A 57,671-nucleotide genomic window follows, 5' to 3' on the forward strand; every position below is an offset into this window, starting at 1 on the left:
ACAGAGATAAAAATATCCCCATTGTCGCATGTGGTCTACTGAAGTGAAGTCTGCGTTCGCCAAAGGGTGTCGGGGCTCCTCCCGGGCCAGTGCGTTGGCCAGGAACGTTGCGTACTACAGAGCAATGAGTGTAATCAATCCGACGCAACGTCCTCAGCCAGGCTGCAAAAGCTCATTAAGTTACGTTGCTGGAAAGAAAGACACTTACTGCTCCATTCATAAAATTGGTTCCGGCTTTTTTGTTCATACCTTCTTTTGCAAATTCATAAACCAAAACATCAGAGAATTCTGATTAAAAAAGTTTTTGAGTTTTGATTTGAATTTTTATAAAATATTTGTACTTTGATTTACGATTTATCTTCCTGAGCTTTCCTCTTCAAACTCACATAGTAGCCTAATCTTAACTACCAAAAACGTAACATCATGTTTAAACTATTATTATCGTCCATTCTAATGGTGACTGTTAATTTTCAGCTGGTATTAAATACCTCTGCAATTGGTTTTAAGAATCAGAACCAACCGGTATATCAATACATGGCTGTTTGTACGGATGGAGATGGTGCATTATGTCCCTGGGTAGACACCCAGGATGCGGCAAACAAATATGGCAAAGATCATGAAGTAACGACCAAGGGTCACAGATGGAGAATAGATACGAGAGAAAAGCCAAAATTAAAGCAAGACTCAACAATAATTATAAAATAAAAATTTATCCGATGAAAAAAATATTCTTAATCCTTCTAGCAGTTTTATTTATTACTGTATCATACACATCCCGCCCTGTTGAAGATGATTCAATCAAATATGTATCCGTGGGAAACGTTCATCTGCCTAACGAAACGTGTAATCAAGGCTGGGCTGCAATGATTAATAACAGCGGTCAACCGGGTGGGCCAAATAGAAATATTCGTGTGTATTATACGTTTAATAACAAACCAATGGTTTGTGATACTCGTCCATTACCCCAAATTCCAGACCCCAACCAAATTTACACTCTGTTAGGATGCTGGGGAGGAAATTATGTAATTACCCGATCCTTATATATCCCATAAATCACTCGCTCGATAAGCGATTTTAATTAGATTGAATTTGTCTACTTATTCTACTCATGATTTTCACTCCACCGACCTATAGCAAAATGAATTATTGTACAAATAAAAGTGAAAGCCAGCGACTTTAAATACAATAGCCATCGCAATTCGTACACCGCCTTAAATGAAGTTTAACTTACATCCTACGACAGCGTAACAGCGTTTATTCAGATCTGCACGAAATAGTTTACCGGGACAAAAAGTTTCCGATAGTGGGTCGGAAACACGTTGACAGGTTTGATGCCAGACAAACATATGCGTTAACAATTATTGGGTACCAATAGTGCTGTTAACATAAGCCATGCACCCACCCATAACAGTATTCAAGGCTGACCCGGTATTTAAACTAACCTAACTTTAGATATCAGAATATATGTACTATGTCAAACTGGAAAGAGGTCTTCATAAAATCTGCATCGGAACTGGAAGATAAATGGGATGCGCTGCGTTATAGCTTTAAAACAAAACTGGGCCTGAACGATCCCGTGCAGATTGTGCCCTACCGCAGTTATGGCACCGCCGGTAATTTGTATATCAAAGGCCGTGTACTGGAAGACAAGCAAATACAAGCCGCCACCGATAAGGATACCGTATTGAACAATCTTCTCAACATGTATAAACGTTTTGAAAGTGATGAAGTACCCGGTGCCCGGCTGAATGTTTTGCTGGCAAATGAAACGCATGAGATAGTGACTGATAAGGAAGGCTATTTTGTGCTGAACGTGCAGCCGCTGACGCCAATCATAAACGGGGTGTTGTGGCATCCAATACCGCTGGAACTTGTAAGTGCACCCATGCCTTTTATCAAAGGCTTAAGGGCATCGGCTGAAGTAATGATTCCGCCGCCGGATGCGGAGTATGGCATCATCAGCGATATAGATGATACCATTGTAGAAACCGGCGCCACCAGTCTGCTTGCAATGAGCAGGGCTACATTTTTAAACAATGCCAGAACAAGATTACCATTTGCAGGTGTGGCTGAATTTTACAATGCACTGCAACTTGGCCGCAATGGTAAACGCAACAATCCGTTTTTTTATGTAAGCAGCAGTCCCTGGAACCTGTACGACCTGCTGAAAGATTTTCTCGACCTGAATAACATACCAGCAGGCCCGCTGTTGCTGCGTGATTTTGGATTGGATGTGAAAGCCCCTGCAGACAACGGACATATGGGGCACAAACTAAAAGAGATCAGGCAGATACTGAAAGCTTATCCGCATCTTCCCTTTGTGTTGATTGGTGACAGTGGCCAGGATGACCCGGTAATCTACCAGGAAGTAGTAAAAGAGTTTCCGGGTCGCATGCTTGCCATTTATATCAGGGATGTTCAGTTGCCTGAAAGAAAAAAACTGGCAGTAGCGGTATCAGAATCACTCCGGTCTTCAGGGGTGGACATGATGATAGTAGAAAACACGGTGGAAGCTGCCAAACATGCAACTCAAAATGGTTTAATTTTTTCAGATGCCATCCCTGCTATTGAGCAAGATGAGAAGGAAGACAAAGGACAATTGCCTGGAAAAGAAGACCCGGCTGTTTTTCATGATTGATGCCGTTTATTTACCCCGCCAGAGCGATCTGATTTTGGAGTTTAAATTTATCATAAGTGCAGTTTTGATGCAGACTAGCTGCATGTTAAATGCGGAGGAGATTGTAATATACCTGGAGTATCTTTATTGAACAAATTATGCATATGGAAAAAGAACAACAATCATCCTGGCAATACCGGCTTCATCAGATCATTTACGAGTCGGATACCGCAGCAGGTAAAGCTTTTGATGTTTCCCTGCTCGTACTCATTATTACCAGCATTGTGGTGGTTATGATGGACAGCATTGGTAAATGGCATTTGCTGAACGGGCGGTTGTTCTTCACCATGGAATGGATTTTTACAACCCTCTTTACAATTGAATATATTTTAAGACTGATCTGCATTAAAAAGCCGTGGAAATATGTTTTCAGCTTCCTGGGCATGATCGATTTGCTGGCCATTATTCCTTCTTATTTAAGCATTGTTTTTGCCGGTGCCCAATCGCTGCTGGTGTTCAGGGCATTGCGGCTGTTGCGCATTTTCCGCATTTTTAAACTCTCGCATTTTTTATCAGAGATGCAGTTTTTAGGCGGCGCAATAAAAGGCAGTCTGCGCAAGATCAGCATTTTTATGCTGGTAGTATTAACGCTGGTAATCATTATGGGGTCTGTCATGTACCTGGTAGAAAAAGGAGAGCATGGATTTGATAGTATACCCGATAGCATCTATTGGGCAATCGTTACTATTACCACAGTAGGTTATGGCGATATTTCACCGGTAACACCTGCCGGTAAGTTTGTTGCGAGTCTTATCATGCTGATGGGCTATGGCATCATTGCAGTACCCACCGGCATTCTCACCAATGAAATGGCAGTAGCAATGCGGAAAAAAGAAACCCGTGCCGACGCCTGCTTAAGTTGTGGCCGGGAAGGGCATGATGTGAATGCGAAATTTTGTAAGTTTTGCGGGGCTGAATTGTAACGGATACGCTTGCCGCGTTTTCAATTTCCATCTGCAACGTCTCCTCCCGGGCGGGTGCAATATGAAGAGACGTTATGTACTGCCTGAGCAACGAACATACCCGGCCCTGCGCAGCATCCTCAGCCATACTGCAAAAGCCCGTTGAGCCGCCAGTGGTAATAACCTATGATTTCTTTTTGGTGGTTTTCGGGCTATTTTTTTTAACGGCGTTTTTTACAGGTTTTGCAACTCTTTTTTTAGCCGGGGCGGCTTTTTTTACTACAACTGATTTTGTTGGTTTTTTAGCTGCCGGTTTAATTATTTTCTTGGTAGCTTTCTTTGCTACTTTTTTAGGAACATTGCCCGCAGCTGGTTCCACTTTTGAAACAAGATCACTGACTGCCTCCTTCACCGATTCAACGGCATTACCGGCTGCTTCAATTAAATGGTCTTTTTGATTGGATATCTTGCCGGCGATTGTTCCTATTGCTCCGGCAATTTTGATTAAGGTCGTTTCTTTTTGTGGCGCTTTTACCAATTTCTTATTCTTTTGCATTGGATGAAGTTTGATACAATTTAGTGTAAATATGGTATCTGGTACAAATACAAATTTAATTAACCAGTATTCGGCTATCCGGTAATGCCCAATCACGTTCGCCTGTTATAGGAGCAGTCAAATTACTTTTTCCTTTTCCTGTTTGGTAGCAATGAGCAGCTGTCTTCCTTTTAAATAAAACTATTTACTATTTGTAACTTCAATGCTGACCACTGCGGTGATGATGAGCTTCTTTTTCTTTTTTTCTGCTTGCTCAATAATTTCGGTGATTTGCAACATACTTTTCTTCAATTCCGGAATTCTTTTTGTTGATGTTTCATCATCTTTTCCCAGACGTTCGTTAGAGCTAAAATTTTTCATTACATGAAAGTTTAACTTGCTGGAGTACAAATTTATCAGCACTTCCTTTGCGTCCTGGGGAGTAAATTCACCTTCAATTAATGTAAAGTCCTGGCTTTTCTTCATGTTTATGGTGTATGTTTAAATTCTTGTTTGAAACCAGCCTGAGCGTTCTCAAACAGCGTATTAATAACAGGGATAAAAAAAGCTGACTCAGCATGCCATCATGATTTAATATGGATAACACAAAAAATATAGCCATACCAGGTATGTTAAGGGCGATTGCGAATGCTTTTGTATTTGATCTTTTACTTTATACTTTGCTTGTTATATAATATTGATTGTGGCATCTAAGCCTACATTTTCTTTTTTTAAAAGTATTCCCTTCCTGGCTTCAAATAACTCTTTTTGAAGGTGCTTAATTTTGGTTTCCCTGTTTTTAATATCTTCTTCATTGCTGTTACCGGCTATTTTATTTTCATGGTATTTGATTTTTACATGAATCATCTTTGTGATAATGTCAATAGCGTCATTGGCATCAAATTGCCCCTGGATAAGTTGAATAGTCATGGTGTTGGTTTTTAAGTTTTTAATGTTCTTGACCTTAATAGCTCGTCAAATATTTTGTTTGATGCAACAATGGGTGTTGCGTTAATGGGTACTTCCCGCCCGCATTCGTCTTCAATTAGTTTTGCGATTTGTGTAAACAGCAATGCTTTAGTTTGTGCTGTTATCACATTATAAACCTCTCTGGAAAGCGTACCATCCTTTGATGTAAACGATTCATTATTTTGATCTATGGATGCATTGGCTATCAATTGGCAGGTGAGTAATTTTTCTACCAGCAACACAGGATCGTAGTCTTGTTTCAGATATATTATCAGGTTAATCATCTTATAATACTATTATTGTCCCTGCCCTAAAGAGTAGGCTGCTTTACCATTAAAAGAATACAGATTTTCTGTTTTGATTGTATCAATATTCTCCGCAACAGCATTCGACAGCAAATCAATAATATCTTTTTTTGTAATTACACTATCGTCAGCCGGCTTAAACCTGCAACGCCAATGGTCAGTGCAAAAAGTTTCTTTAAAACCATCCGGGTATACTTTTATACCCCTGTTTGTTATCATCGTAAGGTTTAAACCTGGCCGCTCTGTTTTACGAAGAATGCTGGCCAGTTCGTTGGCATCTGTTCCTGCCCAGTGTACAAACACATCAACTCCCACCAACTCCTTTTGAGCAGAAGGTTTTCTTTGATATTTCGGCAGGTTAAGGGGCGTGTCTTTTGCGTAGGACACTGATTTTAACACCGAAGGCTTATTACCTAAATTGGCTATTACGGCTTTGGCAAATTCTTTTGTACCTACCTGCTGCTTGCTGGTGCCTTCTTTAAAAATGTCATACGTATGAATACCATCTTCGATGGTTTTAAGCCAGGCATTTTGAACTTTCTCAGCAATATCGGTTTGGCCTATATGGTTAAGCATCATTACAGCCCCTTGCAGCAGGCCGGAAGGATTGGCCGCATTTTGTCCTGCTCTACGTGGAGCTGAACCGTGAATGGCTTCAAACATGGCGCACTCTTCGCCAATATTTGCTGAGCCTGCCAGGCCTACAGAACCGGTAATTTGAGCAGCCACGTCAGACAACACATCCCCATACAGATTTGGCATAACCAGTACATCAAAAATTTCAGGGGTATCTGCCAGCTTTGCCGCACCTATGTCAATAATCCAGTGTTCATTTTCTATTTCGGGATATTCTTTTGCAATTTCATCAAACACCTGGTGAAACAAACCATCGCTTTGTTTCATGATATTGTCTTTCGTAAAACAGGTCACTTTTTTTCGTCCCTGTTGTCTGGCATACTCAAAAGCATAGCGAACTATTTTTTCACAACCCGGCCTGCTGATTAACTTCAGGCATTGCACTACTTCATCTGTTTGCTGGTGCTCAATACCTGCATAAAGATCCTCTTCGTTTTCCCTCACTATCACCAGGTCCATTACAGGATGTTTGGTGCTTACAAAAGGATGCAGGCTCATACATGGCCGAACGTTGGAATAGAGGCCAAGGAATTTACGGGTGGTTACGTTAAGGCTCTTGTATCCACCTCCCTGTGGTGTTGTAATGGGAGCTTTCAGGAAAATCTTATTTCGCCGGATAGTGTCCCACGCTTCAGGTGCTATACCTGAAGTATTGCCGGCCAGGTACACTTTTTCACCTACTGCTATTTCTTCAATTTCAATTTTTGCACCGGCAGCCAGGATAATGTCCAAAGTGGCATCCATAATTTCCGGCCCTATACCATCGCCTTTTGCTACAGTAATTTTTGTCATAAAGTTTATTGTTGTTTTAGTTTTATACTGCAAAAATGAGCATATCTATTCATAAGTTTTCATTTATCTTATCTATAGTAAGCATAAAATATTTTAATGTATTTATCATTTAAAATAATAGCAGACAAGATCATTATCTTAATCACCGGGCTACATTAAATTGATGGATGGATGGATAGTGGAATGGCTTAAAACAGTTTACCAGCAGCCCATTCCAGAGCGTACTTCGCCTTGTACCATTTTGAAACCAGCTCGAGTCTTTTTTGCTCTGATTCAATTACTTTGATTTCCCTTGTGTTAACCAGGAAAAGGGAGCTTTCGCCCTGCGCAAATTTTAATTCTTCGCTGCGTAGTAAAGACTGGTAATTATTGAACATGCTTTGTGCAGTTTGCAACTGGCTGGCCAAAGCAATTAATTCATTGTAATAACTGTGTATTTTATTTTCCGTTTGCCGGCGTTTGTTATTGAGTTCCAGGTTGGTTTCCTTAATTTTTAACTGCGCATTTTTATAGTCGCCACGGGCTTGCCTTAAAAACAAGGGAATTTTAAAATCTATACCCCACCGGTAATTATTCTGGATAAAATTGGTACTAAGGTTTTTAAGAGCGTAGTAATCTTTATTCAGCAGATTCGCTTTTACTGAAAGGTAAGGTAGCAGGCTCTGGCGTTTTAATTTACGCTCTACTTCCAGACTGCTTAATTTAAAGTCATAAACTTTTAAAACAGGATGTTGAAGTATAGATTGGGCAATGAGCTCTTCTGCATGTTGATTGGTTACAGCAGGAGCAAAATTTAAACTTTCAGGAAGAAAATTATCAGGTAATTGATAACTGCTATAATTTTCAAACCATAAATAATTACCCAGTTCTAATTTTGCGTTCGTCAATTTCAAAAGGGCTTCCGATTGCATCAGCTGATACGTCTGCAGCTGAGTATAGGCTTCAACGGTATCCACCAATGCACGGTCGCCTTGAGTAAAGGCAATCCGGATTAACCTAAGCCTGTTGCTGGCTATTTCGGTAAACTTACTGTAAGCTATGTATTGCTGATAACTTGCGGCCCAATTCCAGTAAGCGAGGTAGCTGTTAAAAAACAGGTCATTTAATATTACCAGGCGCTCCTGTTCACTCTGACTTCTGAATAATTTAGCCTGTTGCAGTGCCGCACGTCTTTTATCTAACAGTAGCCCGTTGGCCAGCGGAATTTCAAGGCCGAGATAACTTGTTTTGCCCTTTGTAATTTCTGATGTAATATAATCACCGCCATTATTTTCAATGCCTGTTTTAATATTACCAACCGGTAAAGGAACGTTCAACTCCGGGTTATTATAGAAATAATAATTTTTACCATCAAAGGTTTTTCTGCTGGCTTCAAAGGCAATGGCGGGATCAAAATTTCCTTTAGCTGACAACAATGCCCCATCCGCTTTTTCTACCGCGATATTAGCCTGCTTTGCCACGGGATGGTATTGCTTTACCTGGCTGATAAAGTCTCTTTCAGTAAGCACCTGCATCTGTGGATCTTGTGCGTAGCTAAATAGTATTGTACTAACATATATGGTAAAGACAACACTACATTTCTTTCCAATAGATTGCACATTACTCATACTTACTATTTTGGGTTTCCTTGTTTTCTGCCTGTTTATAGTAATCTGGTGGAAAGCCGTTGATGTTTCGCCACAGTTCATAATATATGCGCACGTCTTTTAATAACGCAATACCACTAGCGCCGCCTCCCATTCTTAACTGTTGAGGCCATTTTCTGTCATCCGGATCCTCAGCCACCAATACCCTGAATTTACCGTTACTGCTTACAGATGTTTCTACAGCTGAAACTTTTCCGCCAAAGGTTCCGTAACTGTTTGTTGGCCATCCACTAAATACAATTGCAGGGAAGCCGTCAAAAACAAAACGGACTTTTTGCCCCATATTAATTAACGGAAGATCCATCGGTTCTATGAACATTTCCACAGCATATTGTATATTAGTTGGTACAATTTCAACTACCATTTCGCCTTCCTTCAATATCTCTCCGATACCAGCCTTTTTCGCTTTGATAACCTGGCCATTTTGCGGAGCTTTGATATAATACAACTGATTCCTTGCATCATAACTTGCATAAATATTTTTCAGTTTTGCTACATCTGCCTCTGTGGAAGCAGCATTAGAAAGTGATGAGTATTTATCGCCCTCTGCTTTAGAAATCTTGTCTGTGTATTCCTGAACAGTACTGTTTTTTTCTATTCTTAATATAATCAGCTCCTGTTTGCTTTGCGAATATTTATTTTCAGCACTAATCTTTTTTGCAGCGGCATTTTGATAATTCATTCTTCGTTTTTCAAAATCAACCAGCGATATAACGCCACTATCCAGCATCAGTTTTGCCGCATCAATTTGTCTTTTATATACGTTCAGCTCATTGTTTACCGCAAGTAAATCGGTACTGTCGCTGGTAACTTTCAGTTGTTGTTGCAGCATTTTATTATTCAATGATTGCAACTTTAGATATTGGCCTTGCAATAAAGCGGAAGTCTGTGTTTCAGCCGTGCCTGCCTTGCTTTTATATCCTTCAATGCTTTGCTGTTTGGCATCAATTTGTTGCTGCGTTCTGCTCAGCAATTGGGGATCAAAATAATCCACCTTCACTTCGCCCAATTGTAAAATCGTGTCGCCCTCTTTCACAAAATCTCCTTCCTTTACATACCACTTAAGTACACGCCCGGCGATAATGGTATTTAATTCCTGCGGCCGCTGTTCCTGTCTCAGCGTAGTGATGGTTCCTTTGGCCCGGATATTTTGCGTCCACGGTAACAACATCGCTAATATTAAAATGATTAGCATACCATACAGCCATTTTTTTACATTGCCTTTTTTCTCAATTTTATAAACCTTTTTAAAAGAGCCTAATTGGCTTTGCTGTGCCTGGTATTCAATATCTGCGGTAATATATTTTTCCATCATTGATTTTAAAAAGCGGTTACTTAGATTTTAAAGATTTAATACACTGTCACATTCTTTTGATAAATTTTCATCATCAGATGCTATCAGTATCGTGGTGTTTTTTTGATTTTTCAACCAGGTTAATAGTATAGCGGAAGTTGGTTTATCCAAATATTCAAAGGGCTCTTCCAGCAGCAATAGCCTGTGCCTGCCAAGCATAGCCCTGATGAGTAATATTTTCTGTCTCACTTGCTTTGAGAGTCTTTTTCCAACGGGGTCGAGTAACACGTACATCCCTTGCTTATTGGACTGTACAAATTCGATTAAACCAAATTTTTCAATATAGTCTTCTACATCATTGATACCAATGCCCGGGTTGCCCATGGTGATATTTTCAAGCAGGCTACCCGTAAAAATATCCTGGCTGTTAACAAGTATCCCCGTGGCGTTACGAATGCTTTGTAGATCATAATTGCTAATAGACTGACCATCTATCAGTATATTACCGCCGAAATTTTTATAGGTACCCGTTAATAACCGCAATAAAGTAGATTTTCCCGAACCGGAAACACCTCTTACATGAACAAGCTCTCCTGCTTTAATACTAAAATTTATATTGTTCAGAATGTTTTTTCCATCAGGATAAGTAAAGCTTGTATTCATAAATTGAATAGAAACACCTTTCTGAATATGCTCTAATTGCAGCTCTCCGCCTGTTTCAGTATCAGCTTCCGCAACCTTGCCCAGTTTTTCTATTGATACCAGCGCATCATATACTTTATCCAGGCTGATAATCACTTTTTCAACTGAACCTATGATAGCAATAATTACGATATCAGCAGCAATGAACTGCCCGACATTTATTTGCTGATTTACCAGCAATATGGTACCCACAATCAGCATTGCAGCAGTTACGATTATCTTGAAGCTGATAAGGCTCCAAAACTGTATGAGCAATATTTTAAAATAGTTCGTTCGGGCGGCTAAGTGGCCACCAATAAACTCATCCGTCTTGGTAATATGCAGGTCGCTTTTTGAATATTTAAAAGATTTTACCACACGGGCAGTTTCCTGCAGCCAGGCGGCTACCTTGTACTTATAATCGCTCGATTGTAATGCCAGTGCCAAACCCTGGGGAGAGGTGAAATAAAGTATCAGCATGATAATGAAAATTAACATGATTCCGAAGCCAATAAAAACAGGATGATAGAAGGATAACAACATTAATCCCAGCAGGATCTGGATGACGGCAGCAGGTAAATCCAGTAATAGTTTCTCTAACCCTTTTTGCAAAGAAACGGTATCGAAAAAGCGGTTCACTAATTCGGGTAAGTAATAATTATCTAATTTCTCATTATCCAGTTTTGGCAGCCTGTCGCTAAATTCCAGACCATATCTCAGGAATATCTTTTGTTTTAATTTCTCAATAATTTCAAGCTGCCTTACCTGCAACAAACCATTTAAAAAAGTGCCGAAAACAACCATTATAATCAATACCACTATCGACGTAGAAACCGAGCCTGCCATCACAAAACTGATGATGGTTTGTATACCAAGAGGCAGTGATAGCTGTACCACACCCGCCATGATAGCAAAAGCGTAAATGGAAGAAATATCCACTTTATCCAGCCGGAGGATTTGATAAAATTTCTTTAAAGAAGTGCCGATTAAAACTGTTTTATTTGATATCATCAGGTTAAATAACGCCAGGGTGAATAATTTGATTTTGGGTTTCGTAGCATAGCTGTACCCCTACGGCGTTCAAAGACCACAGCGCTGCGACGATTAAAGATGTACAGATGATCATTTTATTTTCCACTTTTTTTCGCTTTTGTTGTTAATTTAGTTGCCGTTAATTTATTTTAAAGCCAACTTTCGCTTTATTCGGATACCGCAAATTTGATAACTATAGTGCATAATTATTTATTTATCTTTATAATGTTATCCATAACGTTTATTTATGAACTATACACTAAACCAACTTCAGATATTTCTTAAAATTGTAAAGACGCAAAGTGTTACCAAAGCTTCAGAGGAACTACACCTCACACAACCTGCCGTTTCCATTCAGCTCAGAAATTTCCAGGCTCAGTTTGAAATCCCGTTAACGGAGGTAGTAGGAAGGAAGATTTATATAACAGACTTCGGAAAAGAAATTGCAGAGGCTGCTGAAAATATTATCAACCAGGTATATGCCATCAACTATAAAACTTTAGCTTTTAAAGGGCAGCTAACAGGGAGGTTGAAAATTTCAGTTGTATCCACAGGTAAGTATGTAATGCCCTACTTCCTTTCTGATTTTATCAAACAACATGATGGAATAGAGTTGATGATGGATGTGACAAATAAAAATACTGTTTTGGAAAGTTTGGAAAATAATGAGGTTGATTTTGCACTCGTTTCTATTTTACCGTCTACGCTTAACTTTGAAAAACTGGATTTACTTCAAAATAAGTTATACCTGGTTGGTAACAGCGAATTGAAGGTTAAGAAATCAGTAAGTACAAAAGAAATATTTAAAGACCTGCCTTTAATTTTTAGAGAGAAGGGATCTGGTACCAGGCAAACAATGGAAAAATTTATTCAACAACACAATATACCGGCTTTGAAAAAAATGGAGCTCACTTCTAACGAAGCGGTGAAGCAGGCCGTTTTGGCTGGATTAGGTTATTCAATTATGCCTTTGATTGGCATTAAGAATGAATTACACAATCATGATTTGCATATCATCCCTATCAAAGGAATGCCAATTAAAACAGTCTGGAGCCTCATTTGGCTGAAGGGAAAAAAGCTATCGCCAGTTTCTGCATCCCTGTTGACTTATCTGAAAAAGGAAAAAACCAAAATTGTTCAGGATAAGTTTAACTGGTATGAAGAGTATTAAAGCCTGTTTAGCATTTAATAGTTGTTACCTGTAAACCGATATTGGATTTTTTTCAGCGACTGTTTGATTATGCTCATTTTAAATGGGATAGCATTTTGGGGTTAAGTATAGTATGTGTAAGTTGTAAACTAATATGAATTCCAAATTTGACAGATCAGGTTGATGATAGCATAGTGCTGGTCAAATAAATTCTAAATTAATTTCAGCTGTTCTCAATCAGCTGACAAGTCTGCCCCCGGGGTCGGTGTCATTTAGATTTGTATACTTGCGTGGTTGGGTGTAAACTTTTCCATCCGGGGGTGGAGCGCCCTGCGTCTGTAACAAAATGAGGTATCTACTTTACGCAGGGAGCATCAATTTTAGCCGCGAAAGGAAGCTGGCTTAAAGGCGCAATATTCCTTTTTTTAACGGCTTTTTTACCTGCTTTATATCTTCTCTCATACACGTGTTGTCAGTCTTAAATTCATCCTTAGTAACGGCTGACTATACTGCGGTAGAAATTGTCCGATCCATTTATCAGTAAACATTTTTTCCGGGGAGTACCTTTCAGTGGGCGGGTTTAAAAGCATTTTGGGAAATCCCACTGAGCCAAAATATGCACGAATAAGGAGGCGCTGAAAAACTTTTAATATTATTAAACACTGTTGTGTTGATTAATAACTTTCATGATATTTTGTATGATAACAAATCTGGCTGAATGTACCGCTGACAGGAATGACGGATATCAAGTTAAGGATTGACAGCGCTCATTGAAAATGCAGATGACATGAAGTTACTTAGACATGAATTACTCAAGGGAAATATTTTTGATTATGAATCCCGCGACTATAAGTTATGGAATTGAACAAATGATCATAAACAACCGTGATGGTAGTGGCACAATTGAATAGAATGTTATTTTCAATATTCGGCAGCTACTTCCGATGAACAGAAAACAATATTGCGGGGAGCGGGAAAACCTGTGTTTGCGATTTATAGCAGACTGCATTTGCTATTTAAGATGTATGCACTTGCACTATTGTTATTTACTTCTGCGATGTATTAAACAATAGTAGCCGGCTAATACAGTAAAAGATAACAATGATTTGATGACAGGCATCTGGGGGATAGAATAATATTTTAAAATGAAGTTTTGTTGTTAATACAAAAATTAAAAATTGTCAGCTATGAAAGAAGAAAAAGATGAACAACTATGGCAACAAGCCAAAGCAAGAGCAGATTTTAAAAAACACCTGGCCACATATATTGTCACAAATGGTATGTTATGGCTAATCTGGTTATTTACCGGCGGCGTTAATGCCTATCCCTGGCCAATCTGGCCAACAGCCGGTTGGGGCATTGGTATTATTGCTCATTATTTTGATGTGTACAGGTTTGGTAACACTGCCGAAAAAGAATATGAAAAATTGAAAAAACATAATGTGTAAACAGGGTAAGAAATTCTGACTTCCTGGATAGTAAGACCTCTATGGAATAGTGTTTAGTTCTGTCTTAGCAATGAAAGACTAAACGAATTGGCTCCAGGATGAACATGCACGGGACGTTGTTGGGAAGGTAGCGGAAGAACGGGGAGATGTTTATATTTTAGTCCATGGTTTAATGGAAAATTAGTATTAACGGTGGTGAAAGTGGTGAACTAAAGTAAAGGCTCTGAAGACTCAAGGTTTAAAGGCAGAAACAGAGCGTTGACGATCCTTGCACCACACTACGAATTTGCTAAGACAATAATGTGCCCACTGCAGCTTTGATGTAAACATTGCCAACAAAATTGCAAACATATAAATTATTGCAAAGTCTGATTTTGCAGACCTCGCGGGCGGCACAAGAATATGCGGCCCACATTTCGAACGCAAGCTCTTGCGTCAATGCGGAGCGTTTCATCTTATATGTGATAAAGAGGAAACCGGTTTTATGTGTAGATTCTTATTACATTTATAGATGCACAGGGCAAAAAGCAAAACATATCTCCTTTTTATTTTTCTTATTTCATGTGTGCAGGCAAATGCACAGAATGGCGACACCGACTCCTTAAAACAATTACTGCTAACACAAAAGCAGGATACCAATAAAGTTAATCTGCTTTCTGAAATCAGTTTCGTTTCACTGGGGTCGCAGCCAGACACATCTGTATGGTATGCACAACAGGCGCTGCATTTAGCAGAAAAACTACAATATGAACCAGGTGTGTTGAACGCTGCATTATCATTGGCAGATGCTTATACAACTACCGGTAATTACCCCATGGCAATTAATTTTGGCTTTAAGGCCCTAGCGCTTGCAAAAAAAGCAAACCTGCCCCTGAATATTATCTGGGCAAATGCACGCCTCGCCCAATGCTACTATTACCTGGAAGATTACAGTACCACCCTGCAATACGACCGGACTATTTTCACCATAGCAGAAAAATTTTTTCCTGATAGTATTGCCTTTATCTGCACCGATCTTTCGCGGGTGTTTGATGGGATGAATCAGCCCGACTCTGCGTTGCTGTATGCAAAAAAAAGCTATTACCAAATTAAGGCCTGGCATTATGAAGGCTGGTATACCGTGATATATCCGGTACTGGGAAACGCTTTTGCAGGTAAGGGCCAGTACGATTCAGCGCTTAACTTTTATAGAACTGGTTTACATGCCGCGTTAAAAAATAACGCAACCACGGATGTGATTGATATTTATAACGGCATTGCCAAAGTACACCAGGCAATGGGCAACCTCGATTCTGCCATATGGTATGCCAACAGGGTAGTTGCCGAAAAAACAGCTACATCTTATCCCATCGGTTTACTTAAAGCAGCCAAACTGCTGGTGGAAGTATATGACATAAAAAAAGCCCCGGACAGTACGTTAAAATACATGCGCAAAGCAGAAAGCATGAAAGACAGCTTATTCAACCGGGAAAAAACGGTTGCTATTGAGAACCTTGCTTTTAAAGAGCAGGAAAAGCAACAGGCTGTCGCCATCGCCAGGAGAAAACTGCAAAATTGGTTTTTAATGCTTTTTTTGCTGGCATGCTCTATCGGCGCAGTTGCCACGGGCTGGATAGTATTACAAAACAAACGCCGCCTGCAATTACAAAATATGCGCAACAGCATTGCAGATGATTTGCATGATGACATTGGTTCAACGCTTAGCAGCATCAGCATTATGACTGAACTGGCCAGGAAAAAGTCACCGGAAGCCGCATCATTGCTTAATTCAATTGGAGAAAGCGCATTGAGTATACAGGAAAACATGAGTGACATTGTGTGGGCGGTGAATCCCAAAAACGACCGTTTTGAAAACATTGTACATCGCATGAACCAGTTTGCTTCAGCAATACTGGATACAGGTACCACGCAGTTGGATTTTTCAGTAACGCCAGATGTTGGCGCTTCCCGGTTAACGATGGAGCAGCGGAAAAACTTGTATCTTTTTTTTAAAGAAGTAATAAACAACGCAGTAAAATATGCAGATGCCGGCCATATAAGGATTGACATAAGCAAGAAAGAACACCATATAAAAATGAGTATACGTGATAACGGCAAGGGGTTCGATACATCGGGTCGATATGATGGTAACGGATTGGGGAGTCTGAAAAAACGTGCGGCAGAATTAAATGCGGTGCTGGAAATCAAATCCGCAATAAATGAGGGAACCGAAGTACAACTCAGTTTTAAAATTGCGTGAACAGGGGTATAGGTTGATGAAATAACAGCCTTTCTAAACTAAAAGAATAACCAAGCCGGATGGAAATCAGAGTAGCGATATTTGAAGACAATAAACAGCTTAGAGACAGTTTGAAAGAACTGATCAACACCGCAGCAGGGATGGTGTGCACCGGTGCGTTTCCCGATGCCGCCAGCCTGGTCCGCAACATTACATTTGCCATGCCCGACGTGGTACTGATGGATATACACATGCCGGGCATATCCGGTATAGAAGCCGTTCAAATAATCAAAGAAAAATTTCCTGCTGTGCGGATACTGATGCAGACTGTTTTTGAAGACAACGATAAAATATTTGCTGCTATTTGTGCTGGCGCATCGGGTTATATGCTGAAGAAAACAACACCGCAAAAAATGCTGGAAGCTGTTGAAGAAACTTACCATGGAGGCGCTCCCATGACCGCTTCCGTTGCCGGCAAGGTTTTGCAGATGTTCCGTTTGCAATCGGGCATTGCAAAACCTGAATTTATTCAGTTATCAGGAAGGGAAAAAGAAATTTTAGGCTTGCTGGTTAAAGGTAAATCGTATAAAATTATTGCGTCTGAATGTTTTATTTCTGCCGATACAGTAAGTACACATATCAGGCACATCTATGAAAAATTACACGTCCACTCTAAAAGTGAAGCTGTCGCAAAAGCAATCAAACAAAAATTGGTTTAGCGGTTTTCTTTGCTGACATAACAATCCAGGTAACATCACATAATTATCAGGTAAGCTATTCACATATTACCGTTCGTTGTATTGTAGTTTACACCCGCTATTTCTTTTTAGTTATTCCCATTTCATCTCCTGGGCTAAAAAATCACCAATTCAGGTGATTGTCTGCGCACGGTTGGTGCCGGTAACTTTGGCATCAATATAATCAGGCGTAAATTAAAATATTTTATATGAGTCAATATATTCCGGAATCAGGCAATGGTAACGTTATACAATTCAAAACTGATACAAATGCATTTACCCCATCCATGCAAAAAGGGCGGTATTTTTTTGTAACAATGGCCGGCCTTTTTCCTGTTATCGCACTTGCCGGATTTATACCCAGTTATGTCGCCATGCGTGCAGGCGAGTTTAATATTCACTGGTCTGCGCACGTACACGGCGTGCTGATGCTTGGCTGGCTGATAGTTTATATAATGCAAAGCTGGCTTGCTTTAAAGGGGAACTTTAAATTCCACCGTGCTCTCGGTTTGTATGCGGTTGTGCTCGGCATCATTATCTGGTGTTCTATGGGCATTGCTTCAGCTCACGCACTGATAGGCAATGCGGTTCCGGCTGACAGCTTTCTGTTCGATATTTTGCTGGTGCAATTATACATCATGCAGGTGTTCGGATTCTTCTTTACATGGGGAATCCTTGTGCGTAAAAACGCTGAGGCACATAAGCGATTGCTTTTTTTAGCAACATTGGTTTTAACGCAGGCTGCTATTGATCGTATGCCTTGGTTGCAGGCTGGGTCACGTGCTTTTATCTGTCTGGATTTGATGCTGATCCCACTTTTTATTTACGACTGGATCACGTTAAAACGCATTCACCCTGTTACATGGGTGGGGCTGTTGGTATATGTGGCTGCGCAAGTGGCAGTAATTGTAACATTTGGTTCAACGGCATGGCATACCTTTTGGTTTAATCTTGTCAGTAAATTTTATTAAATAAGTTACAGAGAAATCTATCATCAAAGCTGGCATACATCATCTGTTGCATCGGGAGAGTGTTATTACTGCCGCGGTTGTTATAAAAACTGTCCTCCCCACAGGCCTGCGGTAAAAATGAATTATCTTACAGAATAATATTGAAAGGCGGCGACTGTAAATAAAATGATCACCGCAATTTGTGCAATGAAAGAATGCAGTAAACTTTACTAATGGTAAACAGTGGGGTTTAAATAGCTAAGCTGTTCGGCCAGGTTATTCTGGTTGACTACAAAGGCGGTGAGTACAGCGGATCACGCGGGCAGGAGCTTCATTGAATAGAATTACACCGGCCAGGGAATTAAGGTTTTTGTTGAAGAAGGATTTGCCGGCACGGAAACATATTTGTTTAGCAGCGCTGTTTTTTCACAAATACCCGTTGGCGTTAATTCAATGAGCATTCAATTGTAGTTATATCAAACATCAATAAAGCATAGTATGATGGTTTCAAGTATTCAAAAAGAAAAGGCTGAGCAGTTCTTAAAATTTCACCAGGACAAAGAAATGCTGGTTCTGTTAAATTCGTGGGATACCGGAAGTTCTAAGTTAATAGAAGCATGCGGCTATAAAGCAATCGCAACAACAAGTATGGGTATAGCAGCCTCTTTAGGATATCCAGACTGTGAGGTGATACAATTGCCTGAAATGATTGAGGTTATTAAAAGAATTGTGCAGGGAGTACAAGTTCCGGTAACTGTGGATATAGAAGCCGGATATGGAAATAATTTAGACGAAATCATTGATTCGGTAACAAAAATAATTGCAACAGGAATAGTCGGTATAAACATTGAAGACAGTTTAAATTTGAATCCGGTTTTAATTGACGAGCTTGAATTTTGTGAAAGAATCTCTGCCATTCGAACATTGGCAGATTCTCTGGGTTTTCATTTGGTAATTAATGCAAGGACGGATTCATTCTATGTTTCCACAGGCTCTTCTCGGGAAAAATTAACTGAATCAATCAGGCGTGGCAATAAATACCGGGAAGCGGGTGCTGACTGCATATTTGTTCAACCTGTTTGGGAAAAAGAAACGATTTCAACATTGGTTAAAGAAATTAATGCCCCGATTAATATTCTTTCGAACCCTACGATTGGAGCAGGGGTACCCCTATCAATTAGTGAACTGCAGGATTTAGGTGTTGCACGTGTTAGCCTCGGTTCAGGTTTGATGAAAGCTACGCTGGCATTAATTAAAAAGGTTGCTGAGGAACTATCAGGGAAAGGGACTTACAATATGCTGTTAGATTCTCTGTCACCAATACCCGACGCTGCATTGGCCTATAAAATGGCAACAGGATTGAATAAATGAAGAAAAACGCTAACAACAGCAGCAGCGCTTAGTTGGGTACACAGCACCAACAATGAAGCCTGCTGCTGAATAAAACCGGCAAACGAATAGGGTGTTACCAATAAAATAAAAGTTATATAAACATCTTCAGGAGCAGTTCGCTCCAGGTTTTCCCTTTTGTGCTTTATTATTGGATTCGCATCCTGTAACAGAGAGATAAAGTATACAGAAACCAACAACGCGATAAAAGCTGACAACAGCACGCTTAGAGCAACTATTAAATAAAAATACTCATACATATTACTGTCTTTTTACAGCATCTCCATTTTTTTTCTGGTTCGTCGCCTGACGAAATTGATTATTTTTTGGGAACAATTGTTGATGACAAGTACATAACTTAGCTGACAGGGCTAAGCCATTCAAATCACTGTCCTTATTAATTGTTCAATTCATTTTTAAAACCAGCAGTTAGTTAAATTCGCATGTTACTAAACCAGGTTTGCAGCAAAAAACATGCAGAGAAAAATGATCATAAAATTAATAATAAGACTTAAACCAGTTGCTGAATAATGGATCTTAAATTTCCCAGTCACGGTTATAAAGACGTGTTTTATAATAGCATTGCGCCCATGTTAATAGTAGGTACAGATGCGCCGCATTACACCATGCTGGATGTAAACAACGCTTATCTCTTCGCTACCCATACCCGGCGGGAGGATATTATTGGGCAGCCGGTGTTTGGTGTGTTTCCGGCAAACCCCGGCGACAGTATGTCTAAAAATGTTGAGCGTACCATTTTTTCATTTGAACAGGCCATTAAAACAAAAGTTACCCATACCATGTATAATTACCGGTATGATATCCCAATACCCGGAAGCAATGAGTTTGAGGAACACTACTGGACCACAAGCAATACACCAGTATTGAATGAAAGCAATGAAGTACTTTATTTAATTCATTCCCCGTCCAATGTCACGGATCTGTACAAAGCACAGGAACGTGAGGGGGCGGCCATCGCCTTAACAAAAAAACAGCAACTCCAATTGCAATCTGTTTTTATGCAGGCGCCGGTAGGTATCGGGATTTTTAAAGGGCCTGATTATATAGCAGATCTTATCAATCCGCCCCTTTGCAGGTTATATGGAAAAACGGAAGCAGAATTGTTGGGTAAAAAAATATTCGACGTGCTTCCAGATGCAAAAGGCCGTGGGTTTGAAGCACTGCTGGATAATGTACGCCTCACAGGTATACCATATAGGGGAGAGGAGCTTGGTATACCAATGCTGCGGAATGACAAATTGGAAACAGTGTACGTGAATTTTGTTTACGAACCGTTCAGGGAGCCTGATGAAACCATCACCGGTGTAATTGTGGTGGCAACAGAAGTGACTGAACTGGTAAATGCAAAAAATAAAATTGAAGAAGTTGAACTGCGAAACCGCATTGCAGTGGATGCCGTGGGCCTGGGTACATTCGACCTGGACCTTTTGACGAACGAAGCATTTACCTCAACTCAATTTGCCCGCATATTCGGTTTTGAAGAAGCCTTATCAAGAAATAATTATCTTGAACTGTTTCATCCTGATGACGAGCCTATCCGCCGGCAGGCATTAAAAGATGCACTCGTAACCGGCAGGTTGTTTTATGAATGCCGTATCATTCACAAGGATAGTAGTATGCACTGGGTTAGGGCGGAGGGTAAAGTAATTTATGATGATAACGGGAAACCACTGAGCATATCCGGTATAGCACTGGACATAACAAAAGAAAAAAAATCTGCTGATGAGCAGCGCAAACTGATTTCGCTTGTAGAAAACAGTGTAGACCTGATGTCTATATTGAAAATGGACGGCTACAATTCTTATATCAATGAAGCAGGGAGAAAATTACTGGGTTTTAAAGATGAAACTGAAGTATTGCACAGGCCTGTTAGTGAACTGCATTCGCCGGAGCATTTGTTACAGGTACAACAGGAAGTAATTCCTTCTGTAATGAAAACCGGGAGATGGTCGGGTGTGATGATAGTTCGCCATCTGCAAACAGGAGAGAATTTTCCGGTATATAACAACTGTTTCCGGATAGATGATCTGGTTACCGGAGCACCTATATCAATTGGTGCTGTGATGCGGGATATGCGGCCCGAGCTTGCAGCCAAAGCAGCGTTGGCAGATAGTGAACAGATGCTGCGTAATATTACTACTGCATCTCCGGCGGCATTGTGGATGTCTGACGAAAACGGCCATATTACTTACGTTAACCAAACATGGGTCAACTGGACGGGAACTTCATATGAAGCTAATCTTGGTTCCGGATGGTTACAGAAAATTGTTGAGGAAGACAGGATAAGAGTTGCCGATAAATTTGTGAGTGATGTATTGGAGAAACGGAACTATGAAGTGGAGTTCAGAATAAACCATGCGGATGGCAAAATACACTGGTGCCTTGCAAATGGACAGGCCCATTATAATAATGAAGGAAAGTTTGCCGGCTATATCGGTTCGTGTATGGATATTACCGAGCAAAAAATGCTGCAACAGCAAAAGGATGATTTTATCGGTATCGCCAGCCACGAACTAAAAACACCCGTAACAACTATAAAAGGGTACGCACAGATACTGGAAAAAATGCTGCAACATCATGGCCTTGCCAGGGAAGCATCGATGGTAAGCCGGATGGATACCCAGTTAAAAAGCCTGACAAGTCTTATCGCTGATCTGCTGGACGTAACTAAAATCAATTCAGGCAGGCTTCAGTTTAACGACCGCGAATTTGAATTTAACCCTATGGTAAATGATTTGGTTGAAGACCTGCAGCGGATAACCGATAAGCATACTTTTATCTTACACCTGAACAAAACAGGTATTGTTTTTGGTGACAGGGAACGCATAGGCCAGGTAATCACCAATTTAATTACGAACGCTGTAAAATACTCACCGGGTGCCGAACATATTGTGATTACCACAGCGATAGAAAACAATGAAGTAACATTGTGTGTGGAAGATTATGGAATAGGCATTCCACGGGATAAACTGGATAAGGTATTTGAACAGTTTTACCGGGTAAGCGGGGATTTGCAGTATACTTTCCCCGGTCTTGGCCTGGGCTTATATATATCTTCAGAAATTATAAAAAGAGAGGGCGGCCGCATATGGGTGAACAGTGTAGAAGGGAAAGGTTCAACCTTTTGCTTTGCCTTGCCGCTGGTAAAAGAAGAAACTGACATATAATTGTAAACATATAATGATGCACAGATCAAAAAGAGTAATGATAGCAGATGATGATCCGGGTATATTGGATTGTTTATCAATTATGCTGGAGTACGATGGGTATGAAGTCAGCAGTACGCTGAATGGCTCAAACTTGCTCAGGTTAGGGGATGATTTGCCTGATTTATTACTGCTGGATACCTGGATGTCGGGTGTTGATGGAAGAAATGTATGCGCCTATCTGAAGGGCAATGAGCTTACAAAAAAAATGCCTATTATTATGATTTCTGCAAGCAAGGATGTAGAAGCATCAGCATTGCAGGCAGGCGCAGATGCTTTTTTGGAAAAGCCTTTTGAGATGGATGATTTATTGTCCAAGGTGGCGCAATATATAGGATAAACATGCTGCTTACTTTGATGGTTGGTATTAATAACTTCTCCCATTTTTTCCAGGTGTTCTGCTGCTTCCATGATAGCGTGAGTCCCCCGGCCAGTAGCAAAATAAAGTATCAGACAAATACAATTGAAAGCAAGCAACTTTAAGTATAATGGTCATCGCAATTCGTACAACGGATTAAATGAAGTGTAAACAATTACCATCAATAAGCGGCAGCATTTAAATTAACATCAGCAGCTTGCAATGGTTGGTACAAAAATGCATTAGTAAAAATATATAACAATGGCAAGGACAATAATGATCAAAATTATTTTTTGAAAGGGTATTTCTGGCTGGTTTAGAAGCATTAAAAAATGCAGGAATAAAAACCTTCAGTTCCATTGGATTCCCAGGATTATTTTGCATTATTGCTATTGGTTTTGTTAGCGTGTTCGCAGCTGATGCTTTTGAATCGGGTCACTCCGTCTGGCAACAATTGGTAACTTTTTTTATTCAACTTGTTCCATCCTTTATTTTGATCGGGTTGCTATATGTTTCATGGAAAAGGGAATTTGCCGGCGGTATATTGTTTACGGCTGTTGGTATCATTATGACACCAATTATTTTCCTTCACAATTACAACATAAATCACTTTTCCCTTGCGCAATGCATGGAGATAATATTGCTCATTACATTTCCTTTTATTATAGCAGGAATGCTCTTTATCATCAGCCATTTCAGAGCCAGGAAGCATTTATATCGTCTAAATAAATTTTAACTTTTGTCAGAATTTATTGTCGTGATTGGTTTATGCTCTTCCGGCATTGGCGAAAAGGTGTAGGCTAAAAAAGAGCTTTGACTATCCTGTGCCACACTACAATTGCGCTGACGACAATTCTGCTCCCGCTGCTGCAATCATGTAGCCCTTACCAAGAGAAATTAGTAAGCGTGTAAATTAAGCGGATAATATTACTTTGCAGTCAAGGCTAACGGCACAAGTGCATCCAGTAAACACTACCAACGCTACACGCTGGGCAGCTGAAAGCTATACCAGTTTGAAAGTATGCGTGCGTTACAAGGGAGTTCCGTCGCATGAGGTACACCGACCCGGGGAAATAAAGAAATGCCTGGTGCGCCGCTAAATAAGTATTGATATCAATAGCGTCCTTTGTAACAGCAATCAGCCAATTTAATAACCATTATCATTCTTTCCACAAAAACAAGACGGTAATTTGTTGATTGTTATAAGTGCAAAATACAAATCAGCATGAAATTTTTATTGATCCTTTTATTTATTCCGCAAGTTGTTTTTTCTCAAAACCAGGAGAACAATATTTTATTATACAATGTTGGGTTGGGTGGCATTACATCCGGCATTGGCGCAGTAATTAATAAGAAAAATGAAAACTGGAAAAGGTGTTTTGTAAGAGGCTTCTGGCAGGGAAGTATTGGAGGATTAATCAATTATTCGTCAAAAAAATCTATTTATTTGATCAATAAAAATAGCAGTTTTGCCTATGCCTTGCCAGCCAGATTATTAAATGCTGCAGGTAATTCAATAATGCAAAATGCTGCAGCCAACGAACCGTTTCTTAAGAACTGGAATTTTGAGTATGCCTTCCTGAGAGTTGACTTTTCTACAGGAGCAGCAAAAAAAATCAGGGTAAGGGTGTTGCCTGAGGCAGTAATTGCTTCTGGTGTAGCGCTCTCAGAAGGTAAATTCGATATTAGTACCACGCTGGTTACCGGTATTATGAGTTTTAAAAGAAAAGAGGTGATGCGCTCTGAAAGAGGAATACATGATGGAGTTAATTATGGGCGTGCCTTTGTTTACCAGGATACCAGTGAAAAATATTTGATTGTGGCGCATGAAATCATTCATGAATTTCAGTACCGGGAATACCTTGTTTTTAATTCCTGGCTACAACCTGCTGTGGCAAATGTAAAAGCACCTGGCTTAAAAAATATCTTTACAAAATACCTGTATCCCGATGTGCCTTACTTTGGGTTATTTTATATGATAGAAGGAGTATATCAATACCCCCTGCTTTATAGAAATTATTACGAATTTGAAGCTGAGCGATGTGCAACCAGCAAATTCGTAAAGGTTCAGTAAGGTACTAAACCTCTCCCGTAAAAAGGCTCAATCCCAGTCAGAATGAGAGGCGGCTTTTCTCTAAACAAGTGTTTTGTTTTCCGCTTCCGGGGACCTCAGCCATGATTCGTGTCTGCATGAAACAATTTCTGTCCGGAGCAGCTGTTGTCAAACCAATACAAATCAATGTAAAGAAGCCTCCATAGCTTCCGTTAAAAGAGAAGCCCATTTTTTATACTCTTCACCGGAATAATGCAAACCATCCAAAGCTATTAAGGAGGGGTTGTTAACTACCTGCCTTGACGCGGCTGTGATATTAATATAGTTGCATCCTCTTGCTGAAGCAATCTGGTTGTTGATGCTGTTATAGAGATCAATTTCTTCGGCAATTGCTGCCTGGTTCAAATTACCTGCTTTAGGTGTTACACTATAGTCCGGTACAGAGAGTACAAACACACGTTTCGGATTGTTACCTGCATAACTGATTGCGATATTCAGCAAGGTTTTAAATTCGTCGTGGTACCATTCGATTGGTAAATGCTGGAATTGATTGTTAACCCCGATGAGCAATGAAACAAATGAGTAAGTTGACCGGGCAGGCGGATTGGCGAAGATGCCGTTTAAAAGATTTCTGGTAGTCCAGCCAGTTCTTGCAATAATTTCAGGAACATCCATTTTTATTGAATCTGCCAGCAGCATAGCCGCTGTCTGCATGGGGTACCTGTCTTCCAACGCTACAGACTGCCCGATGGTGTAGGAATCGCCGAGCGCAAGATAAGAGCACGTACCCGAGTCCAATACCGCGGGCGGAACCCTTGGCGGTACTGTAACTACCGGTACCGGGGAAACAGATTGTACCTCTTTTTTTGAACAGGAAGTTACAGCCACCAACAGCAATGAAGCAACAAATATTTTTACCATGCCGTATATACGATTAAACTAAGGAATAGGTTTGAACATGTAGTTTACAATCATTGGCCCCGGCAGGTGGTACAGCCGGGATTGTATAACCCCGGTTAAACAAACTGTATTATCGTACTGCCAAAATCTGACAGGGTGCTTTACCGTTTTGAGGGCGAGTTGAACCGCCTGCTAATGCCATCCTTTATGTAATACAGCAATGCGGAAGAAAGTAGGAACAATAGTTGATGCTAAGGGCATGTACAACGATGTGCTGGGTACCATTTTTATAAAGCTGAAAGTAACATCCAAAAATGATTCTTTACAGCGGAGTATAACAGCTATTGTTTAAAATATTCGAATTCATGTTTACCCGTTTTACAAAGGAGGAAAAAGCAATACATTATCCCGCTGACAGGCGTATGCGTATTGGCGTTAAGCCTTATATGAAGGTACTGTTTGCCCTTCTTATATTGCTTCCGCTTGCAGCAGCATGGCTGCAATTTTGGATAAGAGGGTTGCCTGCAGATCCTGTGGGTATTTCTAATTCAACAACCCCGGCAGATCCTGCAGGGTTCCCAATGTGGGTAAATCTCAGCCATTGGGTCAACTTCTTTTTCTGGTGCTGATCATCAGAAGCGGCCTTTCCATTTTAGTGGATCATCCCCGCCTGTACTGGAACAATGGCTGCAAACCGGGAACCGACTGGATACGCTTTACACCCTTAAAACAACCAAAAGACAAATCGCGGACTGCTAAAGAAGATGCCCGTTATATCAGCCCTGTATTAGGTTTGCCCGGTTACCGGCATACCATCGGCATAGCAAGATCGTGGCATTTTATTACCGTGCCTTTTTTTATGCTGAACGGAGTTGTTTTTATATTCCTGCTTTTTTATACCAGGCAATGGGTACGTATTGTTCCCACCTCATGGAAAATTATTCCGGATGCCTGGAATGTTTTTGTTCATTATGCAACACTGCATCTGCCGGTGGAGCCCAATGGATATTATCAATTCAATGCGTTGCAGCAGCTATCTTATTTTGGTGCGGTTTTTATCCTGGCACCTTTGGCAATGTTTACTGGCATGGCTATGTCGCCCGCTATTGAAAACCGGTTTCACTGGTATCCAAAATTATTCGGCAACCGCCAGAGTGCCCGTTCTGTACACTTTTTAATCATGATAGCCTATGTGATCTTTATTATGATACATGTTGCTATGATAGCTGCAACAGGGTTGGCTAGAAATATGAATCATATTACTTTGGGAACAGATGATACGGGCAGTTTATCAGGATTGTACATCGGCATTGCAATTATTTTTATTACCGGCGGTATGGGTTTTCTTGCGCATTGGCTTTCCTGGCGCAAACCACGGTTGCTGCAACAGCTGAATGCTGCCATCAATGAAAATCTATGGCGGGTTACTTTAAACCGGTTCAAGCCAAAAGCGTATTACAACAAAAAGGATATTTCGCCCTACTTCTGGGCCAACGGAAAAATGCCTGCTTCGGAGACATGGCAACAACTTGCAGCAAATGATTTTAAAGATTACAAATTAAAGATTGGAGGGCTGGTAGATAACCCGGTATCATTATCACTGCAGGAGCTTAAAGATTTAGGGATGAAGCAAACCATTACAATGCATCATTGCATACAGGGCTGGTCAGGAATAGCTGAATGGGGAGGACTGCCAATTGGTAAAATTATTGAATTGGTTAAACCACATGCAACGGTAACAACTGTAGCTTTCTATTCTTTTGGCGAAGGGCTTTACGGAGGCGTTTATTATGATACCAGCACGCTTGATAACTGCCTGAAGCCTCAATCCATACTGGCATGGGAAATGAATTATGAAACATTACCGCCTGAACATGGCGCTCCGTTAAGGCTTAGGATAGAAAATCAACTGGGTTATAAAATGGTGAAATGGATAAGCTCTATTGAGTTTTTGGAAACACATGAAAGTATAGGGAAAGGTTTTGGAGGCAAAAATGAAGATGATGAATATTTTGATTTGCTGGCCAATACGTAATAGATTAAGAACACATCAATACAATACTATTTCAATAAAAATAAAATCAAATTAAAATGGAACAAAAATTCAACGAAGCAACCCCGCAACGCAAACAGGATCATCTTTTAGATGCAGCATTGGTATCCATAAACATTGCGGCTTTTACTGATCAGTTAAAACAAGAGCAACCCTGGAAAGAAAGCGATCGCAACAGCATAACGGTTTTTAAAACAGACGGGATGCGTATTGTGCTGATTGGTCTTCATGCAGGTGCAGAAATGGCTAAACATAGGGCCGGCGGTCATATCAGCGTACAGGTATTGGAAGGGCAAATAAAATTTACTACAGATGATAAGTCTCTTGAATTAAGTAAAGGTCAAATGCTGGCCCTTCATCCAGGCATTTCTCACAGCGTTCTGGCTGTACAGGAAACGATTTTTTTATTGACGCTTGCAACAACCTCAGCAGGAAAGCAATGATAAAGTCAGAACAAAATAAAACGATTTGGACAATCGGCCACTCTACCCGGACACAGGATGAATTTATTGCTATGCTGCAATCTTTCCAGGTTGAATTGGTTGCTGATATAAGAAGTTTTCCGGGCTCAAAACGGTATCCGCATTTTAATAAGGAAGCACTTGAGGTTTCATTACCTGAAAACAACATACAGTATATCCACCTGAGAGCACTCGGGGGACGAAGAAAAGTGCAGCCCAATTCTATTAATACGGGTTGGCGTGTTGCCGCATTCAGAGGATATGCAGACTATATGGAGACGGATGCTTTTAAAACAGCGGCAAAGGAACTGGAAGCCATTGCCTTAAAACAACGCACTGCTTATATGTGTTCGGAAGCAGTCTGGTGGCGTTGCCACCGGTCGCTTGTTTCAGATTATTATAAGATGCAGGGTTGGACAGTACGCCACATAATGGGCATCGGAAAAATGGAAGAGCATCCCTACACCAGCCCGGCCAGGATTGTTGGCGGGCATCTTGTATACAGCAAGGAGTAATCCTGCTGCTGCATCTCTTCCCGGGCCGGAGCGTTAGCCGGGGACCTTGCGTACTGAGGCGCAATAAAAATAATATACATGCTGTAACGTACGTGCCTATGCTAAAGGATTGTAGAAAGCTGTCATTTATAGAATTTCAAACGTAATGATACCCGCAACAATACAAATAGATAACGATAACTACGGGATTTATAATTTCGGTTTTTTACTCAGTAACATCTTATATTTATAGGGTAGTACTTCTTGCTAAGTAACAGCTAACCTGAAATAAAATTATGGCATCTCAATACGAAGACTTAATTAAGAAAGCTTATTCCGCATTCAACGCAAGAGACATTGACACGGTGCTTTCAACAATGCATCCCGAAGTTCAATGGCCAAAAGCATTTGAAGGAGGTTATGTAAGTGGATACGGTGCGATAAGAGAATATTGGACAAGACAATGGACGGAAATAAATCCCCATGTTGAGCCCGTGGGATTGAATGAAAGAAAGGACGGCACTTTAGAAATTACGGTTCATCAAATAGTAAAGGACTTACAAGACAATACGATTTTTGATGGAACTGTAAAGCATATTTACATTTTGAAAGACGGCTTGTTAAGGCGAATGGACATTGAGCTTTAACAGGCTTTTTAATCAGGGCTATTGCACCATTCATAACAACACGAACGAACAGCCAGGGTATCGTAAAAAAGTTGCGCACACCGAAGCGCAACCGGCGGCAAACCATTATGAATTTCAATTCAGACCGATAAAGTAAATAGAATACATTTAACTCAGGCATTGATGCATCTTCGCGGGCCAGTGTGTTACCCGGGAACGTTGTGTACATCCGGTAAACCAGCATAATCAGCCCGATGCAACGTTTTGTGGCATGCTACAAAAGACTGATTAGAAAAAAAACTGATGAAAAAAAGCAGGGGAAAGATAAACAGAACAGGATAATTTTATCTGTCGGTATTTATTGAAATGGTAATATGATTATAAAATTCCCCGTATCCAGTTGCGTGCTGCTTCTTATCTCACACCACTTAACTTGCCATACAGAACCAGTTAGCTATTGATGCTTTGTTCGTCAAAATTAGTCACAGTGTACGTTTCATCCTGTTTAAATTGTAGTATGGGGACGAATTATTTAAGATATTTATGCTTTACAGGAACTGGCACATTAATAGCATCCATTGACCAGGTATTGAATTACTCACACAAAAAATTACAAAATGAAAAGGTTAATTATTATGATGTTAGGCCTGGCATTTACAACAGGTGCAATGGCACAAACTAAGAAAGCCGAAGAAAAAGACCTTAAGAAAACAATTGAGGCTAAGAAAGATGAAAAGAAAGAAGTAGGCGATGATCTTAAACATTTGAAAGTTGGGCAGGCTGTTGAAGATAGAAAAGATGTAAGAGCCATCCGCAAGAATGAACACCGAAAAGCTAAACATCTAAAAAAAGCACATGGTGTAAAAAACCCGGTTCATAAAGCAGAAAAAGAAATAAGGGAAGAAAAAAAGAATTAAACCCAGCGGTACAGCTATCTCTTTAAAAAAAATAAATCGTCTCAATGGCCACGTCTTTAAAGATGTGGCTATTTTATTGTGTACACAAACGTTGATTGCCGGTTGATCAGCACCCTTCGCAGGAACGCTTCCTCCCAGCACAGTGGTTGCCACGGAAAAAATTTAATGACGCTGGTTATACAAGTTGGTCTTACTATAAAGCCTCACTATCACCTGTTGCAAATCTCCTGATGCAACACCATATATTAAATAGCCATTACTGTCAACTTTGTACCCACTTTAAGTTATGTCCATGTATCCGGGAAAGCCCAGGTGGAGGGGTTATATATTTTAGTTACAATTTGCTTCTGTGTTTGGCGTACTCTTCGATGCCAGGTTGCGCCCGACCTGACTGTAACAAAATGAACTTGTCTAATAGTTGACTATCACTACTTTCGTCCAATGATTCTATATTTATATCAACCACTATGATCAATTTACCTTATTCTGAGTACCCAATTCACTGTGTCACAAATTTTCAGGATCTTGTTTCCACGCATTTTCATGGAGCAATGAATGCGATTTGCTGGGCCCGTACATTATCAGGCGATTTTGCTGATATTGTCAACAAGGTAGAACTAACTGAAAATATAGGGGTACTTGATGAAGCCGGGCTTCGTAGACTTCAATTAAGTGAACAGGGGCAGCTTGCCCGTGACATTCTTTTGCGGGATTTGAAATTGTTGGAAGCGCATGGCGCAGCTCCCATCCTTAATGTAATAAGGAGCTATGAGAGAGACGATGCCTGCCCTTTTTTTCCAACGGATGTGTATTCATTTCATGCCGATCGCTCGCCTGTACCAACCGATACCTTTTTATGCACGTACTATGGCGAGCCGAGTGAAATATTACCGAATGTACAAGCCGAACAAAAAGTTTTTGTTCCCGAAATACGTGCTGAACTTAAAAAACTATATCATGGAGCAGCCGAAGGTTTTGAAACTTTTTTAAGTGGGCATTGCTTTGATCTGCACTATCAGCCAAAAGCCGCCGCACGCCCTTTTAGCTTAGGCCTGGGTAATTTATGGAGATTAGCGATTGATCATCCTGAAAGTCAGGTTCCTCCCTGTGTTCACCGTGCTCCAAAGGAAATAACCGGGCAGCACCGTTTGTTGATGATCTGTTGAATACAAAATGAACAACGGGGTGAATGGATCCGGGGAAGTAAAGTCTGCACGTTGGGCCATCTATAGAAGCAATAAATTGAAACCTGTAAAATATTCAACATGAAACAACTTCATACGACATTGTTCCTGTCATTATTTTTCACCGTCCATTGTTATTACCTGTTAACTGCACAGGAGGCAAAACTGCCAACCCGGTGGACCAGGTCCGCAATGGAGGCATCCATTCCACTAAGCGAATATCCACGGCCACAATTACAACGTGCGCAATGGATGTGTTTGAACGGTAAATGGGATTATGTGGGTGGTAAAGGAATTGCCAGTGCATTCAATCCGGAAAATCCAATCTACTTTGAAGGTAAAACGGAGAAGATACGTGTTCCGTTTTGCCCGGAATCAGTGCTGTCCGGTATTGAGCGCAACCAGGAAATCAATATGTGGTATCATCGTAGCTTTGCCATTCCGGAAGCCTGGCAAAACAAACAGGTGATACTGCACTTTGATGCCGTTGATCACGATGCTACTATATTTGTAAACGGTCAGAAAGCAGGTCGTCATTCAGGCGGCTACGATGCTTTCAGTTTTAATGTTACACGTTTCTTAAAAAAAGGAATCAATAGCCTTGTTGTGGCGGCGCATGATCTCAATGACGGCAAAGCACCATCGGGTAAAAATGGCCCAAGGGGAGACTATACTTTTTCTTCAGGCATCTGGCAAACAGTTTGGCTGGAACCCGTGAATACAAACTATATAGAAAATATCCGGTTACTTCCCGACCTGGAAAACAACCGGTTGAAAATATTTGTAAATGCAGCAAGTGGAACAAAGCTTTCCGCAGTAGCAATGGATGGTAAAAAAGTGATAGCTCAGGTGAATTCCATTTCCGGAGCTGATTTTTTTCTCCCGATAAATCATCCCAAATACTGGTCGCCTGATACACCCTTTTTGTATGATTTAAAAATTACTTTATTGAATGCAAATGGAAGTCGTACTGATGAGGTAATAAGCTATTTTGGGATGAGGGATATCAAACTGGGTAAAGTGAATGGTGTGAACAGGACCTTGCTGAATGGACAATTTGTAATGCAACTCGGATTGCTCGACCAGGGCTACTGGCCTGATGGAATTTTGACTGCTCCTACGGAGGAAGCTTTAAAGTTTGATATCCTGTTCACTAAAAAAGCAGGCTTTAATCTTATCAGAAAACATATGAAAACCGAGCCCCGGCGTTTTTATTATTGGGCAGATAAGTTGGGGCTGATGGTTTGGCAGGATATGCCGGCGATATGGTACCAGGATGAAGACACGGTTAAAACAAGAAGTGAATTCCGGCAGGAACTAAAAGCAATAGTAGATGATCATTATAACTCCCCATCCATTATTACCTGGGTACCTTTTAATGAAAATTGGGGTGCCTTTGATGTTAAATCAATTACAGACTGGATAAAACAGTATGACCCGTCACGATTGGTAAATGGTAATTCCGGATTCAATAATAATCCATCTTACCAGCAAGCTTATGGCGACCCTGGTAATGGTGATTTTGTGGATACCCATATTTACGTTGGCCCCTATGGTGCATCTGTGCCAGATGATCGCCGTGCTGCATCATTGGGCGAATTTGGCGGAGTTGGTTTATTTACAAGAGGACACATGTGGCCTGTTGCAAACAATGCTTATGATTACGAAGCAACAAAAGCAGCACTTACCGACCGGTATGTGTTTTTACTGGACCAGGTTGAACAATTGATGAAATACAAAGGACTCAGCGTAGCCATATATACTCAAACAACCGATGTGGAACATGAAATAAATGGCTTTTTAACTTATGACAGGGCTATTGAAAAAATGGAGTTAAGCAGGATAAAAGTCATCAATGATGCTGTTATTAAAGCAAGCCATAAAATTAATACGCCGCAATAAATCTTTTGCGGCCGGCTTCAAAGCAACTTCTCCTCCGGGAAGTTTAAGTCGCGACTAATTCAAATTATGATGACTCGTACGTAAAACTTAAGCAGCCTTTACTGGTTTAAATTCAAAGAAGACATGCGTACCATTGTTATTTTCTTCTTTCATGGTGCCTTCTAATTGTTGCGTGAGCAGTGAGATGAGTTGCCCGCCAAAGCCGGTGCCTTTGATGATACCGCTTTTGCCCACGCCGTTATCCGATATCTGCATGTGTAAATTACCATTGGCTGCCTGCGCTAATTTAATCTGCACTTTACCGCTTCTGCCATCGGGAAAAGCATATTTAATGGTGTTGGTCAACAGTTCGTTTACAATCAGGCCGAGCGGTACAGCAGTATCCACATCTACGTTCAATGCCTCCATGGCACATTCTACCTGCACCCTTTTTTGTGCGCCAAAAGAATCCAGTATGCTATCACTTAGGTTAAGGAAATAATCTTTCATTTCAATAGCACCCAGGTTTACGCCCTGGTACAATTTCTGGTGCACAATGCCGATGGATTGCACCCGGTTTTGTCCTTCGTGCATCGCATCCCTGGCACTGACGTCGTTCAGCTGGTTGCTTTGCAAAGCCAGCAGACTGCTTACTACTTCCAGGTTATTTTTTACCCTGTGATGAATTTCTTTCAGTAACAATTCATTCTCTGCATTCCTGGCGACAAGGGATGTCTGCGTGGTATTGAGTTCCGACACCGTTTTTTCTATTTTATCGTTCTTGTCTTTTAAAGCAAGGTTTGCTTTTTGCTTATTACGGTTATTGCGGTAAAGAACAAATGAAATTACCAGCGTACTTACCAAAAGTCCAACTGCAGTATTAAAACGCAACTTGTTTTTAGCATCTGTTTCAGCCAGGTTCAAATCGTCCATGCGCTGCTTTTCTTTTATCTCCAGTTGCTTTACCTGTTTGGCTTTTTCAATATTGGTAACGGTATCCTTGGCGGCTGTTGAGGTCTTTAAAAATCCGTATGCCCTGGCCGGGTCGGTTTTTTCAAACACCTGTGATAATAAGCTGGAAGAATTCATTATGACCAGGTAATTTTTAAATTTGTTTCCTCCAGCCAATGCCAGGCTTGCATATCGTTGTGCTGAGTCCTGCCTGCCCTGGTTAAAATAGATCAGTGCCAGTTCATTGGTTACCTCATTTTCAAAAAAGCCTTCCTGCCCGTTGGAAGTGGCCAAGATCTGCTTGCAATAATTTGCCGCTTCATCATATTGTTTTCGCTTGCTGCTGATACGTGCCAGTATTAATATGGGCCAATTTTCCTGGAATGGAAAATACAATTTGGAGTAAGCCTGTGTTTCTCTCGCAAAATGTTCTGCTGAATCCAGGTTGTTTTGTCTTTCATGTTCCTGCGCCAATAAAAACATAGCACTCCATTGCGTGAAATGATCTGACTGTTTTATCCGGGGGTGGTAGTAGGCTTTCTGTGCCCATTTCAGCGACTCCTTATCATCTCCCAGTTTCTGGTAAAGCAGGCCCATCATATTGATGCCATAGATCTCCCGGACGGGAGCATTTTTTCTACTTAGGTTGATTGATTCATAGGCTGCAGCAAACCCCTTTTCAAAAGAAGAGGTTATAGCATAAGAGAAAGACAGGGCTTCAAGACATTCCAGTTCACCCATCGGAAATTTTATTTTTCTTGCGAGGTTAAGTCCTTCATTTCCCAACTCAACAGATTCACTGGTATTGCTGAGTGTTGTGGAGCGGCTGAGCCAATACAAAGCGTGCACTGTATTCGTATCCTGTCGATTGACCTTGATAATATTTTTAAAACTATCCACAGCAGGGTGCTCCAGTCGGAAAGGTTGGGCAAACAGCATATGGGCACTACATAATATTGCCAGCGTAAACAGCATGTGGATCTTACAGGAAAGCAGGCGATAATGCATAACGTTTAATTTATGTTGAAATTTGTGCGGCAAAACTTTCAGCTTTTCAACACATGTGGTGGTAAAAGGATGGTGGTTTAACGTTGTCAAATTAAGTTAGGTTTTATGGTCTGAGATAAACACAGAAACCTGGGTTTATGGACAAGCTGTTGTTATCCAAATATACACAATGCAAATAGCTAACATGGAGTAAAGTTTTAGCGAAGTAAGTAAAACCATGGGTAACTTATAACACAGGCGGTGGTTATTCATTTTTATCAGGGTATGACAATTCTGCGTTTTAGCTTATTGACCAATTCTCTCGTGTCAATTTAATAAACAGTATTTATAATATTATCATAACAGGTAAGAAACAAGTTGAAGTAGCTATCCATTAAAACTGTCGTATACGGTTCAGCGATCGGCTGCATTTTTACGGGAAACAATACTTGTTTAAGATGCTTGTATAAGAAAAGTTTTAACCACCGCTAATACCTTTTTTTGTTTACAATTATACTGAAGAATGAACTGGCTTTAGTGTAAGGGTAGCGGGCGGAATAAGACCATTGCTTCCCGTTGCGCCATACAACAAATTAATTAACAACAATTCGACCAATGCTGCCATATTATCGCTTCTAAAAACAGAACCACCGGTATATGCGTTATCAGGAGAGCATTATTTTGCAGAGCCAGCAACGGTACAAAGAAACCGGCCACACATAAATAATTTACCGTTAGCAAGTGCAAGCGTTTATCAGTTTGAAGAAGTACCTGCGCTGACAGGCGTTACAAGGCATTTATCAGCTTAACAATTTTATAAAAATAGTAGAAGTGACCTGTTATTTGAGCAAAGAGGAATTTGCCTTACGCAACCCAGCCGGATTGCTGCAAATGTTACAGCGAACAGAACGCACCTTCATGCTTGCCTCTGGACCGGCTGCAAGGTTAATCAAAACAACTGCAATAATAGTACAGCTGTTAATCGTAATTATAAAGATGCCGCAGTTATTATCAGGAGCTGCGGCATATCAGGCAATGCAAAAAATAAGTCTAATTCATTTGTGCCATCATGGCCTGGCTTTCTTCGTATGTGGGGCCGTACAAACCAGGAATGGTATTGCCGGTAGCCCTTAAATGCGCCACCAGTTCTCCACGGTGATGGTACAGATGATTGAATAAAAAACTTCTTACCACTGCCGCTCTGGGCATTGGTGGCATAATATCTTTTCCACCCATTTGCATGTGCCACACGTTCATCAAAGTAGCTTCATCCGCGCCTTCCAGTACCTTTCTTGCAGCTGCCAAATTTTCTTCAAATTTGTCTACAATATTGGATGCCTTGCTGATATCTCCCTTGTCATACTTGTAAGAGCCCATATCAAAAACATCCTGGTTAAAAGTACCATCAAACCAGTTGTACACTTCTGCAATGTGCGATGCTAACTGGCCTACCGACCATAGATGCGGCTGTGGTTTATAATTCAGTGCAGCATCAGGAATGGCTTGCAATAATTTACGGGTGTTCTCAGCTTCCTGCTCAAATTCACCCAACAAAGCTTGTTTAATCATGGTTGTATGTTTTAGGTATTAAATATACAAAATTGCTTTTTTCCTTTTTATTATTTCTATATGAAGAATTACCCGTTTGGCGGTAGTAATTTATGAGGTTTACAAATGAAGATTTCCCGCCTGGTCCGTAGGTTTTACTGAAGTCTGCGTTGCGCCCCTATGGTCCAAACAGTATGCTGAAATGAGTTCTGTGCGGCTGAAGGGTGTAAGGCATCCGGGAGGCTATGCCCGGGCTATGTAACAAACACGTTATCAGTGATGATGCACCGGCAGCTGGGCTGCTGCCATCTTTTACAAAGTGCAGAAGTAAGCAATGGGCTATTGGATAAGTCTTCCTTTGCAGCGTCAGCCAGGGCAAAAGCGCACTTTGAATGGTTCCCTTGCTATCCTCTTCCGTCAATTAAGCGCTGATGGTAATCAATTGTTGCGTCCCTTGAAAAGATGAAATATCATAATGGCCAGCACCGTTGAACAGCCCTGTTTATTTTAACAACTTGTAATGAAACTTAGCCTCCTCATTGCCGTCTCATTGCGGTAATCATTCATCTTAAAAACATTAGCCATGAAAAAGATTTTCACCTATTCAATTGTAGCTGCTTTGGCGGCCATTTTATTTACAAGTTGTACAAAAGACAGAATACACAATGACAGTTCCTACTGGCTTTCACAGGAGAGCGGCAATGTAGTGTATAGCAATAACTCATGCGGGTACTATGCGGTAGAAACACAGTATGGATACACCATTATACAAAACCTGGATGGATTCAGGACCTATGAAGGAGATGTGATGTTTGGCAACTTTGGCGGTATTGGTACCAGGGATTTCTACAATCATACTGCAAACGTAGTTACCAGGGGAACCGTGATGGAATATGATCTTACTTATAATGAAGCTCTTGCTGCATTGGATTATTATTGTCCTGTGGCTGGCGCAAATGGATTCAGGATGTTGCAGAGTGCAACTGCACAATCTAAAATTAAAAGAACTGCAACTACGGTACCACAATAGAACTTGTTACTGATTGGGTAAACCCTGAAAATTGCAAATGCGGTTCTCCTGAATAAAATGCTGATATAAAAGAGATCGTATTGATATACATAGGGTTATTCCTGCAATAATATGGCACAGAATTGTCAGGTAAATACGCATGACAGTAACCAACGATCAGAAAAGATTTATGCAAATGGCCATTGACCTCTCCGAGCAGGCGGTTGACAGTAAAAAAGGGGGACCATTTGGTGCAGTAATCACCAGGGAAGGTAAGATTATAGGTAGCTCCGGCAATCACGTGCTGCAACTGACAGACCCCACAGCCCATGCAGAAATTATGGCAATAAGAGATGCCTGTGAAAATATGGGGACGACTGATTTGTCCGGATGTGAAATTTATTCCTCGGCAGAGCCATGCCCTATGTGTACTGCAGCAATTTACTGGGCAGGATTAAAAAAAATATATTTCAGCAATACGGAAGAAGAATCGCTGGACTATGGTTTTGTGGATAAGGAAATATTGGAAGAGTTGAGAAAGCCCGCCGGTAAAAGAAAAATAAAAGCCAGCCGGATTGCCAATCCATCTGCTTTAAAAGTTTTTGATAAGGCACTTAAACAAAACGGATAGGAGTTGTGTAATATTGAATAATGCCTGGGCCAATGAAGTTGCCCGGGCATATTAGCAACCGGATAAAAATATTCTGTTCAAAAATTTTGGCACTTTCTATCCCGAAACGGCTGTTTCCTCCTTCTTTAACAAAAGAGTTTTGAAATACATAATGCACAGTTATGAAACGGATTGGTATTGTTGGCGGCGGGCCTGCCGCATTATTTTTATACAAACGGATTATTGAAAACTCAGGTGCTCCCGTATACGTAGCTATTTTCGAAAAAAAAGATCGGCTGGGTACCGGTATGCCTTACAGCAGGGAAGGGGCTGGTAAGGAGCATGTTACCAATGTATCCGGTAACGAAATCCCACAACTTGTAACGAGCATAACTGACTGGATAAATAATTGTCCGCCACAACTGCTGCACGAATTTGATATGGAACCTGCTATGTTCAATGAATTTAAGGTATTGCCCCGGCTGCTGTTTGGAGAATACCTGGCAGCACAATTTAAACTGCTGCAACAAGCAGCAAAGCAGGCTGGTATTAAAACAACAATGTATTACAATACCGTGGTAGCAGACATAGTATACGACGCTGGTAGCTCTGAAACAACCGTGGTAACAGCTACCGGCAGCAAGTATGAATTTGACGATGTGGTGATTTGTACAGGGCACTGCTGGCCAAAGCACTATGAGCACTCCATCCGTCGGTGGTATGATTCTCCCTATCCACCGGCCAAGCTGCAGCAGCCGGTTAATTTTGCTGTAGCCATTAAGGGCGCTTCTCTTACTGCTATTGATGCCATTCGTACCCTGGCAAGGCAAAACGGTACATTTAGCAAACAGGAGAATGGAATGTATACATACTCTGTAAATAAAGTAAGTGAAGGGTTCAGCCTGGCACTCCATTCAATTAAAGGCCTGCTGCCGGGTATTCGTTTTCATTTGGATGATACCCACTTATCCCAGGGTACAGCATTAACACCAGGCCAGATCAATAGTATAAAAGATACACACAATGGCTTTGTACCACTTGACTATATTTTCGAACAGCATTTTAAGCAGCCGCTCCGTGAAAAGAATGCGGCATTTTTTGAACGGATAGCAGGGTTGAACCTGGAAGAATTTGTAGAAGCGATGATGGCGATGAGGGAAGCATTGGATCCCTTCACATTGTTTAAAGCCGAGTACCGCGAAGCCGAAAAATCTATTCGCAATCAACAGTCAGTATACTGGAAGGAGATGCTGGCCGTGCTCAGTTACGAAATGAATTATCCGGCTAAACATTTTTCCGCGGAAGACATGCTGCGCCTTAAAAAAGTTCTGCTGCCACTGATAGCTATCGTAATCGCATTTGTGCCTCAAAGTTCAGCCAGGGAACTCATTGCATTGCACGAGGCAGGTGTACTGCGTGTTGTGCCTGTGGAGGCTGACAGTGAAGTTGTACCAGTACCGGAAGGAGGGTGCCTTTACAGGTATACCGATGAAGCAGGGGAGCCGCGGCAGACGTACTATAAGATGTTTATTAATGCGGTCGGGCAGCCCGCTTTTATGTTCAGCGATTTTCCTTTTCCGTCGCTGGCAACTGCCGCCATCATTAGCCCGGCACAATTAAAATTTCAGTCGGTAGAAAGTGCCCGGGCACAAATTGAGCAGGGCAACTTAAATATTGTAAGGCTTACGCCGCATGATCATTACCTGCAGGTACCTGGTATTAATATCAACGATCACTTCCAGGTAGTGAATAAGTTTGGCGAGGTAACGGCCAGTCTTTATATCATGGCAGTACCGTATATAGCCGGTCTCAATCCCGATTACTCAGGGCTGGACTTTTGTGAAACAGCTTCTGAACGTATTGCACAGGCAATGTTTATAAAGGATTCCTCAGAACATGCCGCGGCTTAGCCGACATATATCGACAGCCATTGTAATTACTGCCGGGTAACACACGTGTGTACATTAAAGCACTTTGCAACTGTTACTATCTTCTTTGTTCGTGTATCTGCTGACTAATATGTTCACAATTAATCTAAAAGTATACAGATCATTTTGTAAAGGCAGGCTGGCCATCTATAAATTGATTGAAACACACTTTATTTACAACGGTAACGACTTACCGGATACTGCAGGACGGCTGAGTTAAAAAGGACCCTGTCGTGCCTGAGCGATAAACAGTTTCATTTAGGTTGGTTAGGAACCCAGGGGTGAAAGAGTGCACCTATTACGGAGTAACAGCAAGACTTTACTCCATTTGCAACTCGTATTCCTTAAGAAAAAAATAGAAGGTAGTACCCTTGCCAGGCAAGCTTTCTACCTGAATTTTACCGCCGTTTTTTTCCACCATACTTTTAACAATATAGAGCCCGATTCCGTGCCCTTCTTTAGTAGTTGTAAACCTGGTAAATGGTGTAAATAGCTTATCCCCGTTCCTTACAAGATCAATGCCCTCCCCATTATCCATAAAAGTAAGTAAGATATAGTTATCCCTTTTTGATGTGACGATTGTTATATCTAAAGGTCGCTCACATGAACGGTATTTTACGGCATTGCTTAACAGGTTGGAAAATATACTGGAAATGTATCCCTGCACGTAACAGATTTCTTTTACCTGTTTAAAATCAGTAATCAAATTAATTGCGTCAATGCCATAGTGCTTTTTAATAGGTTCGATGATGTCCCCGAGTTCTTCTTCAAATACTATATTTTGTGTCGCCTGTTTTCCCTTGCTCTGAAACTCGAGGATATTGATAAGACCATTAATTGTTTTCCCCAGTTTTTTTTCAGCCCTTGCAACCACATCAATAATTTCATCCTGCAAAACGAGGTTTTTATTTTCCTTTAATAAGCTCACGGAAAGCTTTAAACTTGTCAGTGGAGTCTTTAGTTCATGTGATACCGAATAGGTAAATTGCTGAAGGTATGCATTGCGTGTTTCCAGGCTTACATTAAGTTGTTTGATCTGATCTATCTGCTGATCCACTTTCATTTTTTCAACCTTCAGCTCTTCAGTCAGCTGAATCAATTGCTCATTGCGATTTTTCAATTCTTCATAAGCTGATACAACCGGTTCATTTTTTAAATGCAAAATCCAGCCTTTGATAATCAAATTATTTATAGGCACTGCATTGGCGTGAATATATTTTTCAAGTACCACCGTTGTGCCATTGGCAGTACTATTGATTTTAAAACCGTCAGAAAGCTTGCGGGCAAATACAATACCCAGCCCCCGGCCTTTGTACAGCTGGGGATCCCGCTGTAAAATACTATCCAGCCCCTTTATGCCCGTACCTTCATCTTTAATAATCACTTCCACCTTATACTCATCGCCGGTTTTTACAAGGTTGTAGGTTATTTTGCCTGCCTTTCCATACATGAGACAGTTGCGGCAAATTTCTGAAACAGCAGTGGCAAACCTTGTTTGTTCAGCCAGGCTTATACCAACAAATTTACAAATCTGCATTGCCCTTCGATGGGTAAGTACCAGATCCATTTCATTATTAATATCAATTACTGAAATTGCTGTTGTCATACACTGATATGTTTTTGCCGGATCACACCTATTGTGATATCATCATTGCCTCTTTTATTGTCTTTGTACAATGCAGCCGCTACTATGGACCCATCACAAAATAAAATTTGCGGGTATTTTTGAATATCCCATCTTGTGTTGATTCCATCGCTGTGCAGCACCAGTACATCCTGCTTCTCCCATTTATAAATATGATTATTCATAGTGTTGGGTATAGAATGACCAATAATACCATTATAGGAAATAAAGGATTTGTTTTTACCTGATATAACTTTTGAAGAAATATTACCTACCCCGCAGTAAGTCATTTCGCAGGTACTAAAATCAACTTGGGTAATATTAATCACAGCGCCCCTTGTTTTTCTTATCGCGGCATCTATTGCTATTAACGCATCGTCAGGTGCCATTTTTTGATTTGCTCTGAAAGACTCAATGGCTTTTACCGATGCCTCCTGGGCATGTATACCATGGCCCAGGCCATCTGCTATAATAAACTTCAGCACACTGCCTTTTAATATTACATCCCAACGATCTCCGCAAGCTATTTCGCCTGGCTTGGAAACCATCAGCACCTTAACATCTATTTTTTTTGTGTTTACTATTGCCGGCTTTACCAGGAATAAACGGGATAATACGATGGTGCCCCAACCTTTTAACGTATACAAATCAAATTCATCTGACAATCTTTTGATGGCGCCCAATCCCTGGCCCAGTGTTTTGGTAGTGGATATGCCATCCTGCATCATTTTCAGCGGAACACTCATGCCCGGGCCTGAGTCAATACAAATCAGTTCTATGCCGGTATATTGAGTTTCGTCTTTAATTTTCTTTATAAGTATTTCGCCACCACCTGTTGCGTGTTTCACCAGGTTACTGGTTAACTCAGCAACAATTATTTCCAGTTCAGCCAGCCTGGTGCCTGCAAAGCCAACCTGCTTCGCTATCTTTTTTATTTCGGACCGTACATAAGCCTGGTATGTTCTGTTGGGCATTGTAACGCAACTATGCGGAGATTCAACCATTCTTCCATTTTGTGATACTTATTGTAGTGCCTTTTCCTTTTACAGTTTTAACGTCAAAAATATTTACGAGCCTTTTAGCCCCGGGAAGGCCGAGCCCGAGGGATTTACCGGTAGTATATCCATCTGTCATAGCCTTATCAATATCCGCTATACCGGGACCATTATCTATAAAGGTTAGCCTTATACCGGTCTGAAGTGCAGAAATGGTTACTATTTCGCAAATCACTTTTCCCTCTTTTGCGTAAATAAGCATGTTACGTACCAACTCGCTGGCAGCGGTAAGTAATTTAGTTTTGTTGAGGAGCCCCATTTTAATTTTTTCTGCATATTCATTTACCCTGTTGCGGAAAAAAACCACATCCTGTTCTCTTTTTATTGCAATGGTTTCTTTGTTAAGTGTTATCATCCGTGTCGTCAGCAATTACGGTACTGTCAAGTAATAATTTTTCCTGCAAAAGTGCCATTCCCTTTTCAACGTTCAATGCAGTATGCACACCGCTTAATGGCAAGCCTAATTCTATCAGCGTAATGGCAACGGCCGGTTGCATACCTACCACCACGGTATGTGCATCCAGTATTTTCGACATTTGTGCAATATTTCCCAATATCCTGCCCATAAATGAATCAACGATATTCACTGCAGAAATATCTATCAACACTCCTTTTGAGGAATGCTTATTAATCATATTTACCAAATCGCTTTCAAGGTTCAGGGCTAAACGATCGTATAAGTCTACCTGTATGGTTACCAAAAGGTAGTCGCCCATTTTTAAAATAGGTATCTTGTCCATTTATTAAAATTTAGGCTTTTCTGCAGTTTTTCTTACTTCCAGTTTCAGCATCATAAATGCACTGCGCAGTGCATGGGCCAGCGAGGCTTTTGTGTTGATATTAGCTAAATCTATTCCAAGGTGTACAATGGTTTGCGCTATTTCGGGACGTATTCCACTAATGATGCACTCTGCACCCATCAACCTGGTTGCACTCACTGTTTTAATTAAATGCTGGGCTACCAGTGAATCAACTGCCGGCACACCTGATATATCCAATATAGCAATTGTGCTTTCTGTTTCTACAATTTTCATCAGTAAATTTTCCATCACTACCTGTGTGCGTGCACTATCCAACGTGCCGATGATCGGCAGGGCTAAAATTCCATCCCACACCCTTATTACCGGCGTGGAAATTTCAGAAATTTCACTGGTCTGGCGTAAAATAACTTCCTCCCTGCTGCTGATAAAAGTTTCAAAGGTTAATATGGCCAGGGCGTCTATCAGTTTATTTATTTTTTGCGAATCAGCATATGGCACCAGGCCGTCTTTAAATTCTTTTTCCAGCACGCTCAAAAAAGCCTCTTTTAAACTGAAAACAAATACGCCTGTTTCACGTGGTGTATACCCTTGCATAGCCCGGGAAGTGGTAATCTCGGTTAATATTTCGGCCGCCTTTTCAAACTCCGGAGATTCTGTGTTTTGTGAATCCTCCTTTTTTAAAATGGAAATGACGGACTGTAAAAATTCTTCTGATTGCTTTCTTATTTCCTGGTTGGAGAGGAGTTCTTCCTTTAAACCATCATCCTGAAGCTGGATATTGATCCAGGACTCCAACACTGTTTTACTTTTTTTCTGTAGCAGTTGACCTATAGGTGACGCCATAATTTTATTTTTCTTTAGTTTGTAATTTGCATGAAATTATATCTTTTCTGTTATCTTTTTTTATACTTTTTTCGGGATATTATTTAACGGTTAACAACATCTCCCCGGCATTAGAAGGGCAGGCTCTGAAAGCAGGTTGCTCAGGGTATATCTTACCAATGCTACTTTGTCAATCCATTATTGGGTCTGCGTAATGGTCAATAATTATTGTCTGCGTTTTCCGTTTTAAAATAGTTGAGTTCCCTGTTCCGGATAGCACATCTTGCTATTGGTCAACGCTTGCACCGACGGAGGCTGCAGCGCCGGAAATTAACTTTCAAATTATAGTACTACAATTTTCATTTACACTTTGATTAAAAATTCAAGACTTCATTTCCAACAAATGGGTGACCGTTGAATTTGCAATAAGGGGATTATTATACTGTAATCACAAGTTGTTACATCCGTTTAATGCAAATGTAAAAGTGGCTCCTTTTCCTTTTTTACTTTCAACTGTTATAAAACCCTGGTGGCTTTCCATAATGGAATTTGCAATAAACAAGCCTATTCCAAAGCCCGGGTAGGTTTGTTCACTTACTCCGCCCACACGATAAAATCTTTCAAAAATATTTTGGTGTTCGTCAACGTCAATACCAATTCCATTATCTTTCACACTCACTGAAACGTGATTGGCTTTTGTTTGAAAGATGCGTATCTCAATAATGCCATCCGCCGGCGAATATTTAACTGCATTGGAAACGAAGTTAATTAAAACCTGGGCTATCTTATCCCTGTCGCAGTTTACGGAACATTTATCATCGTCATAAATTATGATCGACTGTTTCAAATCGGTAAAATAAAAGTCGGCCACCGTTTCAGCAACCAGTTCATTCAAACTGAAGATTGACTTTTGCAATGTAAGTTTATGTTCTTCAATTCTCGACAGGTCCAGCATTTCGGAAATGAGCCTTGTTAATCTTTCTATTTGTCTGTCGATACGCACTAATGAAGTTTTTAACTTACCCCTATCCCGATTTGTATTTTCATCCTCCAGCATCATCAATGATAGCTGGATGTATCCTTTAATGGCTGTAACCGGCGTCTTCAATTCGTGGCTCACCATCTTAATAAAGTTACCTTTTCGTTCCTCTTCCTGTTTTATCTGCTGAATGTCTGTATTGCTGCCTACCCACATATCGGTCTTTCCATCAGCATTTTTTACAGGTACAGCACGACTTAAATACCACTTATACTTACCTTCCTTATTTTGTATTCTGTATTCCATTTCAAAAACATCTCCCGAGCCAACAGATTGTTTCCAGTTGGTTCTGCATAGTTCAGCATCGTCTGGATGAACGGCTTTTAACCATCCCTCACCCTTTAATTCTTCAAAAGTCAACCCGGTAATGTTCATCCAACGCTGATTAAAAAAAGTCATGCTGCCATCTGCACCGGCAGTGGATATTTTTTGAGGCATAGCATTGGTAAGCAGCCGGAATTTTATTTCGCTTTCTTCGATTTTCTTTCTTGCCACTACCTGATCAGTAATTTCATGCGCCAAAGCCATCACACCCGTTATGGTTCCTGCTGCATTCCGCAATGGTTCGTATACAAACTTTACAAACACATCTTCAATCTGGCCATTGCGGGCAATCTTAAGGGGAAGTTCCTGGACTACAATACTTTCACCCGTGGTATAAACTGTATCCAGTAATTCTTTTACCCCCTGGTTTTTAAATTCCGGCAATACATCAAAGGTGCATTTATTAATAACGTCTGCCATGTTGCGGCCCCACATGTATAGCATTTGCCGGTTAACTGTTTCTATTATATATCTTTCTCCCCGCAATATGCAAATCGCTACCGGAGCCTGTAGTACAAGTAAACGGAAGCGTTCTTCGCTTTCTTTAATTTTTTCGGATGCGGTTTTTTGTTCGTGTATATCAGTCGTACTGCCCACCCACATTTTTATGTTGCCATTTTCTTCTTTAACCGGCGAGGCCAGGTTTAAATGCCATTTATATTCACCTTCTTTATTTAAAACCCGCATCTCCATATTTAAAACGGTGCCGGTATCTGTGGCTGTTTTAAAGCGGTCTTTAAATTCTTCGAGATCTTCAGGATGTATAATGTTTTGGTACCCGAAATTTTCAAGTTCCATAAAACTCATTCCTGTATAATCAAGCCAGTTCTTATTATAATAGGTTACTGCGCCGGCAGGGCTGGCATTGGTTATTTTTGCCGGCATCAAATCCGCCATTTGCCTGAAATGCAATTCGCTTTCTTCAATTCGTTTTTTTGCTATCATCTCCTCAGTTACTTCGTACCCAAAAACCAAAATGGAATAAATTGCTTTATGCTCATCATACATAGGTTGATAGCTGAAATTAAAATAGCGTAGTTCAGGGGATAAATTTTCATCACGGGCAAGCATAATAGGGATGTCGATGCCTACATAGGGTTCACCTGTATTGTACACTTTATCGAGCAGTCTATCAAAGCCCTGGCCTTGAAGCTCGGGCAAAGCTACCAAAATAGGCATACCCTTAATTGCACGTTTACCAAAAAGCCCTTGGTATTGTTTGTTTACCAACTCATACACATGATCCGGTCCCCTCAAAGTTGCAACAAACCCCGGGGATGTCATCAGCATATCTTCAAACAGCTGAGGTTGTACTTCCATTTTTTTGCGGGCCACAACAAGGCCGGTAACTTCAGTAGCAACTACAGTAATTCCTGTGATCAATCCATTTGTTTCAATGATTGGCTGATAAACAAAATTGTAAAATCCCTGGTGTTTTTTTTGATCCCGCTGCATATTAACTTCCAGTTCATTACCATGAAAAGGAATGCCTGTTTGCATTACGCTATCAAGCAGTTCCAGGATACCCTGGGTTTTTAATTCGGGCAAGGAATCAAAAATCGGTTTACCAATAAAGCCAGGAGGCTGGTCAACCAGCGCTAAATAAAAGTTATTGGCAATTTCCACTTTGTAATCGGCACCCTTTAAAATCATGATAGCCACCGGGGCTTGTGTTACCAGCAACCGGAATCGTTCTTCACTCTGTTGCAACGCATCCACCGAAAGTTTGCTTTCGTGAATATCAAAACCAACACCGATGTACCCCATGAATGCTCCACCGGGCAGGTACCGTGGATTACTTTTAACCATGTGCCACCTGTATTCGCCATCAAACCGTTTCATCCTTATAGCAGGCAAAAAATAGGGGTCCCGTTTTTCAAAAGCATCAGTGTAAGACTCCAGCATGCCAGGCATATCGTCGGGATGTATGATACCGTACCAGCCGCAGGCCATTGCTGCTTCAGGTGTTTGACCGGTATAATCAAGCCAGGTTTTATTCCAGAAACTGATCGTGGCTTCTGCGTTTGGCTCAATGGTAAAAGCAATCAGGGGAATGCAATCTGCCAGCGAGTGGAAACGATCTTCGCTTTCCTGCAGTTTTTTACTGATCATTACCTGGGGCGTCACTTCCTGTCCCATGATGGTAATGCCCGAAATGGTGTCATCAGCTTCAAGATAAGGCTGAAAAACAAAATTGAAATACTCGTCTTTTAATTGTCCGAGCACATCTTTCGGGAATTGTACTTCCTTACCATGATAGGTAATACCAGTTGTAAGCACTTCATCAAGCAAAGCAGGAAAGGGCGTATCCTGTAATTCAGGCATAATTTCCAGCAACGATTTTCCTTCTATATCCATTCCCTTTCCCCATATTTTTTTTACCCGGTCGTTAGCGAGTACGATAATCTTGTCTTTACCTTTTAACACTGCGAACGCAAATTGCGATTTCATCAGCATCATGTTATAGCGCTTTTCACTTTCTTCCAAATGTTTCAATGCATTGGTTTTGATTGCCAGTTCTGCAGCCAATGCTTCTCTTTGTGTAACATCCACTACATGCTGAACAATGTATTTTACTTCCATTAACTCATTAAAGACAGGCGAATGATTGAGGCTCCAATATTTAACTATAAAACCACCGCCCTGTGATGCAGGTTTGGGAATATCATATTTTATAACATCTGTGCTATCTGTTGTTTTATTGTGTATTACCCGTTGTAAAGAAGAAAAAATGCTACTCACTCCATTGGTAGTTATATCAGCGGGATTATCAGGAAACACACTGAAAAAATTCTGCCCGGTTATATTTTCCCTGGTTGTAGCAGTATTGTTTAAATAAGCATTGGATGCTGCTACAATATTAAAGGCTGTGTCAATTACTATCATCAACTCTGAAGACTGCTCAAAAAATGCTTTAAAATCGGAGGGTTCCATTTGCTGTAAATATTAGCCTTTTTATGTAAAAAGCTATACACCGTGGGCTATAACAATGCCAACAAATAAACAGGGATGCCGGCCGCTTAAATTGACCATCCCATCGCACAAAACAACCGGTACGCTTTAGCGGCAAAAGGCAGCTAACTGTCAGCATGCACAGAGTGACACATACAATGCATGAGACAAGTCAGCGGGTACCTGCCACCAGGAGCTCAGGGGAAGGATAATTCCTGCCTGCCATCATTGCCGTAAATCAAAATGCAGATGGCTGGCTTTGGGCAATTGTCGCCCCATGCGGGGCAGGGCTTTATTCCTCGTTTGTTAACCGGAGACAAATGAAGAGGAGAGAAAAATTAATCAGGTGGTAAGGGCAGCACCGCTGCAGTGTGAATTCTCTTTTTAGTTTTTCGGATTTGCCAGCGACTACAATTCTGGGTGATAAGGGTGTAAAAAAACACTTCATAAATGCTGATCAATGAATTCAGGGTAACAACATAATGAGCATGGTGACCTTCATTTATGATTGTACAATCATTCATTTTGAGGAGGGCTGCAGGGCGCTATTGCAGGATCGAAGAGTGGAGGCCAGTAACCGGCGAACCAAGGGAGATACGGGTAAATGGTATGATAACAATGCACGGGATCCGTATACAAATTTTTAATACGGCATCTTGATATGAACTCTGCAACCTTTGCCCGGGCTGCTGTTAATTGATACCTTTCCACTGAAGCATTCTGCCCTGTAAATGATATTTGAAATGCCAATACCTTGTCTCTTAATTTTTTTATTGAACCCTTTTCCATCATCGGCAACCGTTATTGAAATAAACCCGCCCGTTGCCGTAATGCTTACGTGAATGCTTTTAGCGTCCGAATATTTACTGGCATTGTTTAAGAGCTCCTGTATTATCCGGTAGATATTAAGTTGCAACTCATGTGGTATAAGGTCCTGTTCCACGGCATAGGTGAAACTGGTAAGTATGCCTGTATTTTGGCCCAGCTTGTAAAGCACATCCTGTATCTGTTCCTTAAAATCTATACCCTTCTGCGGGGAAACTAATTGCTGGCAAAGCTGGCGTATTTCTTCGATGGAAAGATCTATCAGCTGCATGGGGTATTTTATCAACTCTTTTATTCCATCATCTTTTTTACCAGCACTGCCCAGGTACAATTTACAACCCGCCAATATTTGGTTTACATTATCATGCAGTTCGCGGGCAATAAAATTCCGCTCTTTTTCCTGGCCTTTTAAAACTGCCCGAACAATTTTCTTTTGTTCCTGTGTTCTTTGATTCAGTATTTTATTTTCCAGCAACTTTACACTTTCTTCTGCCTGTTTGCGTTCGGTGATATCCTGTAATATGCCAAATACCCGGTATGGTTTACCCCGGGTATCAAAGTCGAACCTCCACTCAATATGCCCATATCTTTTTTTGCCATTTTGTAATTTAAACCGGAAATCAATTTTGCCATCGGTAAAACGTTGCAATGCCTCTGTTAACATTTTTGCTTCACCACCATTGTCAGAACGCATAAAGGATAACAAAATTTCGGTAGAAGGTTGCACTTCAAATTTGTGCAAATCGAATATCCTGTACAATTCGTCAGACCATGTATGTATATTTTGAATAAGGTCAATTTCCCAATTGGCAATATGGGCTATTGCCTGGGCCTCGATTAATCTTATTTCACTTAGCCGTAATGCTTCTTCTGCTTTTTTTCTGTTGGTTATATCCTGCGTGATGGCAAGGTATTGATAGGGGTGCGCCCTGTCATTTAAAAAAGGAACAATGTGGGTATCTACCCAGTAGATGCTGTCATCTTTTGCCTTGTTGCAAAATTCCCCGGTCCAACTTTTGCCCTTACTAATATGTGCCCATAAATCTTTAATATAAGTCGCAGGATGGAAGCCGGAGTTAATGATGCGGTGATCCTGGCCGATCAACTCTTCTGCGTTGTATTTTGAAATCCGGCAAAAGTTTTCATTTGCATATAAAATCATTCCCTTTTTATCGGTAATTGCAACAATCGCTGATTTATCCAGGGCATATTTATAATCCGTTATTTCTTTCGTTGCTCTTTTTTGAAATAACGCTGTTCTGATAGCAGCAGGCAGCCTGGTCATCCGGTCTTTTAAAATATAATCATCTGCTCCCTGTTTGATGATGCCCGCAGCAAATTCTTCCGAAACAGCCCCGGTAACCATTATAAAAGGTATGCCCGGTAATTTTTCCCTTGCAATCTTCAGTGCGTCTGATGAGTTAAACTGAGGAATAGAATGATCTGACAGGATAACTTCGGGACTAAAGTCATCGAGTGCCTGCAAAAACTTAGCTTTATCCATAGCGAGGCAAAACTCACAATCTATTTTTTCTTTTTTCAACAACCGCTGAATAATTTCTGCATCATCGGGATTGTCTTCCAGCATTAATACTTTTAGGTTCGTTTTCATGGTACATTTTTTAAACGGGTGGTTGATTTAATAAAAGCCAGTAAAATCCCAGGTTTTTAATAGCTTCTGCAAAACCTTCGAAGTTTACAGGCTTAACTATATAACTGTTGGCCCCCAATGCATAGCATTTTTTTATGTCCGGATCTTCCTTTGAAGAGGTAAGCATTACCACAGGAATCACCCTGGTACGTGGATCTGATTTTACTTTTAGCAATACCTCCTGCCCATTTATTTTAGGCATTTGTATATCAAGCAATATCAGTTTTGGTAATTTGTCAATAGTACGGCCCGTATAATTACCGGTACAAAAAATAAAATCCAATGCTTCTTCCCCATCAGTAACGTGTACCAGATTATTAGCCAGGTTATACTTTTTTAACTGCCTGATGGTAAGTTCAGCATCATTCATGTTGTCTTCAATTAAAAGAATATCTACAATAGCGTTTTGATTCATACAGTGAAGTTTGTTTTCTTAAAAATTCAATTCCTTTCTATGGTGGGCAGCGAAAAATAAAAACAGGCTCCTTCTCCGGGCTTTCCTTCCGCCCATACCTTGCCTCCATGTTTGTCTATTATTCTTTGTACAATGGCCAGGCCCACACCCGTGCCTTCAAAATCGGCAGCACTGTGCAGCCGCTGAAAAACCTTAAATAATTTATCGCTGTATTTTTCATCAAAGCCAACCCCATTATCCTTTACATAAAAGATGGTCTCATTAACACCGGCTGCTGTTCCTACCTCTATGACGGGCTGCTGCTGTTTGTAAGAATATTTTATAGCGTTAGACAGCAGGTTAACCCAAACCTGCCTGATGGTAGTTGCATCTGCAGCAGCATCGGGCAGTGGTTCAACTACCCAGTTGATTGGCCTGCTACTGTTCTTTGTGCCGATGTCTGCAATAATTTCTTTTACCAACTGACCGGTATGCAGTTTGGTTTTTACAATTTGCTGCCGGCCAAGCCGTGAAAAACTAAGCAGGTCATCAATCAATATTCCCATTTTGGTGGTATTGTTTTTTATAACGCTTGTGATACGGCGGGCTTCATCATCCAGGTTGCTGCTGTAATCTTCTTCCAGTATACTGGTAAAACCAATAATGGCACGCAAAGGTGCCCGCAGGTCGTGTGAAACGGAATAAGAAAATGCCTCCAGTTCTTCGTTTGTTTTTCTTAATTGTTCTGTACGGATGATTACTTTTTCTTCCAGTTCAATGTTCAGGTTCTTTATTTTTTCTTCCGTATTTTTTCGCTCAGTAACATCCCAGTTAAAACCAGTCATTCGTATCGCATTTCCATCAATATCTCTTTCAATAATTCCCGAGGCGTTTATATAATGAACAGATGTATCAGGCCATACAATTCTGAATTCAGGGTTATAATCTTTTTTATTTGCAAGGGCAAGTTGTATATCGTTGTCAACCCGTTGCCTGTCTTCGGCATGCACTCTTGAAGTCCACCCGTCATAAACCGATGTAAATTCATTTTCGGTGAGATTATACAGCCTGTACATTGCTTCATCCCATGTAAGCTTGTTATTTTTTATATCCCAATCCCATAGTCCTAATTGTGCGCTCTGTGTTGCCAGGTGCAATCGTTCGTTCAATCTTCCTCTCTCTATTTCTGTCTTTTTGCGTCCGTCAATATCCTGGAAACTGCCATACACTCTTACGCATTTTCCATCTGCAAATTCAGTTTCACCAATGGACCGTATCCAGCGTTCGTTATTTTTTGCAGTAATAATCTTAAGCTCTACGTCCCACGGTTTGCCCAATTCAATCGCCTCCTTTACTTTTTGTGTAATTAAATCCCGGTCAGGCCCTTCTTTATAAAATTTGATTCCATTTTGTAGATCGGGCGAATAATCAGAATCCGTTTCATGAATTTCCCTGGTGATGTCACTCCAGTAAACGGTCCCTTTTATCAAATTAATCTCCCAACCACCTATTCTTGCAAGCATATTTGCTTTGTTTAACAGGCGCTCCAACTGAACTCTTTCCGTTACTTCCTTTGAATTAAAAACCAGGCCATTCACATTATTACCTGGCAACAGTTTGGTAACGCTTCCTTCCAGCCATATATAATGACCATTTTTATGCAGGTACCGGAACAGGTAAGGTTGTGGTTTGCCAGGGTTGTTAAGTGCTGCAGAAACAATGCTGCTTACTTTTTCCCGGTCGTCGATATGGATATGGCCTGTTTCATCGATACTATCCATTTCCTCATCCGTCCAGCCGGTAATACGTGAAGAAGAGGGGCTTCGGTAAATTAATTTTAATGAGTCGTTGTTGAGTGAGATAATGTCATGATTATTTTCCAGTAAAGCACGAAACCTGTTTTCTGTTTTTTCTATTTCTGCTGTTCGTTCAGTTACCCGTTTTTCCAGTTCTTCATTTAACCTGTTTAAAGCATCCTGCGTCTTTTTTCGTTCGGTAATATCCCTCGTTACTTTTGCGTATCCATAAAATTGATTATCCTCGTCAAACAAAGTGGTAAAAACCACGTCTGCCCAAAACAGGGTACCATCCTTCCGTACCCGCCATCCTTCAGATTCATACTTACCATTTAGTAACGCATACTGCAGGTTTCTCCCGGGCTCATTCTGTCGCACTTGTTCGGATGTGTAAAACACATCAATCGGTTGCCCGATTATTTCTGCTGCTGTATAGCCCTTAATACTTTCAGCTCCGCTGTTCCAGCTGGCCACCCTGCCTTCGGTGTCCAGCATAAAAATGGCATAATCTTTTACACCCCCTACCAGCAGTTCATAATCCTTTCTGCTTTTCTTAAGTGCCAGTTCCGTTTTTTTACGTTCTTCTATTTCTGCTTCCAGGGCCGATGGAGATCTCAGTGAAAATATAACGGGTAAATACTTTACCACGTAAAAAACAGTAAGCCAGCTAATAACCCCGGTAATAAACCGAACCAGTGCACTTAAGCGATAAACCGGAATCCAGAATATTACAGCATCCAAAAAATGGGTGGCGCCGCAAGCCAGTATAAATGCGGCAAATAAAAAATATAGCCTGGCAAACCGGATGTTTTTTTTTCGGGAGATATACCTGATGATAACAATGGGGAGGGCAAAATAAGCAGACCATATCATCAGGTCGCTAATGATATACAGCCAGCCGTGAAACTCAGTCCACTTACCGCAGTGCCAGCGGGGCGGCCAGTCACTGCTGTCAAAAAGGTTTGTAAAGAAATCGAGTATCTGTTTCATGCTTATAAAGTACTTTTCAATAGAGGATATAAATTTTACACAACACTGCGCTGAATACTTGCAATTGGAATTTCAAAACAAAACCAACACAAACTAAATTATGTATTATTTCTTTTTTATCCGCTGGCATAAGGCCTGCAAAATATCGGCAAAGGCTATTAATCCACTGCTGCCAATACGCGTGAAGCACTGCGGAATTTTGCACTTAAAAAAAATCACATTTCCAGTAAACTGTTTTACTGAAGTCACTGATAGTCTCACCGAAGTTGTCGGGCAATTTGCCTTAACACCATATTGCCCATTTTCCGAACACTATTTTAGCGGTTGATTCAGCGACAATTCTTAGAATAGCTATATACACTCTGGTGAACAGCTAACCTGAGAAGTAAGTTCCCATTGACTTTTATAGAATGTTAACCATGAAATTTAAAATTGCTTAAAAACCAGATTGAAACAAACTATTTTATCTGATTATTTTTTTTGGTTATCTAATAAAATAACTTGATTGGCTTAACCGACAACAATTTAAGGCCATTGGCAAACAGATGTGCTACAAGCTAGTGCTAATTTTACTTTGTAACAATTTTCTTATTACATAACCGCTATTAAAAGGTACCTTTTGATGCGATCGATTTGGTATTCATACCGTAACCTGAGTAAAAAGGGCAAATTATGACTCAAAAAGGACTTAGTACTGACCTTCGGCCACCGGGTTAGAAAAATTCATTTATCCAAAGATTTCACACAAATTCAGCTTGCTGTTATTTGCAATTTCGAAAATTAAACGATGTCAAAAATTAGCGCCGCACAGGTTACGTATCGTATTTTACCTTGCAAAGGTTAAGTGAAGCTTTAGTTATTCAGAAAGGTAAACTGACTTTCGAACAATAAAAACTTTGAATTGTTGTTCGCACGCTTAACATATTTGGTTGTTGCAGCTCGTGTGCCTGCAAAAAAATGCGCAGTCCGGAGCAGGGTTCCAAATCAAACGTTTTTTGTAAATGAAATCGACTGACCAACGGAATCGTTTTAATTTGTATTGGAGCACACGATTTGCATGCATACCGGTTACACCGTTGAAAGTGCTGGGGATTGCTGATTGTGCATTTAATCATATAATAATAGCCTGATAAATGATTAATAAAATAAAAATCCTTCACCTGGAGGATAACCCGGAAGATGCTGAATTGATTGCCAGAGAATTAAAGAAAGCGGAAATGGGGGCAGAGATAATTGTTGTTGACAACAAATTAAAGTTTGAGCTGGCGCTGCAAAATTTTACTCAGGATATTATTCTTTCGGATCATTCCCTTGGTTCATTTGATTCCCACCAGGCACTCAGCATGGTAAAACAAATGGGCATTACGGTTCCCTTTATTTTGATTACTTCAGCAATGTCAGATGAGTTCGCCGTAAATGTTATGAAACAAGGGGCTCATGACTACATCATCAAGGATCGTTTGCAACGGCTGCCTTCAGCCATTATCAATTCAATTAATAAGCATCATTTAGAAAAAGAGCAACAGGCTTTACAGGAAAGATTGTTTTTTCATATTGAAAATACACCTCTTGGATTTATTGAATGGGATAACAGGGGTTTTGCAAAAAGATGGTCAACAAGGGCTGAAGAAATTTTTGGCTGGAGTGAGCAGGAATTTATTGCAGGGCAGGAAGAAAGATTCAGCCTGGTTTACAGTAAAGACTTAAGCAAGGTAAATGCATTGTTTGACCAGATGCTTAGCAGTAACATTGTAAGAAACACATTTCAGATAAGAAATATTACCAAAGGGGGGAGGGTTATATGGTGCGAATGGTTTAACTCAGTGTTAAAAGATGAGGAACAAAATGTAAAAACAATCATGTCCCTGGTACAGGACATTACTGAACAAAAAGAATTAGAGTTGCAAAAAGACAACCTCCTTACAATGGTAAGTCATGAACTGAATACACCGCTGACAACTATAAAAGGTTATGGACAGATGGCAGAGAACATGCTTCAGTTAAAAGGTGATAAAGAAACGTTGCATTTAATAAAAAGGATGGAAACACATGTGAATAGCCTGACTGGACTTGTGAAACGCCTGCTTGACTTTAATGAAACGAAAAACGGTAAATTATTATATAACAAAATCTTCACTGACTTCAACGCACTAGTAAAGGACGTTGTTGATGACTTGCAGATGACGACTTCTACGCATGTAATAGAAACTAATTTCGATAACACAGCGATCATTTTTGCAGATAAAGATAAATTGTGCCAGGTGCTGACGAACCTGGTATCAAATGCTGTAAAATACTCACCCCAGGCTGATAGAATCGTTATTAACACCACACTGGAAAATGATGGAGTTCAGTTGTCTGTTAAGGATTTTGGTATAGGTATTTTATTGAAAGACGATAATAAGATTTTTGAACAATTTTACCGGGTAAGTGCTGACCAGTCTACATTCCCCGGCATGGGCATTGGGCTGTACATTTGCTCAGAAATAATAAAGGGACACGGTGGTAAAATATGGTATACCAGTAACATTGGACAAGGCTCCACCTTTTATTGCTGGCTGCCACTTAATGATCAAAATGTAAACACAGTTTAACCAGGCAGGTTAACTGGTTTCGGATTACAACGGTGTTAACGTGAAGCGATGGATCTGTGCGCAGGATGTGCAAAGCCAAAGTTGATCAATACGACCTCTTGCCAGGGTTTTTATATCAAACAAGTTTTTTGAGGACATGAACCAACGATACCATAAGGCCTGTAATAAGCAATTCAAAGGGTAAAAATTGGATGAACCAGGTGAGCCCATAAATAAGTATGTGCTGCTTTGGATTAACAGCACATACTTTCATGACTAATTTAATGTAACCGTACCATGATGATGTGCGTGGCAGG

The 57,671-nt window shown here is 40.6% G+C and carries 48 protein-coding genes; 27 read left to right on the forward strand and 21 right to left on the reverse strand.

What is annotated here, in order from left to right; genetic code table 11:
* Nucleotides 1–423 precede the first annotated feature (423 nt).
* The 4 genes from JWR61_RS06495 (at nt 424) to JWR61_RS06510 (ending at nt 3,600) form a co-directional block, all read left to right on the forward strand.
* On the forward strand, nt 424–705 hold the full coding sequence (locus tag JWR61_RS06495) for a hypothetical protein (RefSeq protein ID WP_301927025.1): 282 nt from the start codon (nt 424–426) through the stop codon (nt 703–705).
* 11 nt (nt 706–716) lie between these two features.
* On the forward strand, nt 717–1,052 hold the full coding sequence (locus tag JWR61_RS06500; RefSeq protein ID WP_301927026.1) for a hypothetical protein: 336 nt from the start codon (nt 717–719) through the stop codon (nt 1,050–1,052).
* Between the two features lie 419 nt (nt 1,053–1,471).
* Entirely contained in the window at nt 1,472–2,638 is a 1,167-nt protein-coding gene (locus JWR61_RS06505) for an App1 family protein (protein ID WP_301927027.1), read from the forward strand.
* Between the two features lie 143 nt (nt 2,639–2,781).
* On the forward strand, nt 2,782–3,600 hold the full coding sequence (locus tag JWR61_RS06510; RefSeq protein WP_301927028.1) for an ion transporter: 819 nt from the start codon (nt 2,782–2,784) through the stop codon (nt 3,598–3,600).
* A gap of 163 nt (nt 3,601–3,763) precedes the next feature.
* Here the strand turns inward: JWR61_RS06510 and JWR61_RS06515 are convergent, their stop codons facing one another.
* From JWR61_RS06515 to JWR61_RS06550, 8 genes are all read right to left on the reverse strand, one after another.
* Nucleotides 3,764–4,135, reverse strand: coding sequence for a hypothetical protein (locus JWR61_RS06515; protein WP_301927029.1), 372 nt, complete (start codon nt 4,133–4,135; stop codon nt 3,764–3,766).
* A gap of 180 nt (nt 4,136–4,315) precedes the next feature.
* Nucleotides 4,316–4,600, reverse strand: coding sequence for a hypothetical protein (locus tag JWR61_RS06520; RefSeq protein WP_301927030.1), 285 nt, complete (start codon nt 4,598–4,600; stop codon nt 4,316–4,318).
* Between the two features lie 201 nt (nt 4,601–4,801).
* Complete coding sequence (locus JWR61_RS06525; RefSeq protein ID WP_301927031.1) at nt 4,802–5,044, reverse strand: hypothetical protein; 243 nt, start codon at nt 5,042–5,044, stop codon at nt 4,802–4,804.
* An 11-nt stretch (nt 5,045–5,055) separates the two neighbouring features.
* Nucleotides 5,056–5,367 (reverse strand): hypothetical protein, encoded by a 312-nt coding sequence (locus JWR61_RS06530; protein ID WP_301927032.1) that lies wholly within the window; start codon nt 5,365–5,367, stop codon nt 5,056–5,058.
* A 12-nt stretch (nt 5,368–5,379) separates the two neighbouring features.
* Nucleotides 5,380–6,816 (reverse strand): NADP-dependent isocitrate dehydrogenase, encoded by a 1,437-nt coding sequence (locus JWR61_RS06535; protein ID WP_301927033.1) that lies wholly within the window; start codon nt 6,814–6,816, stop codon nt 5,380–5,382.
* A gap of 188 nt (nt 6,817–7,004) precedes the next feature.
* Nucleotides 7,005–8,423 (reverse strand): TolC family protein, encoded by a 1,419-nt coding sequence (locus JWR61_RS06540; RefSeq protein ID WP_301927034.1) that lies wholly within the window; start codon nt 8,421–8,423, stop codon nt 7,005–7,007.
* Complete coding sequence (locus tag JWR61_RS06545; RefSeq protein ID WP_301927035.1) at nt 8,416–9,777, reverse strand: HlyD family secretion protein; 1,362 nt, start codon at nt 9,775–9,777, stop codon at nt 8,416–8,418. The genes JWR61_RS06540 and JWR61_RS06545 overlap by 8 nt, the downstream gene beginning before the upstream one ends.
* Before the next feature lie 27 nt (nt 9,778–9,804).
* The gene (locus tag JWR61_RS06550) at nt 9,805–11,448 is read right to left on the reverse strand and encodes a peptidase domain-containing ABC transporter (protein ID WP_301927036.1); all 1,644 of its coding nucleotides are present in this window, start codon (nt 11,446–11,448) and stop codon (nt 9,805–9,807) included.
* 268 nt (nt 11,449–11,716) lie between these two features.
* Here JWR61_RS06550 and JWR61_RS06555 point away from each other — a divergent pair, with 268 nt between their 5' ends.
* From JWR61_RS06555 to JWR61_RS06580, 6 genes are all read left to right on the forward strand, one after another.
* A complete protein-coding gene (locus JWR61_RS06555) occupies nt 11,717–12,640 on the forward strand; it encodes a LysR family transcriptional regulator (protein WP_301927037.1) in 924 nt (307 codons plus the stop codon).
* A 1,166-nt stretch (nt 12,641–13,806) separates the two neighbouring features.
* Nucleotides 13,807–14,067 (forward strand): 2TM domain-containing protein, encoded by a 261-nt coding sequence (locus JWR61_RS06560; RefSeq protein WP_301927038.1) that lies wholly within the window; start codon nt 13,807–13,809, stop codon nt 14,065–14,067.
* A gap of 511 nt (nt 14,068–14,578) precedes the next feature.
* A complete protein-coding gene (locus JWR61_RS06565; RefSeq protein ID WP_301927039.1) occupies nt 14,579–16,306 on the forward strand; it encodes a tetratricopeptide repeat-containing sensor histidine kinase in 1,728 nt (575 codons plus the stop codon).
* A 59-nt stretch (nt 16,307–16,365) separates the two neighbouring features.
* A complete protein-coding gene (locus JWR61_RS06570) occupies nt 16,366–17,004 on the forward strand; it encodes a response regulator transcription factor (protein ID WP_301927040.1) in 639 nt (212 codons plus the stop codon).
* Between the two features lie 335 nt (nt 17,005–17,339).
* Nucleotides 17,340–17,993 carry a hypothetical protein gene (locus JWR61_RS06575; protein WP_301927041.1) on the forward strand — a complete coding sequence of 218 codons (654 nt, stop codon included), beginning with the start codon at nt 17,340–17,342 and terminating at the stop codon, nt 17,991–17,993.
* 477 nt (nt 17,994–18,470) lie between these two features.
* Complete coding sequence (locus tag JWR61_RS06580) at nt 18,471–19,343, forward strand: isocitrate lyase/phosphoenolpyruvate mutase family protein (RefSeq protein ID WP_301927042.1); 873 nt, start codon at nt 18,471–18,473, stop codon at nt 19,341–19,343.
* Here JWR61_RS06580 and JWR61_RS06585 read toward each other — a convergent pair.
* Nucleotides 19,313–19,621 (reverse strand): hypothetical protein, encoded by a 309-nt coding sequence (locus tag JWR61_RS06585; protein WP_301927043.1) that lies wholly within the window; start codon nt 19,619–19,621, stop codon nt 19,313–19,315. The two genes, JWR61_RS06580 and JWR61_RS06585, sit on opposite strands and share 31 nt — an antisense overlap.
* Before the next feature lie 270 nt (nt 19,622–19,891).
* On the opposite strand from JWR61_RS06585, the gene JWR61_RS06590 reads away from it, so the two are divergent.
* The 3 genes from JWR61_RS06590 to JWR61_RS06600 all read left to right on the forward strand — a co-directional run bounded on the left by JWR61_RS06590 (nt 19,892) and on the right by JWR61_RS06600 (nt 25,020).
* Complete coding sequence (locus JWR61_RS06590) at nt 19,892–22,549, forward strand: PAS domain S-box protein (protein ID WP_301927044.1); 2,658 nt, start codon at nt 19,892–19,894, stop codon at nt 22,547–22,549.
* 13 nt (nt 22,550–22,562) lie between these two features.
* The gene (locus JWR61_RS06595; RefSeq protein WP_301927045.1) at nt 22,563–22,928 is read left to right on the forward strand and encodes a response regulator; all 366 of its coding nucleotides are present in this window, start codon (nt 22,563–22,565) and stop codon (nt 22,926–22,928) included.
* A gap of 1,243 nt (nt 22,929–24,171) precedes the next feature.
* Nucleotides 24,172–25,020 (forward strand): hypothetical protein, encoded by an 849-nt coding sequence (locus JWR61_RS06600; RefSeq protein ID WP_301927046.1) that lies wholly within the window; start codon nt 24,172–24,174, stop codon nt 25,018–25,020.
* 162 nt (nt 25,021–25,182) lie between these two features.
* On the opposite strand, the gene JWR61_RS06605 is transcribed toward JWR61_RS06600, so the two are convergent.
* Nucleotides 25,183–25,920 (reverse strand): GDSL-type esterase/lipase family protein, encoded by a 738-nt coding sequence (locus JWR61_RS06605; protein WP_301927047.1) that lies wholly within the window; start codon nt 25,918–25,920, stop codon nt 25,183–25,185.
* Between the two features lie 199 nt (nt 25,921–26,119).
* On the opposite strand from JWR61_RS06605, the gene JWR61_RS06610 reads away from it, so the two are divergent.
* The 9 genes from JWR61_RS06610 (at nt 26,120) to JWR61_RS06650 (ending at nt 33,536) form a co-directional block, all read left to right on the forward strand.
* Nucleotides 26,120–26,251, forward strand: coding sequence for a hypothetical protein (locus JWR61_RS06610; RefSeq protein WP_301927048.1), 132 nt, complete (start codon nt 26,120–26,122; stop codon nt 26,249–26,251).
* 13 nt (nt 26,252–26,264) lie between these two features.
* Complete coding sequence (locus JWR61_RS06615; RefSeq protein ID WP_301927049.1) at nt 26,265–26,528, forward strand: hypothetical protein; 264 nt, start codon at nt 26,265–26,267, stop codon at nt 26,526–26,528.
* Nucleotides 26,501–27,934, forward strand: a complete 1,434-nt coding sequence (locus tag JWR61_RS06620; protein WP_301927050.1) for a molybdopterin-dependent oxidoreductase — start codon at nt 26,501–26,503, stop codon at nt 27,932–27,934. Before JWR61_RS06615 ends, JWR61_RS06620 begins: the two co-directional genes overlap by 28 nt.
* Nucleotides 27,935–27,990: 56 nt before the next feature.
* Nucleotides 27,991–28,395: a cupin domain-containing protein gene (locus tag JWR61_RS06625; protein ID WP_301927051.1), complete on the forward strand. Its 405-nt coding sequence runs from the start codon at nt 27,991–27,993 to the stop codon at nt 28,393–28,395.
* A complete protein-coding gene (locus JWR61_RS06630; protein ID WP_301927052.1) occupies nt 28,392–28,928 on the forward strand; it encodes a DUF488 family protein in 537 nt (178 codons plus the stop codon). The genes JWR61_RS06625 and JWR61_RS06630 overlap by 4 nt, the downstream gene beginning before the upstream one ends.
* Nucleotides 28,929–29,203: 275 nt before the next feature.
* A complete protein-coding gene (locus tag JWR61_RS06635; protein ID WP_301927053.1) occupies nt 29,204–29,554 on the forward strand; it encodes a nuclear transport factor 2 family protein in 351 nt (116 codons plus the stop codon).
* Between the two features lie 596 nt (nt 29,555–30,150).
* Entirely contained in the window at nt 30,151–30,450 is a 300-nt protein-coding gene (locus JWR61_RS06640; protein ID WP_301927054.1) for a hypothetical protein, read from the forward strand.
* 467 nt (nt 30,451–30,917) lie between these two features.
* Complete coding sequence (locus tag JWR61_RS06645; RefSeq protein WP_301927055.1) at nt 30,918–31,616, forward strand: hypothetical protein; 699 nt, start codon at nt 30,918–30,920, stop codon at nt 31,614–31,616.
* Between the two features lie 99 nt (nt 31,617–31,715).
* Nucleotides 31,716–33,536, forward strand: coding sequence for a glycoside hydrolase family 2 protein (locus JWR61_RS06650; RefSeq protein ID WP_301927056.1), 1,821 nt, complete (start codon nt 31,716–31,718; stop codon nt 33,534–33,536).
* 87 nt (nt 33,537–33,623) lie between these two features.
* Here the strand turns inward: JWR61_RS06650 and JWR61_RS06655 are convergent, their stop codons facing one another.
* Nucleotides 33,624–35,474: a histidine kinase dimerization/phosphoacceptor domain -containing protein gene (locus JWR61_RS06655; RefSeq protein WP_301927057.1), complete on the reverse strand. Its 1,851-nt coding sequence runs from the start codon at nt 35,472–35,474 to the stop codon at nt 33,624–33,626.
* Between the two features lie 1,029 nt (nt 35,475–36,503).
* Nucleotides 36,504–37,022, reverse strand: coding sequence for a DinB family protein (locus JWR61_RS06660; protein ID WP_301927058.1), 519 nt, complete (start codon nt 37,020–37,022; stop codon nt 36,504–36,506).
* A gap of 562 nt (nt 37,023–37,584) precedes the next feature.
* On the opposite strand from JWR61_RS06660, the gene JWR61_RS06665 reads away from it, so the two are divergent.
* The 3 genes from JWR61_RS06665 to JWR61_RS06675 all read left to right on the forward strand — a co-directional run bounded on the left by JWR61_RS06665 (nt 37,585) and on the right by JWR61_RS06675 (nt 40,530).
* On the forward strand, nt 37,585–38,031 hold the full coding sequence (locus tag JWR61_RS06665) for a hypothetical protein (protein WP_301927059.1): 447 nt from the start codon (nt 37,585–37,587) through the stop codon (nt 38,029–38,031).
* A gap of 139 nt (nt 38,032–38,170) precedes the next feature.
* On the forward strand, nt 38,171–38,641 hold the full coding sequence (locus JWR61_RS06670) for a nucleoside deaminase (RefSeq protein WP_301927060.1): 471 nt from the start codon (nt 38,171–38,173) through the stop codon (nt 38,639–38,641).
* Nucleotides 38,642–38,802: 161 nt separating this feature from the next.
* Nucleotides 38,803–40,530, forward strand: a complete 1,728-nt coding sequence (locus tag JWR61_RS06675) for an FAD/NAD(P)-binding protein (protein ID WP_301927061.1) — start codon at nt 38,803–38,805, stop codon at nt 40,528–40,530.
* A gap of 337 nt (nt 40,531–40,867) precedes the next feature.
* Here the strand turns inward: JWR61_RS06675 and JWR61_RS06680 are convergent, their stop codons facing one another.
* The 6 genes from JWR61_RS06680 to JWR61_RS06705 all read right to left on the reverse strand — a co-directional run bounded on the left by JWR61_RS06680 (nt 40,868) and on the right by JWR61_RS06705 (nt 49,107).
* Entirely contained in the window at nt 40,868–42,154 is a 1,287-nt protein-coding gene (locus tag JWR61_RS06680) for a sensor histidine kinase (RefSeq protein WP_301927062.1), read from the reverse strand.
* Complete coding sequence (locus tag JWR61_RS06685) at nt 42,151–43,176, reverse strand: ATP-binding SpoIIE family protein phosphatase (protein WP_301927063.1); 1,026 nt, start codon at nt 43,174–43,176, stop codon at nt 42,151–42,153. Before JWR61_RS06685 ends, JWR61_RS06680 begins: the two co-directional genes overlap by 4 nt.
* Nucleotides 43,169–43,582 (reverse strand): anti-sigma regulatory factor, encoded by a 414-nt coding sequence (locus JWR61_RS06690; RefSeq protein ID WP_301927064.1) that lies wholly within the window; start codon nt 43,580–43,582, stop codon nt 43,169–43,171. Before JWR61_RS06690 ends, JWR61_RS06685 begins: the two co-directional genes overlap by 8 nt.
* Nucleotides 43,569–43,967, reverse strand: coding sequence for an STAS domain-containing protein (locus JWR61_RS06695; RefSeq protein ID WP_301927065.1), 399 nt, complete (start codon nt 43,965–43,967; stop codon nt 43,569–43,571). The genes JWR61_RS06690 and JWR61_RS06695 overlap by 14 nt, the downstream gene beginning before the upstream one ends.
* A gap of 3 nt (nt 43,968–43,970) precedes the next feature.
* Nucleotides 43,971–44,831 (reverse strand): STAS domain-containing protein, encoded by an 861-nt coding sequence (locus tag JWR61_RS06700; protein ID WP_301927066.1) that lies wholly within the window; start codon nt 44,829–44,831, stop codon nt 43,971–43,973.
* Nucleotides 44,832–45,258: 427 nt separating this feature from the next.
* Nucleotides 45,259–49,107: a PAS domain S-box protein gene (locus JWR61_RS06705; RefSeq protein WP_301927067.1), complete on the reverse strand. Its 3,849-nt coding sequence runs from the start codon at nt 49,105–49,107 to the stop codon at nt 45,259–45,261.
* A 506-nt stretch (nt 49,108–49,613) separates the two neighbouring features.
* Between JWR61_RS06705 and JWR61_RS06710 the strand changes: the two genes are divergently transcribed.
* A complete protein-coding gene (locus JWR61_RS06710) occupies nt 49,614–49,772 on the forward strand; it encodes a hypothetical protein (RefSeq protein ID WP_301927068.1) in 159 nt (52 codons plus the stop codon).
* Here the strand turns inward: JWR61_RS06710 and JWR61_RS06715 are convergent.
* From JWR61_RS06715 to JWR61_RS06725, 3 genes are read right to left on the reverse strand one after another with little or no spacing between them, the layout of a single operon-like run.
* Nucleotides 49,769–51,562: a PAS domain S-box protein gene (locus tag JWR61_RS06715; protein WP_301927069.1), complete on the reverse strand. Its 1,794-nt coding sequence runs from the start codon at nt 51,560–51,562 to the stop codon at nt 49,769–49,771. The two genes, JWR61_RS06710 and JWR61_RS06715, sit on opposite strands and share 4 nt — an antisense overlap.
* A 10-nt stretch (nt 51,563–51,572) precedes the next feature.
* Complete coding sequence (locus JWR61_RS06720; RefSeq protein WP_301927070.1) at nt 51,573–52,016, reverse strand: response regulator; 444 nt, start codon at nt 52,014–52,016, stop codon at nt 51,573–51,575.
* Nucleotides 52,017–52,042: 26 nt separating this feature from the next.
* The gene (locus tag JWR61_RS06725; protein ID WP_301927071.1) at nt 52,043–54,781 is read right to left on the reverse strand and encodes a PAS domain-containing protein; all 2,739 of its coding nucleotides are present in this window, start codon (nt 54,779–54,781) and stop codon (nt 52,043–52,045) included.
* A 1,133-nt stretch (nt 54,782–55,914) separates the two neighbouring features.
* Between JWR61_RS06725 and JWR61_RS06730 the strand changes: the two genes are divergently transcribed.
* Nucleotides 55,915–57,375, forward strand: a complete 1,461-nt coding sequence (locus JWR61_RS06730) for an ATP-binding protein (RefSeq protein WP_301927072.1) — start codon at nt 55,915–55,917, stop codon at nt 57,373–57,375.
* The last annotated feature ends 296 nt before the right edge of the window (nt 57,376–57,671 follow it).

It is taken from the genome of Ferruginibacter sp., assembly GCF_028288465.1.
Taxonomy (GTDB): domain Bacteria; phylum Bacteroidota; class Bacteroidia; order Chitinophagales; family Chitinophagaceae; genus Ferruginibacter.

Coding starts and splice junctions, on each gene's coding strand:
- JWR61_RS06725 (WP_301927071.1), bottom strand. CDS start 54,781: ATGAAACAGATACTCGATTTCTTTACAAACCTTTTTGACAGCAGTGAC.
- JWR61_RS06595 (WP_301927045.1), top strand. CDS start 22,563: ATGATGCACAGATCAAAAAGAGTAATGATAGCAGATGATGATCCGGGT.
- JWR61_RS06710 (WP_301927068.1), top strand. CDS start 49,614: ATGGTGACCTTCATTTATGATTGTACAATCATTCATTTTGAGGAGGGC.
- JWR61_RS06655 (WP_301927057.1), bottom strand. CDS start 35,474: ATGCATTATCGCCTGCTTTCCTGTAAGATCCACATGCTGTTTACGCTG.
- JWR61_RS06700 (WP_301927066.1), bottom strand. CDS start 44,831: ATGGCGTCACCTATAGGTCAACTGCTACAGAAAAAAAGTAAAACAGTG.
- JWR61_RS06500 (WP_301927026.1), top strand. CDS start 717: ATGAAAAAAATATTCTTAATCCTTCTAGCAGTTTTATTTATTACTGTA.
- JWR61_RS06685 (WP_301927063.1), bottom strand. CDS start 43,176: ATGGTTGAATCTCCGCATAGTTGCGTTACAATGCCCAACAGAACATAC.
- JWR61_RS06605 (WP_301927047.1), bottom strand. CDS start 25,920: ATGGTAAAAATATTTGTTGCTTCATTGCTGTTGGTGGCTGTAACTTCC.
- JWR61_RS06660 (WP_301927058.1), bottom strand. CDS start 37,022: ATGATTAAACAAGCTTTGTTGGGTGAATTTGAGCAGGAAGCTGAGAAC.
- JWR61_RS06630 (WP_301927052.1), top strand. CDS start 28,392: ATGATAAAGTCAGAACAAAATAAAACGATTTGGACAATCGGCCACTCT.
- JWR61_RS06635 (WP_301927053.1), top strand. CDS start 29,204: ATGGCATCTCAATACGAAGACTTAATTAAGAAAGCTTATTCCGCATTC.
- JWR61_RS06650 (WP_301927056.1), top strand. CDS start 31,716: ATGAAACAACTTCATACGACATTGTTCCTGTCATTATTTTTCACCGTC.
- JWR61_RS06720 (WP_301927070.1), bottom strand. CDS start 52,016: ATGAATCAAAACGCTATTGTAGATATTCTTTTAATTGAAGACAACATG.
- JWR61_RS06690 (WP_301927064.1), bottom strand. CDS start 43,582: ATGATAACACTTAACAAAGAAACCATTGCAATAAAAAGAGAACAGGAT.
- JWR61_RS06600 (WP_301927046.1), top strand. CDS start 24,172: ATGAAATTTTTATTGATCCTTTTATTTATTCCGCAAGTTGTTTTTTCT.
- JWR61_RS06535 (WP_301927033.1), bottom strand. CDS start 6,816: ATGACAAAAATTACTGTAGCAAAAGGCGATGGTATAGGGCCGGAAATT.
- JWR61_RS06705 (WP_301927067.1), bottom strand. CDS start 49,107: ATGGAACCCTCCGATTTTAAAGCATTTTTTGAGCAGTCTTCAGAGTTG.
- JWR61_RS06495 (WP_301927025.1), top strand. CDS start 424: ATGTTTAAACTATTATTATCGTCCATTCTAATGGTGACTGTTAATTTT.
- JWR61_RS06640 (WP_301927054.1), top strand. CDS start 30,151: ATGAAAAGGTTAATTATTATGATGTTAGGCCTGGCATTTACAACAGGT.
- JWR61_RS06510 (WP_301927028.1), top strand. CDS start 2,782: ATGGAAAAAGAACAACAATCATCCTGGCAATACCGGCTTCATCAGATC.
- JWR61_RS06680 (WP_301927062.1), bottom strand. CDS start 42,154: ATGACAACAGCAATTTCAGTAATTGATATTAATAATGAAATGGATCTG.
- JWR61_RS06715 (WP_301927069.1), bottom strand. CDS start 51,562: ATGAAAACGAACCTAAAAGTATTAATGCTGGAAGACAATCCCGATGAT.
- JWR61_RS06505 (WP_301927027.1), top strand. CDS start 1,472: ATGTCAAACTGGAAAGAGGTCTTCATAAAATCTGCATCGGAACTGGAA.
- JWR61_RS06615 (WP_301927049.1), top strand. CDS start 26,265: ATGTTTACCCGTTTTACAAAGGAGGAAAAAGCAATACATTATCCCGCT.
- JWR61_RS06590 (WP_301927044.1), top strand. CDS start 19,892: ATGGATCTTAAATTTCCCAGTCACGGTTATAAAGACGTGTTTTATAAT.
- JWR61_RS06695 (WP_301927065.1), bottom strand. CDS start 43,967: ATGGACAAGATACCTATTTTAAAAATGGGCGACTACCTTTTGGTAACC.
- JWR61_RS06580 (WP_301927042.1), top strand. CDS start 18,471: ATGATGGTTTCAAGTATTCAAAAAGAAAAGGCTGAGCAGTTCTTAAAA.
- JWR61_RS06545 (WP_301927035.1), bottom strand. CDS start 9,777: ATGATGGAAAAATATATTACCGCAGATATTGAATACCAGGCACAGCAA.
- JWR61_RS06525 (WP_301927031.1), bottom strand. CDS start 5,044: ATGACTATTCAACTTATCCAGGGGCAATTTGATGCCAATGACGCTATT.
- JWR61_RS06675 (WP_301927061.1), top strand. CDS start 38,803: ATGAAACGGATTGGTATTGTTGGCGGCGGGCCTGCCGCATTATTTTTA.
- JWR61_RS06550 (WP_301927036.1), bottom strand. CDS start 11,448: ATGATATCAAATAAAACAGTTTTAATCGGCACTTCTTTAAAGAAATTT.
- JWR61_RS06565 (WP_301927039.1), top strand. CDS start 14,579: ATGCACAGGGCAAAAAGCAAAACATATCTCCTTTTTATTTTTCTTATT.
- JWR61_RS06625 (WP_301927051.1), top strand. CDS start 27,991: ATGGAACAAAAATTCAACGAAGCAACCCCGCAACGCAAACAGGATCAT.
- JWR61_RS06665 (WP_301927059.1), top strand. CDS start 37,585: ATGAAAAAGATTTTCACCTATTCAATTGTAGCTGCTTTGGCGGCCATT.
- JWR61_RS06670 (WP_301927060.1), top strand. CDS start 38,171: ATGACAGTAACCAACGATCAGAAAAGATTTATGCAAATGGCCATTGAC.
- JWR61_RS06540 (WP_301927034.1), bottom strand. CDS start 8,423: ATGAGTAATGTGCAATCTATTGGAAAGAAATGTAGTGTTGTCTTTACC.
- JWR61_RS06585 (WP_301927043.1), bottom strand. CDS start 19,621: ATGTATGAGTATTTTTATTTAATAGTTGCTCTAAGCGTGCTGTTGTCA.
- JWR61_RS06645 (WP_301927055.1), top strand. CDS start 30,918: ATGATCAATTTACCTTATTCTGAGTACCCAATTCACTGTGTCACAAAT.
- JWR61_RS06520 (WP_301927030.1), bottom strand. CDS start 4,600: ATGAAGAAAAGCCAGGACTTTACATTAATTGAAGGTGAATTTACTCCC.
- JWR61_RS06575 (WP_301927041.1), top strand. CDS start 17,340: ATGGCCGGCCTTTTTCCTGTTATCGCACTTGCCGGATTTATACCCAGT.
- JWR61_RS06560 (WP_301927038.1), top strand. CDS start 13,807: ATGAAAGAAGAAAAAGATGAACAACTATGGCAACAAGCCAAAGCAAGA.
- JWR61_RS06730 (WP_301927072.1), top strand. CDS start 55,915: ATGATTAATAAAATAAAAATCCTTCACCTGGAGGATAACCCGGAAGAT.
- JWR61_RS06530 (WP_301927032.1), bottom strand. CDS start 5,367: ATGATTAACCTGATAATATATCTGAAACAAGACTACGATCCTGTGTTG.
- JWR61_RS06515 (WP_301927029.1), bottom strand. CDS start 4,135: ATGCAAAAGAATAAGAAATTGGTAAAAGCGCCACAAAAAGAAACGACC.
- JWR61_RS06555 (WP_301927037.1), top strand. CDS start 11,717: ATGAACTATACACTAAACCAACTTCAGATATTTCTTAAAATTGTAAAG.
- JWR61_RS06610 (WP_301927048.1), top strand. CDS start 26,120: ATGCGGAAGAAAGTAGGAACAATAGTTGATGCTAAGGGCATGTACAAC.
- JWR61_RS06570 (WP_301927040.1), top strand. CDS start 16,366: ATGGAAATCAGAGTAGCGATATTTGAAGACAATAAACAGCTTAGAGAC.